The 56,558-nt window shown below is 71.6% G+C and carries 49 protein-coding genes and 3 tRNA genes; 31 read left to right on the forward strand and 21 right to left on the reverse strand.

The window, feature by feature from the left end; genetic code table 11:
• Positions 1-40 precede the first annotated feature (40 nt).
• Complete coding sequence (locus tag ACFWU3_RS18745) at positions 41-1,654, reverse strand: beta-N-acetylhexosaminidase (RefSeq protein ID WP_384438366.1); 1,614 nt, start codon at positions 1,652-1,654, stop codon at positions 41-43.
• A gap of 138 nt (positions 1,655-1,792) precedes the next feature.
• Between ACFWU3_RS18745 and ACFWU3_RS18750 the strand changes: the two genes are divergently transcribed.
• The 3 genes from ACFWU3_RS18750 (at position 1,793) to glmS (ending at position 4,872) form a co-directional block, all read left to right on the forward strand.
• Positions 1,793-2,662 (forward strand): DUF4429 domain-containing protein, encoded by an 870-nt coding sequence (locus ACFWU3_RS18750; RefSeq protein ID WP_384438595.1) that lies wholly within the window; start codon positions 1,793-1,795, stop codon positions 2,660-2,662.
• Between the two features lie 66 nt (positions 2,663-2,728).
• Positions 2,729-3,016: a hypothetical protein gene (locus ACFWU3_RS18755; RefSeq protein ID WP_313946196.1), complete on the forward strand. Its 288-nt coding sequence runs from the start codon at positions 2,729-2,731 to the stop codon at positions 3,014-3,016.
• 38 nt (positions 3,017-3,054) lie between these two features.
• A complete protein-coding gene (glmS, locus tag ACFWU3_RS18760) occupies positions 3,055-4,872 on the forward strand; it encodes a glutamine--fructose-6-phosphate transaminase (isomerizing) (protein ID WP_384438369.1) in 1,818 nt (605 codons plus the stop codon).
• A 119-nt stretch (positions 4,873-4,991) separates the two neighbouring features.
• On the opposite strand, the gene ACFWU3_RS18765 is transcribed toward glmS, so the two are convergent.
• On the reverse strand, positions 4,992-5,576 hold the full coding sequence (locus tag ACFWU3_RS18765; RefSeq protein ID WP_384438372.1) for an acetate uptake transporter: 585 nt from the start codon (positions 5,574-5,576) through the stop codon (positions 4,992-4,994).
• A 159-nt stretch (positions 5,577-5,735) separates the two neighbouring features.
• Positions 5,736-6,257 carry a universal stress protein gene (locus ACFWU3_RS18770; protein WP_313949001.1) on the reverse strand — a complete coding sequence of 174 codons (522 nt, stop codon included), beginning with the start codon at positions 6,255-6,257 and terminating at the stop codon, positions 5,736-5,738.
• A gap of 378 nt (positions 6,258-6,635) precedes the next feature.
• Here ACFWU3_RS18770 and ACFWU3_RS18775 point away from each other — a divergent pair, with 378 nt between their 5' ends.
• The 4 genes from ACFWU3_RS18775 to ACFWU3_RS18790 all read left to right on the forward strand — a co-directional run bounded on the left by ACFWU3_RS18775 (position 6,636) and on the right by ACFWU3_RS18790 (position 9,357).
• Positions 6,636-6,965: a hypothetical protein gene (locus ACFWU3_RS18775; protein WP_384438375.1), complete on the forward strand. Its 330-nt coding sequence runs from the start codon at positions 6,636-6,638 to the stop codon at positions 6,963-6,965.
• A gap of 386 nt (positions 6,966-7,351) precedes the next feature.
• Positions 7,352-8,560, forward strand: coding sequence for a GlxA family transcriptional regulator (locus ACFWU3_RS18780; protein WP_384438378.1), 1,209 nt, complete (start codon positions 7,352-7,354; stop codon positions 8,558-8,560).
• Positions 8,561-8,570: 10 nt separating this feature from the next.
• Positions 8,571-9,173 carry an oligoribonuclease gene (gene orn / locus ACFWU3_RS18785; protein WP_384438381.1) on the forward strand — a complete coding sequence of 201 codons (603 nt, stop codon included), beginning with the start codon at positions 8,571-8,573 and terminating at the stop codon, positions 9,171-9,173.
• A gap of 111 nt (positions 9,174-9,284) precedes the next feature.
• A tRNA-His gene (locus tag ACFWU3_RS18790) sits at positions 9,285-9,357 on the forward strand.
• Between the two features lie 85 nt (positions 9,358-9,442).
• Here ACFWU3_RS18790 and ACFWU3_RS18795 read toward each other — a convergent pair.
• Positions 9,443-10,480, reverse strand: coding sequence for a LacI family DNA-binding transcriptional regulator (locus tag ACFWU3_RS18795; protein ID WP_384438384.1), 1,038 nt, complete (start codon positions 10,478-10,480; stop codon positions 9,443-9,445).
• Between the two features lie 238 nt (positions 10,481-10,718).
• On the opposite strand from ACFWU3_RS18795, the gene ACFWU3_RS18800 reads away from it, so the two are divergent.
• The 5 genes from ACFWU3_RS18800 to ACFWU3_RS18820 all read left to right on the forward strand — a co-directional run bounded on the left by ACFWU3_RS18800 (position 10,719) and on the right by ACFWU3_RS18820 (position 16,933).
• Positions 10,719-12,029: an ABC transporter substrate-binding protein gene (locus tag ACFWU3_RS18800; protein ID WP_313946189.1), complete on the forward strand. Its 1,311-nt coding sequence runs from the start codon at positions 10,719-10,721 to the stop codon at positions 12,027-12,029.
• Between the two features lie 5 nt (positions 12,030-12,034).
• Positions 12,035-13,039: a carbohydrate ABC transporter permease gene (locus ACFWU3_RS18805; RefSeq protein WP_384438388.1), complete on the forward strand. Its 1,005-nt coding sequence runs from the start codon at positions 12,035-12,037 to the stop codon at positions 13,037-13,039.
• A gap of 10 nt (positions 13,040-13,049) precedes the next feature.
• A complete protein-coding gene (locus ACFWU3_RS18810) occupies positions 13,050-13,904 on the forward strand; it encodes a carbohydrate ABC transporter permease (protein ID WP_384438391.1) in 855 nt (284 codons plus the stop codon).
• A gap of 97 nt (positions 13,905-14,001) precedes the next feature.
• The gene (locus tag ACFWU3_RS18815) at positions 14,002-15,411 is read left to right on the forward strand and encodes a GH1 family beta-glucosidase (RefSeq protein ID WP_384438394.1); all 1,410 of its coding nucleotides are present in this window, start codon (positions 14,002-14,004) and stop codon (positions 15,409-15,411) included.
• A 112-nt stretch (positions 15,412-15,523) separates the two neighbouring features.
• Positions 15,524-16,933, forward strand: a complete 1,410-nt coding sequence (locus tag ACFWU3_RS18820) for a S41 family peptidase (protein ID WP_384438397.1) — start codon at positions 15,524-15,526, stop codon at positions 16,931-16,933.
• Between the two features lie 78 nt (positions 16,934-17,011).
• On the opposite strand, the gene ACFWU3_RS18825 is transcribed toward ACFWU3_RS18820, so the two are convergent.
• The 3 genes from ACFWU3_RS18825 to ACFWU3_RS18835 all read right to left on the reverse strand — a co-directional run bounded on the left by ACFWU3_RS18825 (position 17,012) and on the right by ACFWU3_RS18835 (position 20,753).
• On the reverse strand, positions 17,012-18,496 hold the full coding sequence (locus ACFWU3_RS18825; protein WP_384438399.1) for a cellulose binding domain-containing protein: 1,485 nt from the start codon (positions 18,494-18,496) through the stop codon (positions 17,012-17,014).
• A 131-nt stretch (positions 18,497-18,627) separates the two neighbouring features.
• Positions 18,628-20,055, reverse strand: a complete 1,428-nt coding sequence (locus ACFWU3_RS18830) for an ATP-binding protein (RefSeq protein WP_384438402.1) — start codon at positions 20,053-20,055, stop codon at positions 18,628-18,630.
• Complete coding sequence (locus ACFWU3_RS18835; RefSeq protein WP_327683973.1) at positions 20,052-20,753, reverse strand: response regulator transcription factor; 702 nt, start codon at positions 20,751-20,753, stop codon at positions 20,052-20,054. Before ACFWU3_RS18835 ends, ACFWU3_RS18830 begins: the two co-directional genes overlap by 4 nt.
• 121 nt (positions 20,754-20,874) lie before the next feature.
• Between ACFWU3_RS18835 and ACFWU3_RS18840 the strand changes: the two genes are divergently transcribed.
• On the forward strand, positions 20,875-21,414 hold the full coding sequence (locus ACFWU3_RS18840; RefSeq protein WP_384438405.1) for a hypothetical protein: 540 nt from the start codon (positions 20,875-20,877) through the stop codon (positions 21,412-21,414).
• Between the two features lie 104 nt (positions 21,415-21,518).
• Here ACFWU3_RS18840 and ACFWU3_RS18845 read toward each other — a convergent pair whose 3' ends face one another.
• Both ACFWU3_RS18845 and ACFWU3_RS18850 read right to left on the reverse strand, forming a co-directional pair.
• Positions 21,519-22,394: a spermidine synthase gene (locus tag ACFWU3_RS18845; RefSeq protein ID WP_384438408.1), complete on the reverse strand. Its 876-nt coding sequence runs from the start codon at positions 22,392-22,394 to the stop codon at positions 21,519-21,521.
• Positions 22,395-22,481: 87 nt separating this feature from the next.
• Entirely contained in the window at positions 22,482-22,937 is a 456-nt protein-coding gene (locus tag ACFWU3_RS18850) for a hypothetical protein (protein ID WP_384438598.1), read from the reverse strand.
• Between the two features lie 240 nt (positions 22,938-23,177).
• Here ACFWU3_RS18850 and ACFWU3_RS18855 point away from each other — a divergent pair, with 240 nt between their 5' ends.
• Entirely contained in the window at positions 23,178-24,584 is a 1,407-nt protein-coding gene (locus tag ACFWU3_RS18855) for a tetratricopeptide repeat protein (RefSeq protein WP_384438411.1), read from the forward strand.
• Positions 24,585-25,552: 968 nt separating this feature from the next.
• Here ACFWU3_RS18855 and ACFWU3_RS18860 read toward each other — a convergent pair.
• Complete coding sequence (locus ACFWU3_RS18860) at positions 25,553-26,152, reverse strand: histidine phosphatase family protein (RefSeq protein WP_384438414.1); 600 nt, start codon at positions 26,150-26,152, stop codon at positions 25,553-25,555.
• A gap of 186 nt (positions 26,153-26,338) precedes the next feature.
• On the opposite strand from ACFWU3_RS18860, the gene ACFWU3_RS18865 reads away from it, so the two are divergent.
• The 8 genes from ACFWU3_RS18865 to ACFWU3_RS18900 all read left to right on the forward strand — a co-directional run bounded on the left by ACFWU3_RS18865 (position 26,339) and on the right by ACFWU3_RS18900 (position 32,770).
• The gene (locus tag ACFWU3_RS18865; protein WP_384438417.1) at positions 26,339-27,217 is read left to right on the forward strand and encodes a phosphatase PAP2 family protein; all 879 of its coding nucleotides are present in this window, start codon (positions 26,339-26,341) and stop codon (positions 27,215-27,217) included.
• Positions 27,147-28,268, forward strand: coding sequence for a hypothetical protein (locus ACFWU3_RS18870; protein WP_384438420.1), 1,122 nt, complete (start codon positions 27,147-27,149; stop codon positions 28,266-28,268). Before ACFWU3_RS18865 ends, ACFWU3_RS18870 begins: the two co-directional genes overlap by 71 nt.
• Positions 28,259-29,854, forward strand: a complete 1,596-nt coding sequence (locus ACFWU3_RS18875) for a hypothetical protein (protein ID WP_384438423.1) — start codon at positions 28,259-28,261, stop codon at positions 29,852-29,854. Before ACFWU3_RS18870 ends, ACFWU3_RS18875 begins: the two co-directional genes overlap by 10 nt.
• Positions 29,851-31,182: an AAA domain-containing protein gene (locus ACFWU3_RS18880; RefSeq protein ID WP_384438426.1), complete on the forward strand. Its 1,332-nt coding sequence runs from the start codon at positions 29,851-29,853 to the stop codon at positions 31,180-31,182. Before ACFWU3_RS18875 ends, ACFWU3_RS18880 begins: the two co-directional genes overlap by 4 nt.
• Before the next feature lie 40 nt (positions 31,183-31,222).
• Positions 31,223-31,381, forward strand: a complete 159-nt coding sequence (locus ACFWU3_RS18885) for a hypothetical protein (RefSeq protein WP_384438429.1) — start codon at positions 31,223-31,225, stop codon at positions 31,379-31,381.
• A gap of 186 nt (positions 31,382-31,567) precedes the next feature.
• Positions 31,568-31,909 (forward strand): hypothetical protein, encoded by a 342-nt coding sequence (locus ACFWU3_RS18890; RefSeq protein ID WP_313946173.1) that lies wholly within the window; start codon positions 31,568-31,570, stop codon positions 31,907-31,909.
• Between the two features lie 137 nt (positions 31,910-32,046).
• On the forward strand, positions 32,047-32,706 hold the full coding sequence (locus ACFWU3_RS18895; protein ID WP_384438433.1) for a bifunctional DNA primase/polymerase: 660 nt from the start codon (positions 32,047-32,049) through the stop codon (positions 32,704-32,706).
• Positions 32,697-32,770: transfer RNA gene (locus ACFWU3_RS18900), tRNA-Lys, on the forward strand. The genes ACFWU3_RS18895 and ACFWU3_RS18900 overlap by 10 nt, the downstream gene beginning before the upstream one ends.
• Before the next feature lie 61 nt (positions 32,771-32,831).
• On the opposite strand, the gene ACFWU3_RS18905 is transcribed toward ACFWU3_RS18900, so the two are convergent.
• Positions 32,832-34,118, reverse strand: a complete 1,287-nt coding sequence (locus tag ACFWU3_RS18905; RefSeq protein ID WP_384438436.1) for a M6 family metalloprotease domain-containing protein — start codon at positions 34,116-34,118, stop codon at positions 32,832-32,834.
• Between the two features lie 356 nt (positions 34,119-34,474).
• Between ACFWU3_RS18905 and ACFWU3_RS18910 the strand changes: the two genes are divergently transcribed.
• On the forward strand, positions 34,475-36,289 hold the full coding sequence (locus tag ACFWU3_RS18910; protein WP_384438439.1) for a putative bifunctional diguanylate cyclase/phosphodiesterase: 1,815 nt from the start codon (positions 34,475-34,477) through the stop codon (positions 36,287-36,289).
• A 99-nt stretch (positions 36,290-36,388) separates the two neighbouring features.
• Here ACFWU3_RS18910 and ACFWU3_RS18915 read toward each other — a convergent pair whose 3' ends face one another.
• The 4 genes from ACFWU3_RS18915 to ACFWU3_RS18930 form a co-directional block, all read right to left on the reverse strand.
• Positions 36,389-38,095 carry a glycosyl hydrolase family 18 protein gene (locus tag ACFWU3_RS18915; RefSeq protein WP_384438442.1) on the reverse strand — a complete coding sequence of 569 codons (1,707 nt, stop codon included), beginning with the start codon at positions 38,093-38,095 and terminating at the stop codon, positions 36,389-36,391.
• Positions 38,096-38,300: 205 nt separating this feature from the next.
• On the reverse strand, positions 38,301-39,392 hold the full coding sequence (locus ACFWU3_RS18920) for an LLM class flavin-dependent oxidoreductase (protein WP_384438445.1): 1,092 nt from the start codon (positions 39,390-39,392) through the stop codon (positions 38,301-38,303).
• A 216-nt stretch (positions 39,393-39,608) separates the two neighbouring features.
• A complete protein-coding gene (locus ACFWU3_RS18925; protein WP_384438448.1) occupies positions 39,609-40,340 on the reverse strand; it encodes a decarboxylase in 732 nt (243 codons plus the stop codon).
• Positions 40,337-41,158, reverse strand: coding sequence for a decarboxylase (locus ACFWU3_RS18930; protein ID WP_327683943.1), 822 nt, complete (start codon positions 41,156-41,158; stop codon positions 40,337-40,339). The genes ACFWU3_RS18925 and ACFWU3_RS18930 overlap by 4 nt, the downstream gene beginning before the upstream one ends.
• 98 nt (positions 41,159-41,256) lie before the next feature.
• Here ACFWU3_RS18930 and ACFWU3_RS18935 point away from each other — a divergent pair, with 98 nt between their 5' ends.
• Together ACFWU3_RS18935 and ACFWU3_RS18940 are read left to right on the forward strand one after the other, a co-directional pair.
• Positions 41,257-42,207, forward strand: a complete 951-nt coding sequence (locus tag ACFWU3_RS18935; protein ID WP_384438451.1) for a D-2-hydroxyacid dehydrogenase — start codon at positions 41,257-41,259, stop codon at positions 42,205-42,207.
• Positions 42,200-43,606: an amidase gene (locus ACFWU3_RS18940; protein ID WP_384438454.1), complete on the forward strand. Its 1,407-nt coding sequence runs from the start codon at positions 42,200-42,202 to the stop codon at positions 43,604-43,606. Before ACFWU3_RS18935 ends, ACFWU3_RS18940 begins: the two co-directional genes overlap by 8 nt.
• Before the next feature lie 5 nt (positions 43,607-43,611).
• Here the strand turns inward: ACFWU3_RS18940 and ACFWU3_RS18945 are convergent, their stop codons facing one another.
• Entirely contained in the window at positions 43,612-44,133 is a 522-nt protein-coding gene (locus ACFWU3_RS18945; RefSeq protein ID WP_384438457.1) for a DUF3830 family protein, read from the reverse strand.
• Between the two features lie 100 nt (positions 44,134-44,233).
• Here ACFWU3_RS18945 and ehuB point away from each other — a divergent pair, with 100 nt between their 5' ends.
• From ehuB to ACFWU3_RS18975, 6 genes are all read left to right on the forward strand, one after another.
• On the forward strand, positions 44,234-45,157 hold the full coding sequence (gene ehuB, locus ACFWU3_RS18950) for an ectoine/hydroxyectoine ABC transporter substrate-binding protein EhuB (protein ID WP_313946162.1): 924 nt from the start codon (positions 44,234-44,236) through the stop codon (positions 45,155-45,157).
• The gene (ehuC, locus tag ACFWU3_RS18955; RefSeq protein ID WP_384438461.1) at positions 45,154-45,897 is read left to right on the forward strand and encodes an ectoine/hydroxyectoine ABC transporter permease subunit EhuC; all 744 of its coding nucleotides are present in this window, start codon (positions 45,154-45,156) and stop codon (positions 45,895-45,897) included. The genes ehuB and ehuC overlap by 4 nt, the downstream gene beginning before the upstream one ends.
• Positions 45,897-46,547, forward strand: coding sequence for an ectoine/hydroxyectoine ABC transporter permease subunit EhuD (gene ehuD / locus ACFWU3_RS18960; protein ID WP_313946160.1), 651 nt, complete (start codon positions 45,897-45,899; stop codon positions 46,545-46,547). Before ehuC ends, ehuD begins: the two co-directional genes overlap by 1 nt.
• A gap of 46 nt (positions 46,548-46,593) precedes the next feature.
• Positions 46,594-47,406, forward strand: coding sequence for an ectoine/hydroxyectoine ABC transporter ATP-binding protein EhuA (gene ehuA, locus ACFWU3_RS18965; protein ID WP_327686869.1), 813 nt, complete (start codon positions 46,594-46,596; stop codon positions 47,404-47,406).
• Between the two features lie 172 nt (positions 47,407-47,578).
• Positions 47,579-48,337 carry an IclR family transcriptional regulator C-terminal domain-containing protein gene (locus ACFWU3_RS18970; protein WP_313946159.1) on the forward strand — a complete coding sequence of 253 codons (759 nt, stop codon included), beginning with the start codon at positions 47,579-47,581 and terminating at the stop codon, positions 48,335-48,337.
• Positions 48,338-48,421: 84 nt separating this feature from the next.
• Positions 48,422-48,495: transfer RNA gene (locus ACFWU3_RS18975), tRNA-Lys, on the forward strand.
• 89 nt (positions 48,496-48,584) lie between these two features.
• Here ACFWU3_RS18975 and ACFWU3_RS18980 read toward each other — a convergent pair.
• From ACFWU3_RS18980 to ACFWU3_RS19000, 5 genes are all read right to left on the reverse strand, one after another.
• Positions 48,585-51,740, reverse strand: a complete 3,156-nt coding sequence (locus ACFWU3_RS18980) for an amidohydrolase family protein (RefSeq protein ID WP_384438601.1) — start codon at positions 51,738-51,740, stop codon at positions 48,585-48,587.
• A gap of 148 nt (positions 51,741-51,888) precedes the next feature.
• Positions 51,889-52,563: a response regulator gene (locus tag ACFWU3_RS18985; RefSeq protein ID WP_384438466.1), complete on the reverse strand. Its 675-nt coding sequence runs from the start codon at positions 52,561-52,563 to the stop codon at positions 51,889-51,891.
• On the reverse strand, positions 52,521-53,888 hold the full coding sequence (locus ACFWU3_RS18990) for a sensor domain-containing protein (protein WP_384438469.1): 1,368 nt from the start codon (positions 53,886-53,888) through the stop codon (positions 52,521-52,523). Before ACFWU3_RS18990 ends, ACFWU3_RS18985 begins: the two co-directional genes overlap by 43 nt.
• 271 nt (positions 53,889-54,159) lie before the next feature.
• The gene (locus ACFWU3_RS18995; protein ID WP_384438604.1) at positions 54,160-55,824 is read right to left on the reverse strand and encodes an AMP-binding protein; all 1,665 of its coding nucleotides are present in this window, start codon (positions 55,822-55,824) and stop codon (positions 54,160-54,162) included.
• Positions 55,825-55,856: 32 nt separating this feature from the next.
• The gene (locus tag ACFWU3_RS19000; protein WP_384438472.1) at positions 55,857-56,444 is read right to left on the reverse strand and encodes a lytic polysaccharide monooxygenase; all 588 of its coding nucleotides are present in this window, start codon (positions 56,442-56,444) and stop codon (positions 55,857-55,859) included.
• Positions 56,445-56,558: the final 114 nt, after the last annotated feature.

A 56,558-nucleotide genomic window follows, 5' to 3' on the forward strand; every position in this document is an offset into this window, starting at 1 on the left:
CCCCCGGGGACCCCCCCCACACCGGCGCCCGTCCTTCTTCTCAGCCTCCCGTCGGCCAGGGCACCTGCGGCGAGCGGTAGTAGTCGATCCCCAGGGCCGTGAACCTCGGCCCCTGCGCCGCGAGGCGCACCTTGTACGTCTCCCAGTCGTGCGTGGACGCCGGTGACCAGCCGAGTTCGGCGACGCCGGGCAGCCGGGGGAACGCCATGTACTCGAGGTGGTCGCTGGTGGACAGCGTCTCCGTCCACAGCGGCGCCTCGACGCCGAGCAGCGCCTGCTGCGGCACTCCGTCCAGGTACGTCGCCGGGTCCCAGTCGTAGGAGCGCCGGACCTCCACCAGTCCCGCCCAGGCCAGGCCGAGCGGTGTGTCCTTGGTGTACTTCATGTCGAGGTAGACCCGGTCCGCGGGCGACAGGATCAGCCGGGTGCCGTTCTTCGCCGCGTCCGCGACCTGCTTGCGTTCGGCGGCGCCCGTCGCGTCGTAGCCCCAGTACTGCGCCACGGCCCCGGCGACCGGCTTCGCCCCGGTCAGCTGGTGCCAGCCGACCACGGTCTTGCCGTACTTCCCGACCACCGCCTGGGCCTTGTCCATGAACCTCACATAGTCCGCGTGGCTCGTGGAGTGCGCCTCGTCACCGCCGATGTGGAGATAGCGGCCGGGGGTGAGCGCGGCCAGCTCGCGCACCACGTCGTCCACGAAGTCGTACGTCACCGCCTTCGGCGCGCACAGCGAGCTGAAGCCGACGGCCGTGCCGGTGTAGAGCGGGGGCGCGACGCCGTCGCAGTTGAGCTCGGCGTACGAGGCGAGCGCGGAGTTCGTGTGCCCGGGCATGTCGATCTCGGGGACGACCTCCAGGTGGCGGGAGGCGGCGTACGCGACGATCTCGCGGTACTGCGCCTTCGTGTAGTACCCGCCCGGCCCGCCGCCGACCTGGGTGGATCCGCCGTAGGTGGCGAGGCGGGGCCAGGAGTCGATGGCGATGCGCCAGCCCTGGTCGTCCGAGAGGTGCAGATGCAGCTTGTTGATCTTGTAGAGCGCCATCCGGTCGATGTAGAGCTTGACCTGGTCGACGGTGAAGAAGTGCCGGGCGACGTCGAGCATCGCGCCCCGGTAGGCGAACCGCGGGGTGTCGGTGACGGTGCCGCCGGCGACCTGCCAGGGGCCGCGCTGGCGGGTGTCCTTCTCCACGGCGGCCGGCAGGAGCTGACGCAGCGTCTGGACGGCGTGGAAGAGTCCCGCGGGCCTGCGGGCGGTCAGGGTGATCCCGCCGCGCGCGGACTCCAGCCGGTAGCCCTCGTCGCCGAGCGCCCGCTCCGAGGCGCGCAGCCGCAGCCGGATGCCGCCGGGGAGGTCGTCGCGGGTGACGGGCAGCGCGTAGCCGGTGGACGGCCGCAGCAGCCCCGCGAGGTAGTCCCCGATCCGGCGCGCGTCACGGGAGCCGTCGACACGGATGCGGGTGAGGGGGGTGAGCGTGTACGGCGACCCCGCGGGCCGCACCGACGCGGGCGCGGGGACGATCTGGCCGAGCGGCCGGGCGTCGGGCGCGTGGCCGGCGGGGGCCGGTGCGGGACGGGCGCCGATGCAGCCGAGGCCGGCCGCGCCGACGAGGAGCAGTGCACCGAGCAGACGGGGGAACGTTCCGGGCAGTCTCACGGGCTGGATCCCTTCTCCGGGCGTCGCAACTGTGGTGCCGCACCTCAACTGCACCGAGGTGTAGACCACTTACTACCCGTCAAGGCGGTGACTCCACCCCGCACCGCCCCGGCCGGATGGAACAATCCGCATATGAGCATGGCGGAAATCATCCAGAAGGACGGCACCTGGACCTTCGACGGGGACACGGTGCGGATCGTGCCCGGCTCCGACAAGAGCGTGAGCCTGCTGCGCAAGACCCTCGGGGAGATCGCCGTACCGCTGGAGGCGCTCGCCGGGATCTCCTTCGAACCGGGCAAGAAGTCCGGCCGGCTGCGGCTGAGGCTGCGGGACGGGGCGGACCCGCTGCTCCAGATCACCGGCGGCAAGCTGGACGACGGCTCCGACCCCTACCGGCTGACCGTGGAGAGCCACCGCGGCGGCGTCGCCGAGTACTTCGTGGACGAGGTGCGCAACGCCCTGCTCCTGGACCAGGTCGCCTCCGGACCGGTGGAGCGGTATCTGATGGCCGGCCCCGCGTTGCCGATCACCGTCGGCGCCGGCGACGGCACCGCCACCTTCGACGGCGATGCGGTCCGCCTCGCGTGGAACTGGAAGACGGAGGAGTCGAAGTCCTCCGGCGGTACCCGGACCATCCCGCTGGACGACATCGAGGCGGTGGAGTGGCTGCCGTCCGCCGGACTGGAGAACGGCTACCTCCGCTTCTCCGTGGCGAAGGCGCCGACCAAGGCCCCGCCGAAGTACGACCCGCACGCCGTCGAGCTCTGGGGCTTCCGCAAGGACCCGCTGATGGCCCTGGTCGCCGCGGCCGTGGTGGCGCGGCTGCCGCACCCCTACGCCCCCGCGCCCGCCCGTCCGGCGCTCGTGGGGGCCGTCCCCGCTCCCGGCGGCGACGATCACGACGCACTGCTGAGGAGACTGCGCGAGCTGGCCGATCTGCATCAGGCCGGGATACTGACGGATGACGAGTTCACGACCGCCAAACAGGCCGTTCTGAAGCGTCTGTAACGCGCCCCTGCCCGGAATCGGGCAGGATTCTTGCAATAACGGGGAGCGACCCCCCAATATCTACGGGTGCTCGAACCTCGCCAGCCCGGCCGTCTGTCCCACGACGACCTCATCGACCACCTGGTGCGCAGCACCGCGCTCCAGCGCGGTGAAGCGGCCCGGGTGATCCTCGACGTGCTGGCGTACTTCGACGAGAAGACGGAGGAGTTCGTCCGCCGGCGCCACCGTGAGCTGCAGTCGGGTGGCATGGCGAACACGGAGATCTTCGAGCGGATCGCGGCCGAGCTGCCGCACCGCGCCGTGGCGCCGCCGGAGCTCTCGCTCCGCCAGCTGCGCCGCATCGTCTATGGCTGACCGCCGGGCACACGGATCTATGGAGGGGCAAGAAGTCTATGTGCGGAATTGTCGGATACATCGGCAAGCGTGATGTGGCACCGCTGCTGCTGGAAGGCCTGCAGCGGCTGGAGTACCGGGGTTACGACTCCGCGGGCATCGTGATCACGAGCCCCAAGGCGACCGGTCTGAAGATGGTCAAGGCCAAGGGCCGGGTCCGCGACCTGGAGGCCCGCGTCCCCAAGCGCTTCGCCGGCACCACCGGCATCGCCCACACCCGCTGGGCGACCCACGGCGCGCCCAGCGACATCAACTCGCACCCGCACCTGGACCCCGAGAACAAGGTCGCGGTCGTCCACAACGGCATCGTCGACAACGCCGCCGAGCTGCGCGCGAAGCTGGAGGCGGACGGCGTCGTCTTCGCCTCCGAGACCGACACCGAGGTGCTCACCCACCTCATCGCCCGCTCCCAGGCCGAGACCCTGGAGGAGAAGGTCCGCGAGGCGCTCAAGGTCGTCGAGGGCACGTACGGCATCGCCGTCATGCACGCCGACTTCAACGACCGCATCGTGGTGGCCCGCAACGGCTCCCCGGTCGTCCTCGGCATCGGCGAGAAGGAGATGTTCGTCGCCTCGGACGTCGCCGCGCTGATCTCGCACACCCGCCAGATCGTCACCCTCGACGACGGCGAGATGGCCACGCTCAAGGCCGACGACTTCCGCACGTACACGACTTCGGGCACGCGCACCACCGCCACCCCGGAGACCGTCGAGTGGGAGGCCGCCTCCTACGACATGGGCGGCCACGACACGTACATGCACAAGGAGATCTCGGAGCAGTCCGACGCGGTGGACCGCGTCCTGCGCGGCCGCATCGACGAGAAGTTCTCCACCGTGCACCTCGGCGGGCTGAACCTGGACGCCCGCGAGGCCCGCGGCATCCGCCGGGTGAAGATCCTCGGCTGTGGCACTTCGTACCACGCGGGCATGATCGGCGCCTCGCTGATCGAGGGCCTCGCCCGGATCCCCGCGGACGCCGAGCCGGCCTCCGAGTTCCGCTACCGCAACCCGGTCGTGGACCCCGACACCCTCTACATCGCCGTCTCCCAGTCCGGTGAGACGTACGACGTGCTGGCCGCCGTGCAGGAGCTCAAGCGCAAGGGCGCCCGCGTCCTCGGCGTGGTCAACGTGGTGGGCTCCGCGATCGCCCGCGAGGCCGACGGCGGCGTGTACGTGCACGCGGGCCCCGAGGTCTGCGTCGTCTCCACCAAGTGCTTCACCAACACCGTGGTCGCCTTCGGTCTGCTCGCCCTGCACCTGGGCCGTATCCGCGACCTGTCCGTCTCCGAGGGCAAGCGGATCATCGAGGGCCTGCGCAGGCTGCCCGAGCAGATCACCGAGATCCTGGAGGGCGAGGCGGAGATCAAGAAGCTCGCCGAGGAGTACGCGGGCGCCCAGTCGATGATGTTCATCGGCCGGGTGCGCGGCTACCCGGTGGCGCTCGAGGCCTCGCTGAAGCTCAAGGAGATCTCCTACATCCACGCCGAGGCCTATCCGGCTTCCGAGCTCAAGCACGGCCCGCTGGCGCTCATCGAGCCCGCGCTGCCGACGGTCGCGATCGTCCCCGACGACGAGCTGCTGGAGAAGAACCGCGCGGCCCTGGAGGAGATCAAGGCCCGCAGCGGCAGGATCCTCGCCGTGGCCCACCGCGAGCAGGAGAAGGCCGACCACACGATCATCGTGCCGAAGAACGAGAACGAGCTGGACCCGATCCTGATGGGCATCCCGCTCCAGCTCTTCGCGTACCACACGGCGCTGGCCATGGGCCGGGACATCGACAAGCCGCGCAACCTGGCGAAGTCCGTCACGGTCGAGTAGTCGGGCCGTCGGGACCGGCCCGGCCGGCCCCGGAAACAGGCGGTCCCCCCGCGCACTCACTGCGCGGGGGGACCGCTCTTTCGTCAGCCGGCGCTGCCCTGACGCCGGCCTGCGCGGCCTCAGCCGGTGGCCGTCACTCCCCGGCCGGCAGCGCGTCCCGAGAAGGCCGGCCACTTGGCGAGCGCGGCCGTCGCGCCGTACCAGGCCGCGAGGCCCGCCACCGCGCCGACCCAGCCGCCCGCCTTGGCGAGCCCTCCGTTCTCGGCGAACGCCGCGATGCCGAGGAGCAGCAGCGAGACCGTGAGCAGCCCGTAGACACCCTGCACGAAGAGTCCGCTCCCCGCGGACGCGACGGTGAGGGTCAGCGCCAACAGCGCCCACAGCAGCAGGAACAGGCCCGCCGCCTCCGCCGACACCTCGGTGCCGACGCCGGTGCCCCAGGTGAACCAGAAGGCGCCGAGCCCGGCGAACGCGGTGCCGGTACCGGCGCTGCCCGCGCGGAACTCCAGCAGTCCGGCGATGAAGAGGGCGACGCCCCCCACCCAGGTCGCGACGGCCGAGGCGTCGGCCGCCGTCACGTTGTCGATCACGCCTGTGTGGCCGACGCCGAAGGCCAACAGGGTGAGTCCGAGGGCGAGATGACCGAGAGTCGAGGTCGAGGTCGAGGAGGTGGCAGTGCTTCCCGCGGGAACGACGTTGTCCACGGCGGGCTCCCTTCGTGTCCATGTGCAGTTGTGCTGCTACCCAGCCATCGAGAGATACCCTTCACAAGCGCACAATCCACCTCTACGCACGGGTAGTTTCCGTACAGGCAGGGCGAATTGACCTGGCGTCAGCGGCAAAGGGAGGGCGCGGGGCGGGCGTTACGGGATGACGATGACGGGGCGCTGCGCACGCCGCGCGAGCCGTCCGGCCACCGAGCCGAAGATGCGGCCGACGATCCCGTGGGTGGAACCGACGACGATGGCGTCGGCCGAGTACTCCCGGCCGACCTCCTCCAGTTCATGACAGATGTCGCCGCCGCGCTCGACGAGGATCCACGGGACCTCGGTGAGATAGTCGGCGCACGCCAGCTCCAGACCGAGGACCTCGGTGCGGTGATCGGGGACGTCCACGAAGACCGGGGGCTCGCAGCCGGCCCAGACGGTGGTCGGCAGCCGGTTCGCCACATGGACGATGATCAGCCCGGAGCCGGAGCGCCGGGCCATGCCGATCGCATAGGCGAGCGCGCGCTCACTGGAGGTCGATCCGTCGAAGCCGACGACGACTCCGTGCCGGAAGGCCGGATCGCAGGCATGGCGTGACTGTTCCGCCGCTTGCAGGTCCGACGAGGGGTCGGCTACCTGCTTGCGGTCCGCGGGTTCGGGGATTTCGTGACCGGCCATCGGTGTCTCGGCGAAGAAGGTCCTCATCGGGAGGGAACGACATGGCGACGGAGCTGTGTCCGGGAATCATCTTCCCTGGCCCATACCCCCAAGGGTACGGCGACACTCCTCTCCTGCCCAGGCCCTGCCGCCCCAATCGGGCGTTCCAGGGAGCATGCCCGAGGCCGCCCCGTATGGCAATGCCGCTTGGCGTCTACAGCCGTCTGGACGGGCCTGTGTGGCCGGGGAGGGGAACCGCGCCCGCCGCCGGGGTCCGCGGGCCGGACCCGGGACGGGGCTCGCCGCCCGGCCGGCGGCCGGGCACCGGGTGCCGCAGTGACCGGAATGGTTCGTTCCTCGTTGGCATCGCGGTCACCCCGCAGCCTCGAGGGAGCTTCCGTGTCCGCACGACCGTCCGCCCCGTCCGCCCGCGCTCCGCACCCCTCGTCCGAGTCGGCGAGCGACGTGATCCGCTGGGCCGCGTTCAGCTGCTTTCTGGTCCCCGTCGTCCTCGTCGTCTACGGAACGTCCGTCGGCGGGGCCGCCGCGGCCGCCCTCGGCCTCGCCGCCGTCACCGCGGCCTGCCGGATCCTTCTGCGGCACTCCGAGCGGACCGCGGCCCGGGCCCGCGTCGAGAGCCCGGCGCCGGCGACCTCGCGGCGCGGCCGGCCGGCCGCGGGGGCGCACCGGGGCGCTCGTCACAGCGGAGGTTGTGCGACCGAAGACTGACCCGTTCGCACGCTCACACCCGTATGATTTCAGCCAACTTCACGTCAGTGGCCCCTCCTTGGGGAAATGGCCTGCCAACCCCCTTGCCACCAGGCAAGAAAGGACCATTCGCGGCGCTTGCACCCTACGGGGACGGGCCATGCGCGTGAGGCGCACTTCCCTGGGCGGCCGTCGAGTGGAACGCTTCGTGATCGAATGCTTCGCGCCAAGTTGCCATGTCGACATAGCGGGGCATGCCGAACTTGTCACGTCGGCGCCACGGGACACAGTAGATTCGATCATGAGTATCGAAGGCTCGGGACTCGTGCAAAACCGAGGGGAAACGTGCAGGAGCGAAAGGCCCGAAAAGAACGGGGAGACGCGAACACCGAGGGGGGCTTAGCGTCATGAGTCAGGACTCCGCCGCGCCGGAGGCAGCACGAAAGCTCTCCGGGCGCCGGCGCCGGGAGGTCGTCGCGGTACTGCTGTTCAGCGGCGGCCCCATCTTTGAGAGTTCCATCCCGCTCTCGGTGTTCGGAATTGACCGTCAGGACGCCGGAGTTCCTCGCTATCGACTGCTCGTCTGCGCAGGCGAGGAAGGCCCGCTGCGGACCACCGGCGGGCTCGAACTGACCGCACCGTACGGCTTGGAAGCCATCGGCAGAGCAGGAACCGTCGTCGTACCGGCCTGGCGGTCGATCACCTCACCGCCACCGCCGGAAGCGCTCGACGCGCTGCGGCGCGCGCATGAGGAGGGAGCCCGCATCGTCGGACTGTGCACCGGTGCGTTCGTCCTGGCCGCGGCCGGTCTGCTCGACGGCCGTCCGGCGACCACGCACTGGATGTACGCGCCGACGCTGGCGAAACGGTATCCGTCCGTCCATGTGGATCCGCGCGAGCTCTTCGTCGACGACGGCGATGTGCTCACCTCCGCGGGCACGGCGGCCGGAATCGATCTCTGCCTCCACATCGTGCGCACCGACCACGGCACCGAGGCGGCCGGAGCACTGGCCCGCCGGCTGGTGGTGCCACCACGGCGCAGCGGCGGGCAGGAACGCTATCTGGACAGGTCTTTACCTGAGGAAATCGGGTCGGACCCGCTGGCCGAGGTCGTCTCGTGGGCGCTGGAGCATCTCCATGAGCAGTTCGACGTGGAGACACTGGCGGCCCGGGCGTACATGAGCAGGCGCACGTTCGACCGGCGATTCCGTTCACTGACCGGCAGCGCGCCGCTGCAGTGGCTGATCACCCAGCGGGTGCTCCAGGCACAGCGGCTACTGGAGACGTCCGACTACTCGGTCGACGAGGTGGCGGGCCGCTGCGGCTTCCGCTCCCCCGTCGCACTGCGCGGCCACTTCCGGCGGCAGCTGGGTTCGTCCCCGGCCGCGTACCGGGCCGCCTACCGGGTGCGCCGGCCGCAGAGCGAGCCCTCTCCACCGCCGTCGATGGTGGAGTCGGTCGTCCCTGCCCAGGCCAGGCGTGCGGCGGCGGCCACGGGACCCTCCGGTCCCAGCGCCACCTCGCCCGCGCCGCCGGAGCTGGGCAAGCCGCCGTCGGAGGCGTACGCGGGGGGCCACGGCCGCCCGAGCCTGCCCGGCCAGCGGAGCGCGCCATAAGGTAGGACGCATGAACGATCGCATGGTGTGGATCGACTGCGAGATGACCGGGCTCTCGTTGACGGACGACGCACTCATCGAGGTGGCCGCACTGGTCACCGACTCGGAACTGAACGTGCTCGGCGACGGGGTGGACATCGTGATCCGCCCGCCGGACGCTGCGCTGGAGACGATGCCCGAGGTGGTGCGCCAGATGCACACCGCCTCGGGTCTCCTCGACGAGCTCGCGGGCGGCACCACGCTCGCAGACGCCGAGGAGCAGGTCCTGGCGTACGTCCGGGGGCATGTGAAGGAGCCCGGCAAGGCCCCTCTGTGCGGCAACTCGGTCGGTACGGACCGCGGCTTCCTGCTGCGCGACATGCCGACGGTGGAGAAGTACCTGCACTACCGGATCATCGATGTGTCCTCGGTCAAGGAGCTGGCGCGCCGCTGGTACCCGAGGGCGTACTTCAACAGTCCGGAGAAGAACGGCAACCACCGGGCACTGGCCGACATCCGCGAATCCATCGCGGAGCTGCGCTACTACCGGGAGGCGGTCTTCGTGCCGCAGCCCGGACCGGACTCCGACACGGCGAAGACGATCGCCGCGAAGTACGTCCTGCCTGCGGAGTAGAAGGGATCGCGAGCCCCGGGTGAGCGCCGCCACACGGCGCAACAACCCGGGCGCGAGCACCCTGCCGGACCCTGTACACTTTTTCTCGGCCGGTCGGAAAGACCGGTCGTGGTGGGTATAGCTCAGATGGTAGAGCACCTGGTTGTGGTCCAGGATGTCGCGGGTTCGAGTCCCGTTACTCACCCTTCTCGATCAAGGCCCCGGTCCTCGGACCGGGGCCTTGATCGTTTCCGGCGGCGGCCGGGGCCCCGGCCCCCGCCGGACCGCGGCTACGACGAGTCGCGCACGATCAGCTCCGTGGGGAGCACGACCTGCGGACACCGGCCCGTCCGACCGGTGATCTCCTGGAGCAGCAGCTCCGCCATCGTGCGGCCCATCTCCTCGATCGGCTGGCGCACGCTGGTCAGCGGCGGGTCCATGTGACGCGCCACCGCCGAGTCGTCGAAGCCCACCAGCGCCACGTCGTCCGGAACCCGGCGGCCCGCCTCCCGCAGCACCTGACGGGCGCCCGCCGCCATCACGTCGGAGGCCGCGAAGACCGCGTCCAGATCGGGGCAGCGCCGCAGCAGCTCCGCCATGGCGCGGCGGCCGCCCTCCTCGGTGAAGTCGGCCGGCGCCGTCAGCCCCGGGTCCGGCGCCAGACCCGCCTCCTCCAGCGCCGCGCGGTAGCCCGCCTGGCGGCACTGGGCTCCGTACACGTCCAGGCGTCCGGTGATCGTCGCGATCCGGCGGCGGCCGCGGCCGGCCAGATGCGTCACGGCGGTGTGGGCGCCCCCGAAGTTGTCGCTGTCCACCGCGACCAGCGTCTCGTCGGCCGACCGCCGGCCGCTGATCACGGCCGGCATCGAGAGCTGCTCCAGCATGTCGGGGATCGGGTCGTCGGCGTGCACGGAGACCAGCAGGACGCCGTCGACCCGGTGGGCGGCCAGATACTGCGCGAGCCTCCTGCGCTCACGGTCACCGGCGGCGAGCGTCAGCAGCAGCTGCATCTCGGTCTCGGCGAGCGCCGCCCCCACCCCGCGCACCATGTCGGAGAAGTACGGCTCGGCGAAGAAACGGGCCTCGGGCTCCGGCACGACCAGGGCGATGGAGTCGGTGCGGTTGGCGGCCAGGGCGCGGGCCGCACGGTTGGGCACATAGCCCAGTTCGGCGACGGCGGCCTCGACGGCGGCCCGGGTGGTCTCGCTGACCCGGGGCGAACCGTTGATCACCCGGGAGACCGTGCCCCGCCCCACTCCGGCGCGAGCCGCGACCTCTTCGAGCGTCGGCCGGCCGGTGCCCCGCCCGCCGTTCCGCGTACGGATCATCCGAGACACCATGTCCGCCTCCCCAGGGCTGCCTGGTCCGAAAACATAACGGGTCGGGTGTCTTGACACCCCCTCAGGGAGCCGCGACCCTTCAACACATCACGCATGGGAGCGCTCCCACCGTACCGGACTCATACACAACCCGCACCTTCCCCGCCCGGGCCGCTCGGCATCAACGGGACTGCTTCGCAGGCTGGTTGACCGGCGGGTCGGCGCGTCAGGGCACAAGGAGGACGCAATGCGCAGGGCAGTCATCCTCGCGGTCGTCGCCGCGCTCGGGGCCGGTCTGTTGGCCGGCTGTGCCGAGGACAGCGACGATCCCGCCGGCAGCTCGTCCGACGACGGCGGTGGGGGCAAGGGCAGGACGACTCTGACGGTCGGGGTCTTCGGGGCCTTCGGTCTCAAGGAGGCCGGGCTCTACGACGAGTACATGAAGCTCAACAAGAACATCGTCATCAAGCAGACCTCGATCGAGCGCAACGAGAACTACTACCCGCAGTTGCTCACCCACCTCGGCAGCGGCAGCGGACTGGCCGACATCCAGGCGGTCGAGGTCAACAACATCGCCGAGATCACCGCGACGCAGTCCGGCAAGCTGGTCGACCTGGGCAAGGCGGCGGGCGTGCAGAAGGACGCCTTCCTGCCCTGGAAGTGGGAGCAGGCGACCAAGGACGGCAAGACGATCGCCCTCGGCACCGACATAGGCCCGCAGGGCATCTGCTACCGCAAGGACCTCTTCGCCAAGGCCGGACTGCCCAGCGACCGTGAGGCGGTCGGCAAGTTGTGGGCGGGCGACTGGAACAAGTACCTGGCCGCGGGCAAGCAGTTCAAGGCCAAGGCACCCAAGGGCACCTCCTTCGTCGACTCCGCCTCCGGGGTGATGGCGGCGATCACCGGCAGCAACGAGAACCGCTTCTACGACAAGGACGGCAAGATCGTCTACAAGACGAACCCGGCCGTGAAGGAGGCCTGGGACATCGCGGCGGAGTTCGCCTCCGCGGGGCTGACCGGCAAACTCCAGCAGTTCACCCCCGCCTGGGACCAGGGCTACGCCAACGGCACTTTCGCGACCGTGTCCTGCCCGGCCTGGATGCTCGGCTACATCCAGGACAAGGCGGGAGCCGCGGGCAAGGACAAGTGGGACGTGGCCGCGGCGCCCAAGCCCAGCAACTGGGGCGGCTCCTTCCTCACCGTCCCCTCGGCCGGCAAGAACACCGAGGAGGCCGCCAAGCTCGCGGCCTGGCTGACCGCACCGGCCCAGCAGGCGAAGCTGTTCGCCAAGCGCGGCAGCTTCCCGAGCGCCCAGGCGGCGTACTCCCTGCCGGAGGTCGCGGGCGCCAAGCACGCCTACTTCGGCAACGCGCCCATCGGGCAGATCTTCTCCAAGGCCGCCGAGGGTGTGCCGGTCCAGATCCTGGGGCCGAAGGACCTGATCATCGCGCAGAACCTGGCCGACATCGGCATGCTCCAGGTCGACCAGAAGGGCCGTTCCTCGCAAGCGGGATGGGACGCGGCCGTCAAGGCGATCGACAACGCGCTGGACCAGTGACCGGTATGGCAAGTGACGCACCGGCCGCCGCGCCCTCCCTGGGGGAGGAGGGCGCGGCTCTGCGCCCGCCCGAAAAGGCGGGGCACGACGAGCGACGGCGGGCCAGACGCAGCCGCCGCTACCGGCAGGACGTGCGGTGGAGCCCGTACGCCTTCGTCGCGCCGTTCTTCCTGTTCTTCCTGGCCTTCGGGCTCTTCCCGCTCCTCTACACCGGCTGGGCCTCGCTGCACCGGGTGGAGCTGACGGCGCCCACCGACATGGAATGGGTGGGGCTGCGGAACTTCTCGCGGCTGCTGGAGGACGAGTTCTTCTGGAACGCGCTCCAGAACACCGTCACGATCGGGCTGATCTCCACGGTGCCGCAGCTGCTGATCGCGCTCGGCATCGCCCATCTGCTCAACTACCGGCTGCGCGGCTCGATGTTCTTCCGGGTGGCGGCGCTGACGCCGTACGCGACCTCGGTCGCCGCGGCCACCCTCGTCTTCGTGCTGCTCTTCGGGCGCGACTACGGAATGATCAACTGGGCGCTGGGGATGGTGGGTTTCGACCACGTCGACTGGCAGAACGGCCGGTGGACCTCCCAGCTCGCCGTGTCCACCATCGTGATCTGGCGCTGGACCGGGTACAACGCGCTGATCTATCTGGCCGCGATGCAGGCCATACCGAACGACCTGTACGAGTCGGCGGCACTGGACGGGGCCTCGCGCTGGCAGCAGTTCCTGCATGTCACGGTCCCCTCGCTGCGGCCGACGATCCTGTTCACCTGTGTGGTCTCGACGATCGGCGCGACACAGCTGTTCGGCGAGCCGCTGCTGTTCAACGGCGGTGCGGGCGCGACCGGCGGCGCCGACCACCAGTTCCAGACCCTCGGCCTGTATCTGTACGAGCAGGGCTGGGTGAACCTGCATCTGGGCCGGGCCTCGGCGATCGCCTGGGCGATGTTCCTGATCCTGTTGGTGATCGGCGCGGTGAACTGGCTGCTCGCCCGGCGTCTGAGCAAGAGTGCGTAGGGGGACGGCCATGACGAAACCGCTGAGCGCCAAGCGTGCCGGACGCCAGTTCCACGGCGGCCGGATCACTCATGCCGTCCTGATCGTCTTCACCATCGGCTCGCTGTTCCCGCTGGTGTGGACGGCGGTGGCGGCCTCCAGGAACAACTCCCGTCTCGCGCAGACTCCCCCGCCCTTCTGGTTCGGCGGCAATCTCTTCAAGAACCTGGAGATCGCCTGGACCGACGCCAACATGGGCGCGGCGCTGCTCAACACCACCATCGTCGCGGGCTCGATCGCCGCGGGGACGGTGCTCTTCTCCACCCTCGCCGGCTTCGCCTTCGCCAAGCTGCGGTTCCGGTTCAAGAACCTCCTGCTGCTGCTGGTGATCGGCACGATGATGGTGCCGCCGCAGCTCAGCGTCGTACCGCTGTACATGCTCATCGCCGAGCTGTCCTGGACCGACCAGTTGCAGTCCGTCATCCTGCCCACGCTGGTGAGCGCCTTCGGGGTGTTCTTCATGCGCCAGTACCTCGTCGAGGCGCTGCCCACCGAGCTGATCGAGGCGGCCCGGGTGGACGGTGCCAACAGCTGGCGCGTGGTGTGGCACATCGTCTTCCCGGCGGCGCGGCCGGCGATGGCGGTGCTGGGGATGCTGACCTTCGTGATGGCCTGGAACGACTTCTTCTGGCCGATCATCGCGCTGACCCAGAACGGCAGTCCGACCGTGCAGGTCGCCCTGACCGGGCTCGGCCGCGGCTACATCCCCGACCAGTCGGTGATCATGGCGGGCGCGCTGCTCGGCACTCTGCCGCTGCTCATCGCCTTCGTCGTCTTCGGCAGGCACATCGTCGGCGGCATCATGCAGGGCGCCGTCAAGGGCTGAAGCGTCGTGGGCCGAACGTCAAGGGCCGAACCCGGGGCAGAGCCCCGTCCGCTCCCCTGTGTCCTCTCGTTCCTACATCCATGTTGGGAGCTCATCCATGTCCGTCAGCTTTCCGCCCGGATTCCTGTGGGGCACCGCGACCGCCGCGTACCAGATCGAGGGCGCGGTGCGTGAGGGCGGCCGTACCGCGTCGATCTGGGACACCTTCAGTCACACCCCGGGCAGGACCGAGAACGGGGACACCGGCGACATCGCCACCGACCACTTCCACCGCCGTGCCGAGGACGTGCGGCTGATGGCGGACCTGGGGGTGGGCGCCTATCGCTTCTCGGTCTCCTGGCCGCGTGTGCAGCCCACCGGCCGCGGCCCCGCCGTCCAGCAGGGCCTCGACTTCTACCGCGGTCTCGTCGACGATCTGCTCGACCACGGCATCCGCCCGGTGCTCACGCTCTACCACTGGGACCTTCCCCAGGAGCTGGAGTCCGCGGGCGGCTGGCCCGAGCGGGAGACGGCGTACCGGTTCGCCGATTACGCCGGGATCGTGGCCGGGGCGCTCGGCGACCGGGTGGACCTGTGGACCACCCTCAACGAGCCCTGGTGCAGCGCCTTTCTGGGCTACGGCTCCGGTGTGCACGCCCCCGGCCGCACCGATCCGGTGGCAGCCCTGCGGGCCGCGCACCATCTCAACCTGGGCCACGGTCTCGCCGTCCAGGCGCTGCGCGCCGCTCTGCCCGCCGAGGCGCAGCTCTCCATCAGCCTCAATCCGAGCGTCGTCCGGCCGCTCAGCCAGAGCCCCGGGGACCTGGACGCGGCGCGACGTATCGACGCGCTGGCGAACCGGGTGTTCGCCGATCCGCTGCTCCGGGGCTCCTACCCGGAGGATCTTCTCGCGGACACGGCACGGCTCACCGACTGGTCCTTCGTCCACGACGGCGACACGACGGCGATCCGGCAGCCGCTGGACTGGCTGGGGCTGAACTACTACGCCCCGGCGCTGGTGTCGGCCACCGAGGGCGGGACCGCCGAGCGCAACGACGGCCACGGCGCGAGCGAGCACTCCCCCTGGCCGGGCGCGGATGGCGTCGCCTTCCACCAACCGCCCGGCGAGCGCACCGAGATGGGCTGGTCGATCGACCCGACGGGTCTCTACGACCTGCTGATGACCTATGCGCACAAGGCGTCGGGCGTGCCGCTGATGATCACCGAGAACGGGGCCGCCTGCGACGACAAGCCGGCCGCCGACGGCACGGTCCACGACCCCGAGCGCATCGCCTATCTGCACGGCCATCTCGCGGCGGTGCACCGGGCGATCGCCGACGGAGCCGATGTGCGCGGCTACTTCCTCTGGTCCCTGCTGGACAACTTCGAGTGGTCCTACGGGTACAGCAAGCGCTTCGGAGCGGTGTACGTGGACTACGAGACCCAGGTCCGTACGCCCAAGTCGAGCGCTCGCTGGTACGCGGAGGTGGCACGGACGGGGGCGCTGCCGGGTGCGTCCCCGGCCTGACCGTCCGGGGGTTGTCCCCACCCCCGAGTGACCTGTGGGCGCCATGTCCCCGGCCGGGCTGTCCGGCCGAGGATGGGCCGAAGAGATCAACGGTCCACGGGGAAGGCACGACATGCGGTTCGGAATTGGTTCGGGAGCACGGCGCAGGACCGTGGTGGCAGCCGCGTTGCTGGCTGTCACCGCGGGCACGGCCCTGCCCCTCACGCAGGCCGGGGCATCGCCGGGCGGGACACCGAGCGGGATCTGGCAGGTCGACGGGTACGGCGCCGTCCTCTCCCTGGACGGCGGCCGGCTCCAGGAGTACCAGGTCACCGCTGTCAGCTGTATCAAGGGCGCCTCAGCCGCGCGGACCGGCGGCGGACACGGCACCGCCCGGTATCTGAGCCCGGAGGGCGATGTCCTCACCGTGCGGCCCCAGGGGCGGCCGGGGCGGTCATGGCTGCACATCGACGGCTCGCCCGGTGACCGCGGGCTGCGCCGCGTCGGCGCGCTGCCCGCCGCCTGCCGGACGGCGCCGCCGACCGGGCCGGTCGCCGCCTTCGACGTCCTGTGGCAGAGCTTCGAGGAGAACTACCCCTTCTTCGCCGCCAAGGGAGTCGACTGGGACGCCGTGCGCGAGCGCTACCGTCCGCGGGTCCACGCGGGGACGACGGACTCCGAACTCTTCGCCCTCTTCCGCGAGATGCTCGCTCCGCTGCACGACGCCCATGTCGGGCTGTCGTCGGGTGACACCCGCTGGGGCAGCGTCCGTCCGGGTACGGTCATGCCCGGCGAGGAACTGGACGCCAAGGTCGTCGCACACATCGAGGAGCACGATCTCGGGGGCGCGAAGCTGCGCAGGTACGCCGGCGGCAGGATCGGCTACGCGGAACTCCCCGGGAATCGCGGATACGTGAGGATCTCGGGCTTCGCCGGCTACAGCGAGACGAACGACTTCGCGGCCAACAGCGCGGCACTGGACAGCGCGCTCGACGCCGTGCTCACCCCCGCGCACACGGCACGGCTGCGCGGGCTGATCATCGATCTGCGGATCAACGGCGGCGGCTCCGACGCCCTCGGGCTCCAGCTCGCCGGGAGACTGACCGACCGGCCCTACTACGCCTATGCGAAGCGGGCGCGGAACGACCCCGCCGACCCGGCGCGGTTCACCCGCCCCCAGCCGCAGTACGTGCAGCCGGCGGCCGCACCCCGCTACACGGGGCCGGTCGCGGTCCTGACGGGTGGGTCGACGGTCAGCGCCGGTGAGACGTTCACCCAGGCGCTGATGGGCCGCCCGGGCACGACGGTCCGGATCGGGCAGCCCACCCAGGGCGTGTTCTCCGACGTGCTCCGCCGCACGCTCCCGAACGGTATGACGGTCCTGCTGCCCAACGAGGAGTTCCTGACCCGCACCGGGCAGACCTTCGACGGCGCCGGCATCCCGCCGCATCTGACCGAACCGGTCTTCACCGACGAGGAGTTCGCGAAGGGACGCGACTCCGCCTTCGACCGCGCCATCGCCGTCCTCGGCCACCGGGACTGACCCTCCGGCCCCTGGGGAAAGGCGCGTCCCGGCCGGGTGGGGGGAAGTCCGGCCGGGACGCGGGTGGGGGCGGAGCGGCTACTTGTAGGCGGCGAACGCCTTCGTGAAGGCCAGCGGCTGCTGGAGGATCGAGCTACAGGTCGCGTCGGCGGCCGGCTTCTCGCCGCCGGGGCACTGCTTGTCCCGGGTCGAGGACCACATCGACAGCCAGCCCATGTCCTTGGACGTGGCGAACTCCACCAGCTGCGTGGCGTCCTCGACCGTGAAGATCTCGGTCACGACGTCGTTGACACCGATCATCGGGGTGACGGCGACGGCCTTCCAGGCAGCCGCTTCGGAGAGCCCGAGGACGCCCTTGATCTGGGCCTGGGTGGCGGTGGCCGCCTGGATCGCGTAGTCACCCATGTCGTCGCTGAAGGCCGGCCCGTAGTCCATCGCCATGATGTTGACCGCGGAGACCTTCACCCCGTTCTTCTTGGCGTCGGCGACCAGGTCCACGCCCGGCTGGGTCAGTCCGGTGGGCATCACCGGCAGCGTGAAGGAGACGTCCAGGCCGGGGTGCGCTTTCTGGAGCTGCGCGATCGCCTGCGAGCGGCGGGTGTTGGCCGCGGTGTCCGGCAGCGCGGCGCCTTCGATGTCGAAGTCGACCTTGGTCAGCTTGTAGGTGTCGATCACCTTGCCGTACGCCTTCGCGAGCTCGTCGGCCGAGGAGCAGTTCAGGCCCAGTTCGGAGCCCGCGGCGCCGCCGAAGGAGACGCGGACGTCACCGCCCTCGGCGCGCAGGGCGCCTATCTGGTTGGCGACAGCGTTGTCGCCGAGCCCGGTGACGCCGCCCCACAGCGGGGCGCAGCTGCCGCCCGAGGTGATGAAGGCGAGGTTGAACTCCTTGACGCCCGTCTTGGTGACCGTGTCGAGCATGTCGTACGACGGGAACAGCGAGGTGTCGATGTACGGGGCGTAGCCCGCGGCCGCCTTGGTGCCGTTGCCGGGGGTCTCACTCGGCGTCGGGGTGGGCGTGGCCGTCTTGGTGGGGGTGGGCGTCGCCGGCTTGCTGGCCGTGGCCGTCGGGGTGGGCTTCGGCTGCTCGGTGGGCCGGCCGGTGGGCTGCGGGGTGGCGCCGGTGTCGAGGGAACACGTGGCCTCGTTGATGAGACAGGACGTGGGGTCGGCGGCCGTGGAGGTACCGCTCGCGGAGGTGACGAAGCCGACGGTCACCGAGGCGCCGGGCGCGAGCTCCTTGTTCCAGCTCGTGGGCTTCACGGTGACGTGCTGCCCCTTGACCGTGTGCTCCCCGTTCCACAGGGAACTGATCGTGGTCCCGGCCGGGAGGTCGAACTCGAGCGTCCAGCCCGACTGGGCCTTCCCGGTGGCGTTGGTGACGACGTACTGGCCGGTGTAACCGCCGGTCCAGGAGCTGGTCTTGGTGTACGCGGCGCCGACGGCGGCGGCCTGGGCCGTGCCCGTCAGAGCGAACGCGGCGCCGCCGGCGACCGTGGCCGCGACGAGCGCGCCGACTGCCTTGGTCCTGCCGCTCGCCGTGCGCCGGTGCGTACTACTGCCCATTGCGTGCCTGCCTCTGTCTTACGGAAGTGGGGGGTGTGGCAGCACGCTAGCGATACCGGAACGGACAAATGACCGGTTCAGGGCGGGGTTCGACCTTCTTATGGCGCCGTTAAGGACGGCATCGGAACCGATTAATGGTCGGGGCCGCCGACCCGGGAGTGGGAGCGGGAAAAGCCCCTCCTGCGCCGCCGTTCGGTGCCGCGGTGGCCCCTGCGGCGCTCGCCCTGGGCGCCCTGGCGGGGGCCGAGGCCGAGCCACAGCCGTACCTCCGTGCCGCCGAGCACCGAACTGCCTATCCGCACGTCCCCGCCCGTCGACTCGGCGACCCTGCGCACGATGTCGAGGCCCAGACCCGTCGAGCCGTCCCGGCCACCGCTGTTGCCGCGGGCCATCGCGGCCTCCGGATCGGTGATGCCCGCACCGGCGTCGGAGACGAGCACGATGACGGCGTCGTCGCCGTTGTGCACGTCCACGGAGAACGCGGTGCCCTCGGGGGTGTGACGGAAGACGTTGCCGAGCAACGCGTCGAGGGCGGCGGCCAGTTCGGGACGGGCGACCGGGATGCGTACGGGACGGTCGACGCCCGCGACCCGCACCTTGCGGCCCTCGTCCTCCGCCAGCGCGGACCAGAAGTCCATGCGCTCGCGGACGACCTCGGAGGCGTCGCAGCCGGCTCCCGGGCCGTTGGCCACGGTCTGCGGCTTGGCCTCACGCGCGGTGCGGATGATCGTGTCGACCTCCCGCTCCAGCTGCTCGACGGCGGTCCTGGTCTGCTCGGCCGCCGGGCCCTCGCCCAGCGAAGCCGCGTTGAGGCGCAGCACGGTCAGCGGGGTGCGCAGCCGGTGCGAGAGGTCGGCCGCCAGCTCCCGCTCGTTGGCGAGGAGCTGGACGACCTGGTCGGCCATGGCGTTGAACGCGATCGCGGCCGACCGCAGTTCGGTCGGCCCCTCCTCGGGGACCCTCGCCCCCAGCCTGCCCTCGCCGAGGTCGTGGGCCGCGCCCGCGAGCCGCTGCGCGGGCGTCACCATCCGGCTGCCGAGGCGGTCGGCGACCGCGACCGAGCCGATGATCAGGGCGATGCCGACGCCACCGAGGACCAGCCAGGCGGTGCCGACGCCGTTGGAGACCTCGCCCTCGGGCACGAACACCTCGACGACCGCGATCTGGCCGGTGCCGATGGCGGTGGGTTGCAGCAGGGCGGAGCCGCCGCGGACTTCGGTGATGGAGGCGCGGCCGAGGCGCTGGGTGGTGGCGAGGTCGGCCGTCGCGGCCCGGCGGATGCCGATGTCGACGGGCACGCTGCCGGGTTCACCGGAGGCCGGGACGTGCACGGCCATCCGGCCGGCCGCTCCGGCCTGGGTCGACATCACGGCCCGCTCCAGCGGGTCACGCTCGGCGGTGATGGAGAGGGTGGGGCCGATGGCGGCGGCCTGGCGCTCGGCGTTGGAGAAGGCGCGGTCGCTGGCCATCTCCTTGATGACGAGCCCGAGCGGTACGGCGAAGGCCACCACGACCATCGCCGTGACCGCCAGCGAGACCTTGACGAGTGCCCATCTCATCTCATCTGTCCGTTCGGCGGTTCCAGCTTCACTCCGACTCCCCGCAGTGTGTGGAGATAGCGGGGCCGTGCCGCGGTCTCACCGAGCTTGCGCCGCAGCCAGCTCAGATGGACGTCGATGGTCTGGTCGTCGCCGTAGCTCTGCTGCCAGACCTCGGCGAGGAGTTCCTTGCGCGGGACGACGACTCCGGGGCGGCCGGCCAGGAAGGCCAGCAGGTCGAACTCCCGGCGGGTCAGATCCAGTGCGGCGCCGTCCAGCTCGGCCTGGCGGCGCAGCGGGTCGATGGACAGACCGCCGACCTGGATGACGCGCGAGGGCGGTACGTCCCCGGCGGCGACCCGCGAGCGGCGCAGGACGGCGGCCATCCGCGCGGACAGGTGCTCCACCGAGAAGGGCTTGATGAGGTAGTCGTCGGCGCCGTCGTTGAGCAGCCGGACGATCTCGGTCTCGTCGTCCCGAGCGGTCGCGATGATCACCGGCACGTCGGTGATGCCCCGCAGCATCTTCAGCGCCTCCGCCCCGTCCAGGTCGGGCAGACCGAGATCGAGAATGACCACGTCGAAGCGGAAATGGGCCACCTCGCGCAGCGCCTCCAGGGCCGTGCCGACGCTCCGTACGGTGTGGGAGGCCTCGGTCAAGTGCCGGATGAGGGCGGAGCGCACGAACTGGTCGTCCTCGACCACGAGCACACTTGCCATGGGCGGCACCGTACGCCATACGGAGTACCGCGGTCGCCATCCGGAGCAGGTCGCTGACGATCCGGAACGGCTCGGTCCTCTCCGGGACACGGGTGGGGCGCGTGGTGCAGTATGGGCAACGATGCGTAGAGGACTGGTACATGCCATGGCGTGGTCGCTGTCCACCGGGGCGGCGGTCACACTGTCGTGGTGGGGCGTCCACACGGTGATGTCCGGGACCGCGTACGACCGCCCGCGCGCACTGCCGATCAGCGCGGACACCGCGACCACGCAGGGCTCGAGGCCGCAGGCCTCGCCGACGCAGGAGCCGCCCTCACGGCCGGCGAGCCCGAGCCCGTCGAAGGAGCGGAAGCGGAGCCCGTCGACCACGCCCTCGGCGGGAAAGTCCGACAAGTCCGAAGCACCCCCGTCCGCTTCACCGCCGCAGCAGTCCGCCCCGGGAAGCGTGAAGGGCTACACGGTCGACGGCGGCCGGGTCGTGTTCGACATCCGCGACACGTACGCGGAGCTGGCGTCGGCGACGCCCGACACGGGCTGGCAGATGCAGGTGTGGAAGCAACCGGAGTGGATCCGGGTGACGTTCACCAAGGACGGGCGGGAGTCGTCGGTGTTCTGCACCTGGAACGGCCATCCGCCGATGGTGCAGTTCGACAAGCGCTGAGTGCGGCGCGGCGGTCGCGGTGGCTGCCGCGGACGTGGGTCGCCGTGCCCGGCTCGGCGCGGGTCGCGCCGCCACGCACCGCGGTCGGCTGCGGTCGGCCGCGGTCAGCGGAAGACGGCGGGTGGAGGCGCCGGTGAGGGCTTCGCGCTCGCGTCGGTGACCGCGGCCGCGCCCCCCGTGAAGTCCACGAGTTCCTTGCCGTGCTCGACCCGGCCGGGATGCGGGTCGCTCGCGACGCGGCGGGTGAACTCGGCGACGGGCAGCGGGACGTCCGAGGCCAGCAGCACGGCGTTGCCGAACCGGCGGCCGCGGAAGACCGTGGGGTCGGCGGCGAGCGCCAGTTCCGGGAACAGACCCGCGGCGGTGGCGACTTGGGCGCGCAGATGCGCGAGGGGCGGACCGTCGGCCAGATTCGCCGCGTAGTGCCCGCCGGGACGCAGGACACGGCGGACATCGGCGAGGAACTCCGTACTGGTCAGATGCGCGGGGGTGCGGGCGCCGCCGAACACATCCGCGATGACGAGATCCGCCCAGCCGTCCGGCACCTTGGCGAGCCCGGCGCGGGCGTCGCCGGACCGTACGCGTATACGGGCGCCCGGGTCCAACGGCAGATGCGAGCGCACCAGTTGGACCAGCGGTCCGTCGAGCTCCACCACCTGCTGCGTCGACCGGGGGCGGGTCGCCGCGACATAGCGGGCGAGCGTGAAGGCCCCGCCGCCGAGGTGGACGACCTGAAGAGGCCGGCCCGGGGGCGCCACGAGATCGACGACATGGCCGAGGCGGCGCTGGTACTCGAAGGACAGGTGCGCCGGATCGTCGAGGTCGACATGCGACTGGGGCGCACCGTCGATGAGCAGCGCCCAGGCACGCGGACGCTCGCGGTCGGGTATCAGCTCCGCGAGTCCGCCGTCGACCTGCGCGACGACGGGCTCGGGGCTGCCGGCACCGCCACCGCCCTTGTTCCGCCTGCTCTTCGCCATCCCTCCATTATCGGGCCCGGTGGGAGGGCGGCGCCTGCGGTGCGGTGGCGTGGGGGTGTGCCGGGGCGGAGGCTTCCGCGGGGGCGGCTACCGGCGGCTGTCCGCCGCTTCGATCAGCCGGGCCGCCTCGCCCAGCGCCTCGCGCAGCACCGCCGGGTCCGTGACCTCGTCCGCGTCACCCGGCGGCAGCAGCCAGCCGCTGCCGCGCACCGGAGGTTCGGCGGGGATCCGCAGTCCCCGGCCGGCCGTCTGCGTGCACGCGCTGCCCGGCATGTCCCAGCCGTCGGCCGTGCCCGGCGGAACCAGAAACCCGAGGGTGTCGCACTCACCGTCGTGGAGCACCGGTCCGACGGCAGGTGCGGCGGCGCGGCGCAGGATGTCGACCGCCTCCAGGCCCTGGCGCGCCGGGACCGTCACGAGGTCACAGCCGCCGTCCGGGCCGTCGCCACCCGGTGGGGCGCTGCCGTCCGGGCTGGGCAGGTGCCGAGCCGTCGTCGCAGATGTCGCAGGCGCCCGGACGCCGCCGTTGGCGCTGGTCTCCATGCCGACCTCCAACAAGGGGATCGCCTCCTCGCTCGAGTGGAAGCACATACCGAGCCTCCATGGAGTTCAACGCCCGTACGCGTCAAGGGCTACGGCGGCACGCCGCCGCAAAGGGTGGCACTTCATGGCAGATCGAGGGTGAGTTATCCCTTTTGTAGGCAAACCCTGCGTGTGCGGGTCGTCACAGCAGGTACGTTCTTGCTCCGCCGGAACACGGCTGCACCAAGAGAGGGCTCGGCCATGGCGTCGTCGTCACAGGCATCACGGGCAGTTCCCAACCTCGCCTTCCGACGGTTGCGCGGGCAACGATCGCCGGGGGAGTTCGCCGCCGCCGTACGCAAGGCGGCGCGGGAGATCGGCGAGCAGGTCTCCTGCGACGCCCGCTACATCGGGCGCGTGGAGGCGGGCGAGATCCGCTGCCCCAACTACGCGTACGAGCGGGTTTTCCTCCATATGTTTCCGGGTCTCGCTCTGGGGGACCTGGGGTTCACGGCACGGGAGCAGGTGCGGGGCGGGGCCAGGTGCCGACCGCGCGAACAGGCTCACGAACAGGCTCTGGACACAAGGGCGTTCGGCTTCGCGGCCACGACTCACACCGGCACCGACAGCGACGAGGAGAGCGACGTGCTGCGTCGCGCATTCATGACGAGCGGCACCGCCACGGCGGCGGCCGCGTCCCTGGGGCTGAGCTCCATGGCCGTGCCCTCACAGGGCCGCCGCAGGGTCGGCGAGCCGGAGGTGAAAGCCGTCGAGGAGGCGGTACGGCGGATCCGGCTGCTCGACGACCGGCACGGCGCGGACGGCCTGTACCGTCGTGCCGCGCAACCGCTGCGGGCGGCCTACGCGTTGCTCGACGCGGGGATCGCCGCCCGGCGCTCGACGACGGACCGGCTTCACTCCGGCGCCGGTGAACTGGCCATCTCCGTGGGGTGGCTGGCGCACGACTCGGGCCGGTTCGACGACGCGCGGTCGCACTACGCGGAGGCGCTGGCGACGGCGCGGGTGGCCGGGGACGCGGCGCTGGAGGCGCACGCGTTCTGCAACACGTCGTTCCTGGCGAGGGATACGGGCCGGCCCCGTGAAGCCGTCCGCTCGGCGCAGGCCGGTCTGCGTGCGGCCGAGCACCTGTCGTCCCCGCGGCTGCTGGCGCTGCTCTCGCTGCGGGAGGCGGGGGGCTGGGCGGGGCTGGGGGACCGTGCGGGCTGCGAGCAGGCACTGACACGGGCGCACACGTACTTCGACCGGGGGGCGCGGGCGGGGGCGGGGGCGGGGGCGGGGGCGGTGGATCCGGAGTGGATGTCGTTCTTCGGCGAACCGGAGCTGGAGTCGCTCCAGGCGCAGTGCTGGGCGACGCTGGGCGACTGGCCGCGCGCGATCCGCCACGCACGCCGTGCGGCGACGCTCCAGGACCGCCGCTTCACCCGCAACCTCGCGCTGTACCGCGCGGAACTGGCGACGGACCTGGCCCACGGAGGCACCCCGGACGAAGCGGCGTCGGCGGCGGAGGCGGCGCTGGATGTGCTGGACGGGGTCCAGTCGGCACGTATCCAGGCACTGCTGTCCTCGACGGCGAGGACGCTGAGGGGGCATCGGGGGGTGCGGGGGGTGGGGGCGTTTTTGCGGCGGTACGAGGAGGTGCGGGTGTAGGGGGTGCGGGTCCTTGGGGCGGGGGCGGGGGCTTGGGGCGGGGGCGGGGGCTTGGGTGCTTGGGCCTCGGGTTCTTGTCGGGCGTCGGGTCGCTGGGGCGGGGGCTGGGTGCCTGGGGCGTCGGGCCCTTGTCCGGCGTCGGGTCCGGGGGCCCTCCGGGCTCGACTCCTCGGGGTCGGCGGCGTACAGCTGCATTGTCTTGAGCACCCGGGTCTTGCCGCCGATCCCCTGCGGGGACGACCCTGCACGCCCCCTGCCGCGGGCCGAGGACGCGACCGGTGGCAGTGCGGGCGGAAGCGAACTCCAGCCCGTTCGGGCAGTGGATGTGATGCGGCGCGAAGCTGCCGCGGCTAGGGGGCGTGGGGCGCAGCCCCGCTGAATCCCCCTTCACCCGCACCGAACAGGCGCATTCGGCCCGGGTTCTTGTCCGGCGTCGGGTCCGGGGCCCTCCGGGCTCGACTCCTCGGGGTCGGCGGCGAACAGGTCTGTTGTATTGAGCACCCGGGTCTTGCCGCCGATCCCCTGCGGGGACGACCCTGCACGCCCCCTACCAGAGGTCGAGGACCCGGCCGGTGGCGGTGCGGGTGCATGTGAGCCCGAGCCGGCTCGGGCAGCCGGGGTGGGATGCGGCGCGGAGCTCCCCCGCCTGAACCCCACCCGCACGTGCGGCGCGAAGCTGCCGCGAGCAAGGGCCGTGGGCGCAGCCCGCATGACCCTCCAGTCCCACCGGACAGGCGCGCAAGCCGGGGCGGCGCGAAGCCGCCGCAGCCAGGGGCCGTGGGGCCCGCCCCACAAACCCGCTCCACCCGCACCGATCAGGTGCGGCGCGAAGCTGCCGCAAGCAAGGGGCCGGGGCGCAGCCCCGCGTGAACCATCCCACCGCACCGGACAGGAGCGCAGGCCCGCCGGCGCGAAGCGGCCGCAGCCAGGGGCGTGGGGCGCAGCCCCACAGAACCCCCGGCCGCGCGTCAGGACTCCAGGTGCGCCGTGTCGTTCCAGTGGTCCAGCGCCGGTGCGCCGTATGCCCAGCCCAGGATCGACAGGGAGGCCGGGTCCAGGCGGATGCGGGCCGCGAAGGACGGGTCCAGGTCCAGCCAGCGGGCCGCCAGCACGCGGAGGATGTGGCCGTGGGCGAAGACCAGGACGTCACGGTCCTCCGACTGCGCCCATTCCACGACCTCGTCCGCCCGCGCGGCAACCTGCGCCAGGGTCTCCCCGTCCCGGACACCGTCGCGCCAGATGAACCAGTCCGGCTTGCTGATCGCCCTGATCTCCGGCGGGGTGAGGCCCTCGTACGCCCCGTAGTCCCACTCCATCAGCGCGTCCCACTCCGTCGCCCTGACCCCGAAGCCCGCGAGCGTGCACGTCTCCGACGCCCGGGACAGCGGGCTCGTGCGGACCTCGACGTCCGGCAGTGAGGACCACGGCGAGCGCTGGAGCCGTTCGCCGAGCAGTTTCGCCCCGCGGCGGCCCTCCTCGATCAGCGGGATGTCCGTCCTGCCGGTGTGCTTGCCCAGCAGGGACCATTCGGTCTGACCGTGCCGGGCGAGCAGGATGCGCGGTGCCATGAGGCGCTCTCCCTGAAGTTCACATGCGGTGGATTTCCATCATCACCCACCTGAACCCGGGGCAACCTCCAAGACGATCTCGGCGTCCTCCACTAGGTCGGACCCGCCGACAGAGCGTCGCCCCTTACACCGTACGGTTGAACCGTGGTCGTCGGCCACCGGAACTCACGATGGAGAAACGTTCGGATGCCGTACACCGCGCCGCGACCGAGGCCACGCTGGTGGACCGAACTGCTCCTGCTGCTCGTGGTGTACGTCGCGTACTCGGCCGGCCGGCTTCTCGCGCGCGGTGATGTGACGACCGCCGTGGACCACGGCCTCGCGATACTCCGGGCCGAGAAGGCCCTCCTGCTGAACGCCGAGCACCCGCTCAACCGGCTGTTCAGCCAGACGCCCGCGATCGGCATACCCGCCGACTTCATGTACGCGTCCCTGCACTACCTGGTGACCCCCGCCGTCCTGGTGTGGCTGTTCCGCCGCCGTCCGCTGCGTTACCGCGCGGCCCGCACCTGGCTGATGCTCTCCACCCTCCTCGGTCTCGTCGGCTTCACGCTGACGCCGACCTGCCCGCCGCGGCTGCTGGACGCGAGCCACGGCTTCGTCGACACCATGGCCCAGTACAGCTCGTACGGCTGGTGGGGCGGCGAGGCGAGTGCTCCGCGCGGCATGGGCGGTATGACCAACCAGTACGCGGCGATGCCGAGCCTGCACGTCGGCTGGGCGCTCTGGTGCGGTGTGATGATGTGGCGGCACGGCCGTACTCCGCTGATGAAGACACTCGGCGTCGCCTACCCCCTGCTCACCACGCTGGTGGTGATGGGAACCGCCAACCACTACTTCCTCGACGCGGTCGCCGGCGCCGTGGTGATGGGTCTCGGCGCGCTGGCGACCCGGCCCGCGCTGCGGCTCGCCGACCGCCTGCGGGCCCGCTACGCCTCCGCCCCTTCCGGCCCGAAGTCCCCGATTGTCGGTGCCGGATGCGAGACTTCCGCGGGTGAGCGAATCCCTGGACAGCGGACCTCGTCCGCAGGCGCCGACGACAGCACTCCGGCAGCGGCTCGCTGAGCTGCGCGGTCCCGCCGCCCAGCCACGTCCGCTCGACGCCCGGGCTCTCGCCGCCCTCGCGGCCAACCCCGGTTGTGAGCGGCGCGCCCTGCTGGACGGCGCCGGGGTGGACAAGGCGGCGCTCGCCACCGCGCTGGGATCGCCGGCGACGTTCGGTCAGTCGCAGTTCGCGTTCATGCGGGGCAATGCCTTCGAGGCGAAGGTCAAGTCCGACGGCGGCACGGAGCTGCTGCGGCTGATGGGCGTCGACAGCGGCGCGGACGTCCGGGTGCCCGATCTGTCGGCGGCGGGCCCCGAGGGCCGGGCCGCACGGACGGCGCTGGCCCTGCGCGAGGCGACCGCCGAGGCGGCGTGGACGCTGCTCGACCATCCGATGCTGGCACTGGAGGTCGCGGGCTCCCCCGCCTATCTGGAGCCGGACGCGGTGGTGGTCGCTCCCGACGGCCGGTGGACCGTGGTCGAGATCAAGTCGTTCCCGATGATCGACGCCTCCGCGGACGCGTCCAAGGTGGGCGCGGCCGCCCGCCAGGCCGCGGTGTACGTGCTGGCGCTGGAGCGGGTCGCGACGCTGACCGCGGGCTCGCAGGTCGCCCACGACATCCTGCTCGTCTGTCCCAAGGACTTCTCCAACCTCCCGACGGCGTCCGTCGTCGATGTGCGCAAGCAGCTGTCGGTCACCCGCCGGCAGCTGGCCCGGCTCACCCGTGTCGAGGACATCGCGGCCGCCCTGCCCGAGGGCACCACCTTCGATCCGCAGTGCACGCCGGAGCAGCTCACTGCCGCCGTGGAGTCGGTGGACGCGGCGTACGCACCCGAGTGCCTGGCCGCCTGCGAGCTGGCGTTCCACTGCCGTGAGCGGGCCCGGACGGCCGGAGTGGTCGGCGCCCTGGGCCGCGGGCTGCGGGGTGAGCTGGGCGGGCTCACGACGATCGGGGACGTGCTGGCGGCCGCCCGCGGCACCGCGGGCGACGCGGACGATCCGGCCGTCGCGGCCCTGCGCCGGGCCGCCGCGCTGCGGGCCGAGGCGCTGGAGGCCGCCGGATGTCACTGATCGCCACGCTGGCCCGGCTGGAGGCCGTGGAGTCCGGGCGTGCCCAGCCGCTCGCGACCGTGCGGCACCGGCATCTGTCCGAACGCCCGCTGGTCCTCGTGCCGCTGACCACCGCCGGTGAGGCGGGCGCGCCGCTGGGCGCGCTCGTGGGGACGGACCGGGAGGAGCCGCGGCTGATGGTGGTGGCCCAGCCGCGCGACCGGGAGCTGCGGTTCGCCTTCCTCGCCGAGCTGGCCGACGCGGTGCTGCCGCATCTGGACACGTACGCCGACGACATCGAGCTGGTCGAGCAGAACCAGACCGACCCGGAAACCGGCAGGCGCACCAAGGTCGAGGCCGAACTGTGCGCGGACGCACCGCAGCTCGTGGTGCCGGGACGGGCCGGGATCGACTTCGTCCGGCTGCTGGGCCGGTCGATGCGCTTCCGCCGTACCGCCGAGCAGGACCCCGACACGCCCTACCCCGCCCCGCCCCGGGTCCCGTTGCTCGGGCGGTGGCTCACCCACTACGGCGAGCGGGCCCGCGTGCCGGGCTCCTCCCTGCTGCTGGCGGCGACGGATCTGCTGGGCCGGCACTGGGCCACCGGCCAGTCGTCCCTGGAGGACCAGCATGTGGGCGCACTGCTGGCCTGGATCGACGCGGCCGAGGGGCAGTCGGGCGCCGAGGCGGCGCTGCGGGCCGAGCTGGCGCGCGACGAGCGGGGCCAGCTGCTGTGCCCGCCGGCCGGGCCGGCCACCGATCCGGCGTTCGACAACCGCCTCCTGGCGCCTGCCGTCGAGCGCTACGACAAGGCCCGGCAGGCCCTCGGGGCGGCGGAGGACGGCGCCGCGGCCGACGCCCGGCTGGGTGAACTGACCCTCGCCGAGCGGGAGATCCGGCGTCTGCTGCTCAGCCAGTTGCGGCCCACGTGGGACGCGGTCTGGCGGAGCCTCGAGCTGCTGCGGGAGCTGCCCGAGGGGCGGCGGGCCGCGGACCGCTGGACACGCGACCGCTGGTCGTTCACCGCGCACCGCGACCGGGTGCGGGCCGGTGAGCCGCCGCAGCCGCGCCGCGACGACGCCGTGACCGCGGCCAGGAAGCTCGCCTCGCGGGAGACGGCCCAGGCGCAGCTGGACGCGCAGGAGGCCTTGGACGACCCGCTGGTGATGGCGGGGCGCAGGCTCGCGGGCGAGGCGTTCCTGGGTGAGGTCACCGACGTGGTGATGGCCTGGTCCGAGTCGAAGCGCCCGAGCCCGCGCCCGCTGGTGACGGTGCGCACGGACGACCGGCCGCATCTGGGTGAGCGGGTGAAGGTCTACCGGTCGCTGGACGGCAAACCGCAGTCGGCCGAGTTCACCGGGTTCGCCGGGCCGCCGTCGGACGGGCTGCTGGTGCTGCGGCTGACCGACCGCATGGGCCGGGCCAAGGAACCGGCCGAGGGGACGGTTCCCCGCAAGGGCGACCGCATCGCCTGGACCCTGTTCGAGCACGATCAGCGCGGCGGGCCGAAGCTGCCGGACCCGGAGGAGACGCCGTGGACCCACGGCGGCCCGCCGGGCACGGCCGCCGAGAGCGCCGACCCCGTGACCTCGGAGGACATCCTGTGAGCGCCCCCTTCGACCCGTCCGCCGAGGCGGCCCGGGCCACCGAGGCGATCCTCGCCGACACGCTGCACGGGACGCACCGCGGTGTCGTGGTGGACTCGCCGCCGGGCGCGGGCAAGTCGACGCTCGTGGTGAACGCCGCCCGCGAACTGGCCGCGGCGGGCCGCCCCCTGATGGTGATCGCCCAGACCAACGCACAGGTCGACGACCTGGTGCTCCGGCTCGCCGCGAAGGACCCGCAGCTTCCGGTGGGCCGGCTGCACAGCAGTGACCCCGACCCGTACGACAAGGCGCTCGACGAGCTGGACAACGTCCGCACCTCGGCGAAGGCGGGCGACCTCGCGGGCCTGGAGATCGTGATCTCGACGGCCGCGAAGTGGGCCCATGTCCAGGGCGTCGAGCCCTGGCCGCACGCCATCGTGGACGAGGCGTACCAGATGCGTTCGGACGCCCTGCTCGCGGTCGCCGGCCTCTTCGACCGCGCGCTGTTCGTGGGCGACCCGGGGCAGCTGGACCCGTTCTCCATCGTCGGCGCGGACCAGTGGGCGGGACTCTCCTACGACCCGTCCGCGAGCGCCGTCTCGACGCTGCTGGCACACAATCCCGAGCTGCCGCAGCACCGGCTTCCGGTGTCCTGGCGGCTGCCGGCGTCTGCCGCGCCGCTGGTGTCGGCGGCGTTCTATCCGTACACACCGTTCCGCAGCGGTACGGGCCCCGGCGAACGGCGGCTGTCCTTCGGGGTCGCGTCGGACGGTTCGGCCCACGACCGGGTGATCGACGAGGCTGCGGAGTCGGGCTGGGGCCTGCTGGAACTGCCCGCCCGCCACACGCCCCGTACCGACCCGGAGGCCGTACGCGCGGTGGCGCGGGTGGTCCGCCGGCTGCTGGACCGCGGCGGCGCGGCGAGCACCGGCTCCTCGGAGCCCTCTCCGGTGACGGCCGAGCGCATCGCGGTCGGCACGGCCCACCGGGACCAGGCGGCGGCCGTGCGGGCGGCGCTTGTGGAACTGGGCGTCGCCGATGTCACCGTGGACACGGCGAACCGGCTCCAGGGACGCGAGTTCGATGTCACGGTGGTGCTGCACCCGCTGTCGGGTCGCCCGGACGCGACGGCGTTCCATCTGGAGACGGGCCGGCTGTGCGTGCTGGCGTCCCGCCACCGGCACGCGTGCATCGTGGTGTGCCGGGCGGGCGTGGCCGAGCTGCTGGACGAGCACCCCTCGACGGAGCCGGTGCAGCTGGGGGTGACGGTCAAGTTCCCGGACGGCTGGGACGCGATGATGACGACCTGGGACCACCTCGCCGACCACCGCGTCTCCTGGACACCGTGACCCGCCGGCGATCGGTGCTGCCGGTTCGCCCAAGAAGGTCATGGACACGCACCCGGCCCGGCGCCCGCGAAGCAGCAGACGCCGGACGGAGTCCGGCACGCCGCCGGAGGCGGCCCGAGGAAACAGCCCGGACGGCTGGGACGCGATGATGACGACCTGGGACCACCTCGCCGACCACCGCGTCTCCTGGACACCGTGACCCGCCGACCACCGCGTCTCCTGGACACCGTGACCCGCCGACCACCCGCGCGACACTCGTGGCATGGCCCGCGCCCGGAGGTGACCGCGCGCCCCTTTCGCGCTTCGAGTCGCCCTCTTGCGGCCCGCGGGACAATGGATGGCGGTCCGGATCATCCGGCCGTACCCGTGCAAGGAGGAACAGCCCATGGCGGAACCCCAGCGGAGCGAGCGACGGCTGCGACCGGCGCCGCTGCTCTTCGAGCCGTCGGAGGCTGCCGCCGACCCCGAGCACTTCTTCGACCTGGAGTCGATCGAGGACCCGAGGGACCTGCTCTCCCGTGCGACCGAGCTGACGCTCGCCTTCCGTGCGGCGACCGACCGGGCCGTGGAGTTCCAGGCGCTCGCGGCCGCGCAGCTCGCCGATCCGCGCCGGTTCGACCGGCTGACGCCCGCGGACATCGCCGAGCGCGCGGAGTGGACCGAGGACTATGCCAAGAAGATGATCGAGTTCGGCCGGGGGCTGCTGCGGGACGGAAGTCCCCAGTAGAACGCCGCTTCGAATCTGCCGGGCAAACATCACACGTGGCATATGCCGAGGCGCAAGATACTCCTCCCCAGGGCGCGCTGTCCTCGTTTTGACCAACTGTCGGGAGCCGTCCGGTCACTCCCGGTAGACATTGCTCCATGAGTGCATGGCTGCGAGAAGACTCCCTGCTGAACCCCGGTACCGCCGAGACCGAGCGCAGGCGCGACATCTTCGCCCTTCTGCGCGACGACGGACGGGATCAGGTCGCGCAGGTCACCGCCTCGGGTGCGGCCTGGCTCGCCTCGTCCGGGACGTACCCGCGCTCCATGCTCGCGCTCTGGCGCACCCGGCCGACCGCGCCCGCCGTACTGCCCTGCGGCACGGCCTTCGACGTGGTGAACGTTCCCGCGCTCTTCGGCCGGCAGATGCTCGACCGGCTCTGGGCGGAGGGGCCCGGCTCCGGCCCGGTGGCCATGCACCGCGGCCGGATGCTGATGTTCACCGTCCCGGGCACCGCGCACCGGCTGCCCGCCCTGCTGGACTGGGAGGAGTGGGGCGACGCGGTGCCGCCGCTGCTGTGCCACGGCACCGGCGACGCGGTCACCGTCCCGCCGCTGGCCCGGACCGAGCGGAACGGCCCCGGGCCGCGCTGGGTGGTGGCCCCGGACACCCGTCATCCCTGGCTCCCGGGACCCGAGGTGCTGCTGTGGGCATGCGTCCGTGCGGCCCGCGCGGCCTCCTCCCCGAGCGTCCGCATATCGATTTTTCCTCGCGCCGATCAGGGTGCTAAGGTCTACGACGTCAGCAGGCGCCGCTAGCTCAGTTGGTTAGAGCAGCTGACTCTTAATCAGCGGGTCCGGGGTTCGAGTCCCTGGCGGCGCACAGACGGAAAAGGCCCCTCGCGCGAGCGGGGGGCCTTTTCGTATGCCGGTGGGGCCCACCCCTACGCGGTGGTGATCCTGACCGTGAACGCACCCCCGGGCGTACGGTCCGCGACCTCCACCCGGGTCCGCCCTCCCGGCGCCCCCGGCATCGTGAACGTCTCGCCGACCCGCAGCGGGGCGTCCGCCAGCTCCGGGTACACCGACTGGTCCCAGCACGCCTCGCTGTTCGGATGGGTGTCGATGACCTCGACGGGTCCGCCGCCCGAGGCCGTGTCCGACTGGACCCGGTAGAGCAGCACCCCCTCGGTGCAGGTCGACGCGTCGTTGCCGGTGGCGGCGCGTGCCTCGATGGCGAGCGCCGTGCCCGGTCCGGTCCGTACGACCGCGAGCCGGGTGCCGAGGCCGCCGCCCGGCGTCGGCGCCGCGCCGATCGGCTCCAGGGTGATCAGCTCTTCCCCGGTGACGCACCGGACGGCCCGCTCGTCGAGCCAGCCGAGCTTCCACTTGTGCCAGCCGAACAGATCGGGCGACATGCCGAACTGGCTGCCCATCACGTCCCAGTCGCCGACGTAGGTGTCCCAGTCGCCCTTGCCGTCCACGGGCCGGTGATAGAGGTCCGGGAGGTCGAAGACGTGCCCCGTCTCGTGGGCCAGCACATTGCGGTCCGGCGGATGGCGTTCGAAGACGGTGACGACACGCCGGATGTCGACGCCGTCGGCTCTGAGCGGGTGCTCGAAGTTCACGACCTTGGTGGCGTCGGAGTCGACCCCGGGCGCGTCCGGGTCGGCGACCAGATAGACGATGTCGTAGCGGGAGAAGTCCACGGTCGGGTCGGCGGCGGCGATCGCGTCGCGCATATAGGCGCTGCGCTTCTTCGACTCCCAGTCACGGCTTATCCCGTAGGCGGTGGAGGCCTTCGGCATGACCACCCAGGCGGGCTGCGGGTCGGCCCGGAGCTTGAATCTGCCGTACGAGGCGCGGTCGAAGAAAGTGCTGGTGGCGGGGAAGTGGTCGGTGGCGAGTTCACCGGGATCGTGGTTCGGCACGGAGTCCGGGAACGACAGGAAGACCATGACCGCGTCGAGCCGGGACGCCGGGCGCGGATAGCCGGCGTTCCAGGTGTCGAGGCCGAGGGAGTGGTGGGCGGAGGTGCGGGGCAGCGCGCAGGGGCCGGCCGAGTTCTTGGCCACCGCGGGTCCGGCGACGAGGGAGGTGGCGGCGAGGGCCATGAGGGAGGTGAGGGCCGCGGCGGTGGCGCGCAGCCGTCCGCGTTCCACTCCCCCGGGTGTTCCCGCGGGTGACTGCTGACCCTCCACGTAGACCTCCGGCTGCGGAATGGGAGACACCTCACCCACCTTGTGCGGGTTTCTTGGTGTACGTCCTGTTCCGGTGCCCCACTCGGGTGACCGACCTGACATCGGGCCGACACCGACCCGAGATGCGACGACACTCCGATGGCTCACGGAACGTCACATTCGGTCAGGGCGGAATCGACACCCGTGCAGACCCGTGCAGAAACGATCGGCCGGAGACCACGGACGGGCGGCACCCGAGCGGCGGAGCTGGAACGGCCCAGGGGGCAGCCTCTATGATCGGCACACTTTCCCGGACCCTTCCCCCGACCTTCGCCGACGTAGGACCGGCCCCGGCCGGCCCCATCAGTACGACCCTGTACGACACAACTGCACTGCGGGAGTGAGCGGTGAGCGGAACCTCCGAAGGAACAGGGCCGACGGGAGTCGCGGTGCCCGGCAGGGCGCGGCCGAAGATCACGGAGCGTCACCAGGTCGGCCGGTCCGCCGCCGAACTGCGCGACTACCGGGCGGCATTCAACGCGGCACACCTCGCGATGGCGGTCGTCGACCAGGACGGACTCGTCGTGACGGCCAACGCGGCGCTCGCGACGCTCTTCGGCGCCGAGCCCGTGGACCTCCTGGAACGCACCGCGGCCGACCTGGTCGACCTCGCCTCCGACCGGCGCACCTGGCACGCCTACCGCGAGGTGCTGCGCGGCCGGCGCTCCCGCTTCCGGTGCACCCGCAGGCTCAAGCACCCCGACGGGCGGGCGCTGTGGGCGGAGGTCACCGTCGCGCCGGTGCCCGACAGCCGTAATGTGCTGCTGTCCGTCGCGGACATCAGCGACCGGCGCGAACTGCACGCGCGGCTGCGCCATCTCCAGATGCACGACGCGGTGACCCGGCTGCCGAACCGCACGCTGTTCTTCGAACGGCTCGCTTCGGCGCTCGAATCCTCGGCGTACGACCAGGGGTCCACCGGCCGGGTCGGCCTCTGCTATCTCGACCTCGACGGCTTCAAGGCGGTCAACGACACCCTCGGGCACCGGGTCGGCGACCGGCTGCTCGCGGCCGTCGCCCGACGGCTCACCGAGTGCGCCGACAGCGACGGCTACACCCGCAGCGGCGGCCATCTGGTGGCCCGCCTCGGCGGCGACGAGTTCGCGATCCTGGTCGAGGACTCCACGGGTACGGATCAGGTCGCGGACCTCGCCCGGTCCGTACTGGTCGCGCTGCAACAGCCGTTCGACCTCGACGGGCAGCGGCTCTCGGTCTCCGCGTCGATCGGGGTGGTGGAGCGCACGGTCGCCGGCACGACCGCGACGGGGCTGATGCAGGCCGCCGACACGACGCTGTACTGGGCCAAGGCGGACGGCAAGGCGCGCTGGACGCTCTTCGATCCCGAGCGCAACGCGCACCGGATGACACGACAAGCCCTCTCCTCGACACTGCGACCCGCGGTCGAACGCGGGGAGTTCGCGCTGGAGTACCAGCCGCTGGTCGGACTGGCGGACGGGATGACGCGCGGTGTCGAGGCGCTGGTGCGCTGGAATCACCCGCAGTTCGGGACACTCGCGCCGAATCGGTTCATCGGGATCGCGGAGGAGGACGGCTCGATCGTCCAGCTCGGGCGGTGGGTGCTGCGCACCGCGTGCCGCCAGGCGCGCCGGTGGCAGCAGGAACACCCTGGCGTCCCGCCGCTGTTCGTGAGCGTCAATGTCGCCGTACGACAGGTCTGGGACTCGGACCTGGTGGCGGATGTCGCGGAGATCCTCGCCGAGACGGGACTCGCGCCGCATCTTCTCCAGCTCGAACTGACCGAGTCCGCGGTCATGGGTTCGGCCGGCCGGCCTCTCCAGGCGCTCCAGGCGCTCAGCGACATGGGCGTGCAGATCGCCATCGACGACTTCGGTACGGGCTATTCGAACCTGGCGTATCTGAGCCGGCTGCCGGTGTCGGCGCTGAAGCTGGACGGATCGTTCGTCCGCGGCTTCCAGGACGAGGCGCACCCGAACCCTGCGGACGAGACGATCGTGGAGGCCCTCGTCCAGCTCGCGCACCGGCTCGGTCTGACGGTGACGGCGGAGTGCGTGGAGACCTCGGGGCAGGCCTCCCGGCTGCGCAGCATCGGCTGCGACACGGGACAGGGCTGGCTGTACTCACGGGCCGTGGCGCCGGACCGGATCGGGGCGATGATCGGCGTCAGCGCGCTGCCCGGGTGAATCCGGCATCGCCACGGGCCCTTGACGACGGGCGCCGCCCCGGAACCCTGAGCGGGGGTCCGGGGCGGCGCCGTGGTGGGGGGCGGGGAGCACCTGTGATCAGCAGGCGCCCTGGTCGCGCCAGACGCCCCACTCACCGGTGGTGCCGGGCTCCTCGTTCTGCGTCCACCACTGGGCCTTCCAGGTGCGGCCCTTGTGGGAGACGAGACCACCGTTGTTGTAGACCGCGGAGGCGGACCACGGCGTGGCCGTGCAGCCGGGCGCCGGGTCGGACGGCGACGGGGTCGGGTCGCTCGGCGAGGGTGTCGGGTCGGACGGGGACGGGGTGGGGTCGCTCGGGTCCGGGCTCGGCGAGCTGCCGACGGCCGCCACGATGTCGTTGAGCAGCTTGGCACCGGGGTCCAGGCCGAGCAGGGAGTACATCATCGCGCCGCCCAGACCGCGGTTGTGGGCGTAGTCGGCGCGGGCCTGGATCGCGCGCTTGTCGAGGCCGGTGAAGAACTCGCCGTCCTTGTAGAAGTACGACGCCTTCGCCTCGTCGTCCCAGAACGTCGTCGCCGCGTTGTCGACGATGCCGCCGAGCTCCTTGTAGTGCGCGATGCCCGCCTGCTGGCTCAGCGGACGCGCGGCGCTCGCACCGGTGGCGCTGCCGCCGAGACCGTTCCTGGCCCCGGCCGGAACACCCTTCCAGCCGCGGTAGTAGAACTCGTATCCCAGCGTCAGCTTGTTCGCCGGGAAGCCGCCCGCGATGCCGTACGCGGCGTTGCCGTCGATCCAGGCGTCCACGGCGTTGTCGATCGAGTACTTCTGGGTGCCCGGCGGGATCGGGTCCGTCGGGTCGGACGCCGGCGAGTACAGCGGCGACTGGTGGTAGGCGGGTCCGTCCGCGTCCCAGGCGCCGTGCATGTCGTAGGTCATGATGTTCGCGTAGTCGAGGTACGCGCCGACCTTGTCCGTCTCGATGTACTTGATCTTGTCCTGGCCGGCCGGCATCGCCGCCGTCAGCAGGTACTTCTTTCCGCCGTGCGCGGTGCCGTACTCGTTGAGCTGCTTGCGGAACTCGGCGAGCAGCAGGGTGAAGTTGGCCTTGTCCTCGGGGCCGTAGTGGTTGCCGAGGTGGCCGCCCGCCGAGCCCGGGTACTCCCAGTCGATGTCGATGCCGTCGAAGATGCCGGCCGCCGTGCCGGCTCCGCCGAAGCCGCCCTCGACCGGGATGTCGCCCTGGATGTACTGCTTGATGCAGGACGCCACGAGCTTCTTGCGGCTCGCGTCCGTCTTCGCCGCGTCGTGGAAGAACTTGGAGTACGTCCAGCCGCCCAGCGAGATGTTGATCTTCAGATGCGGGTTCTTCGCCTTGAGCTTCTTGAACTGGTTGAAGACACCCGCGATCGGCTGGTTCCAGGTGTCGGCGACACCGTCCACGCTGTCGGCCGCGCCGAAGGTCTTCTGGTAGTCCGCGAAGGCGTCGCCCGCGCCGTCACCGGCGTTCGGGTTGTTGTCGTCGCCCGCCGCCTTGTTCGCCTCGAAACAGGTCAGATCCGTGGGGTGGATGTTCCCGAACGAGTAGTTGATGATGTCGAGTTTCCCCGCGATGCCCCGGTCCTGGAGGTGCTTGGGGAAGAAGGCGTTGCCGTACACGCTCCACTGGTCGTAGTACGCGATCTTCACCCCGCCCGTCGATGCGGCGGCGAGCTGGGCGTCGTGGCCGGCCGCGCCGGCCGGGCCGGTGGCGGCGAAACCGGCCATGACGCCTGCGGCGAGCGCCGCGGTCGTCAGGGCCGCGAGCAAGGGTCTGGGGGAGCGCACGGACAGCCTCCGGGGTTGTGCCGACGTGAGTGGGAGAAGAGATAGCGATCCGGCCACCGGCGCGTCAATGGTCCTGACCACATTAGGACTAGACCAATTTTGACGAGAAACCGCTTGTCAGGCTGTTGCAACAGGATGCAAAAACCGCCCGCCACCATCGTGACGAGCGGTTTAAGGGTGCGTTAACCGAGCCCTGCGGCCCTGATCAGGAAGGAACCACCGAGGTCGGCAATTCGTAGGCGTCGGCGATCAGTTCGTACGAACGGAGCCGGACGTCCCCGCCGTGGGCGTTGGCCGTGAGCATCAACTCGTCGGCTCCCGTGCGCTTCTGGAGGTCGTCCAGACCGGTGCGCACCGCGTCGGGCGTGCCGTGGACGATGTTGTGCAGCCAGCTGTCGACGAACTCCTGCTCCATGGGGCTGAACCGGTACGCCTCCGCCTCCTCGGGCGTCGGCACGAGCCCCGGACGGCCGGTGCGCAGCCGCAGCATCGAGAGTGCCCCGGTCAGCACCTGCCGGCGGGCCTCCTTCTCGTCGTCGGCGGCGAGCGCCGCCACGCCGATGAGCGCGTAGGGGGCGTCCAGCACCGCCGAGGGCCGGAAGGACTCGCGGTAGAGGTCGAGCGCCGGGATGGTGTTCTGCGCCGAGAAGTGGTGGGCGAAGGCGAAGGGCAGTCCCAGTACGCCGGCCAGACGGGCACTGAAGCCGGAGGAGCCGAGGAGCCAGATGGGCGGACGGCCGGTGGGCCCCTGCACCGGGCCCGGGACCGCGTGAATACGGCTGTAGGGGTGCCCGTCGGGGAAGTCGTCGTCCAGGAACCGTGTCAGCTCGGCGAGTTGCTGAGGGAAGTCGTCGGCGCCCTCGCCCAGCCGCTCGGTGCGCCTCAGCGCGGCGGCGGTCGCGCCGTCCGTACCGGGGGCGCGGCCGAGGCCGAGGTCGACACGGCCCGGGGCGAGCGCCTCCAGCGTGCCGAACTGCTCGGCGATGACGAGAGGCGCGTGATTGGGGAGCATCACGCCACCGGAGCCGAGGCGGATGTGCTCGGTGTGCGCGGCGAGGTGCGCGAGGATCACGGCGGGCGAGGAGGAGGCGACGCCGGGCATGGAGTGGTGTTCGGCCACCCAGTGGCGGCCGTAGCCGCGACTCTCGGCGAGCCGGGCGATCTGCACACTGGTGCGCAGGGCGTCGCTCGCGGTGCGACCCTCGCCGACCGTGACCAGATCCAGTACGGACAGCGGCACCGGCGCCGTACCCCGTGCCGTGCCTCGTATCGGGTCGCCCTGTATCGCGTCGTCCACCGGTTCAGCCCTCCTGCGCGTGAAAAACGTACAACACAGGAGAACAGGAGGGCCTCTCCGCTTTATTCCGGAGCAGGCCGGGACCGGGGCTCCGGCCCTGGTCCGGGCGCCGCCCCTTCGCCCCCGGCGGGATCCGGTTCGAGACTTCGAGACGTCGGCCCGGGGTCGGCGTCCCGGCCCGGGCCGCTCAAACCGGGCCCCGGACCGGCCCGCCGCTCAGATACGGATCTGGTCCCGCTTGGCGAACAGCGTGCCCAGCTTCGGCGCCCACGCACGGCGCTCCGCCAGGCGCAGGCCCTCCCAGACGGTCACCTGGTTCGCCGTGAGGACCGGTTTGCCGAGCGCCTCCTCCAGCTCGGGCAGATACGCCGCCGTGTGCAGGGCCGTGTCCGGCAGCAGCACGATCTCGGCGTCGGGGTGGTCTCCCGCCCGCGCCAGCTCCAGCACCTCGTCCCGGCCCCAGGTGCCGACCTCGGCCGCCGTGATGATGCCGCTCGCCCGGTCCGCGACCACCTCGGTCCCCGCCGCCTTGAGGAACGCCGTGAAGTGGGCGGTGACATCCTCCGGATAGGTCGCCGCGACCGCCACCCGTTCCGCGCCCAGCGCGCGTACGGCGTGGGCGAAGGCGAACGACGTGCTGGAGGCCGGGAGGCCCGCGGCCAGCGCGAGCGCCCGTGTCTGCTCGTGGGCGCCGTCCCAGCCGTATACGAAGCTTCCGCTCGTGCACGCCCAGACGACCGACTCGGCGCCCGCGAGGCGGAGTTCCTCCACGCCCGCGGCGAGCCGCTCGGGCGACCCCATGTTCAGCAGGGCGTCCACGCGGTGGGCGTCCTCACCGATGTCGGTGTGCACGACCGGCAGCCTGATGTCGCTGTCGAGCAGCACCTCGAAGCGCGGGTAGTCGTCCTCGGCGGAGTGCCCGGGGTACAGAAGTCCGACGGTGGTCATGTCCAGCCTTCCTGTTCTTCGGGCTGGGCGGGCTGAGCCTGGGGCTGCGGTGCCTGGGGAGGGAGCGGGATCTCGGGCTGGGCCTCGGGCTGCAGCAGCAGCCCCTGGTAGGGCCCGACCGCGTGCACGCCGATCCGGCGCAGCGCCGCCCACATCGTCACCTGGTTCGCGGAGAGCACCGGCATCCTCAGTTCGGCCTCCAGCTGGGGGATCGCGTCGTACGTCGGCAGATTCGTACAGCTGATGAAGAGCGCGTCGGCCGCGCCCACCACCGCCTGCCGCGCCATGTCCACCACCGACCGGTACGGCACCTTCCAGATGTGCCGGGTCAGTCCGAGAAAAGCGCGGCCCGTGACGGTTGCCCCGGCTTCCGCCAAGTAGTCCTCCAGCGAACGCGTGACCGATTCCGTATAGGGGGTCACAAGGGCGATACGGCGGGCGCCCAGCTCGTCGAGTGCTTCGAGCAGGGCGCCGGACGTGGTGAGCGAGGCGACGTCCCCCGCCGAGGTCATCGCCTCGCACATGGCCCGCTCCCCGGCGACCCCGCCGACGAAACTGCCGGATGTGCAGGCGTACGCGATGACTTCGGGCTCGGACGCCCCGAGCGCCTGCACGGCCTTGTGCAGGGTCTCGTGCTCACTGACCAGGCGGGCGAGGTCGAGGGAGACCTCCACGGGGACGTAGGGAGTACGCGTCAGCCGCAGTGAGACGTCGTCGGGGACCCAACGCCACAGCTCGCGATCCAGCGCGAAATCGAACGGAGCGACGATGCCGACACCGCGTTGCGGTTGCGGCCCGCCGAGAAAGGAGACATCCATCGCACGGCCCCCTTTGACGTGTTGTTGACGACGTTAGGTTCGGCTGCGAGCGTGGGTCAATCCGTACATGTCAGACGTTACGAAACGGCTTCCGCTTGATGTCCGAACCCACTCTTCTCGTCCTGCAGGCGGACCCCCCGCCCCGTCTCGGCCGGCTGACCGGACGGGTCCGCGTCAGCTACGCCGACGAGCAGTCACTCGCCTCCCGACTCCCGTACGCCGACGTGCTGTTGGCCTGGGACTTCACCTCCGACGCGGTACGGCTCGCCTGGCCGGGCGACGGCCCGCGGCCCCGCTGGGTGCACACCCCGAGCGCCGGTGTCGACCGGCTGCTCTGCCCCGAACTGGCCGAATCCGACACCGTGGTCACCAACGCCCGGGGCGTCTTCGAGGAACCCATCGCGGAGTACGTCGCGGGCCTGGTGCTCGCGATGGCGAAGGACCTTCCCGGGACCCTCGAACTCCAGCGGCAGCGCCGATGGCGCCACCGCGAAGGACTGCGCGTCGCCGGTACCCGGGCCACGGTCGTCGGCGCCGGGCCGATCGGACGGGCGGTGGCCGCGACCCTGGAGGCGCTGGGCATCACCGTGGCGGTCGTGGGCCGGACCGCGCGGGGCGCCATCCACGGCGCCGAGGACCTCGATCCGCTGCTGGCGCGCGCCGACTGGGTGGTGTGCGCCGCCCCGCTGACCGATGCGACGCGCGGGATGTTCGACCGGCGGCGCTTCGCCCTGATGCAGCCGTCGGCCCGGTTCATCAACGTGGGACGCGGCCCGCTGGTCGTCGAGGACGATCTCGTCGCGGCGCTGAACGACCGGGTGATCACGGGCGCCGCCCTCGATGTCTTCACCTCGGAGCCGCTGGAGCCCGACAGCGCGCTGTGGGACGTCCCCGGCCTGATCGTGTCCCCGCACATGAGCGGCGACACCGTGGGCTGGCGCGACCGGCTCGGCGAGCAGTTCGTCGATCTGTACGAGCTGTGGGAGGCCGGAAAGCCGTTCCCGAACGTGGTGGACAAGAAACGTGGGTACGTCCCCATGCATGACTGATCCGCTGACTGACCACACCGCACGCCAACTGCTGGCCGGCTACGAGAAAGGGGACTTCTCGCCCGTCGAGGCGACCCGAGCGGCGCTGGAGAGGATCGAGGCGGTGCAGCCGCTGGTCAACGCCTTCGTCCGGGTCGACGCCGAAGCGGCGCTCGCCCAGGCCGAGGCATCGGCCGACCGCTGGCGACGGAAGGAGCCTCAGGGTCTGCTCGACGGCGTGCCGGTCACCGTGAAGGACCTGCTGCTCCAGCGCGGCGGGCCGACCCTGCGCGGCTCGCACACCGTCCGCGAAGGCGGCTCCTGGGACGAGGACGCGCCGTCGGTGGCCCGGATGCGCGAGCACGGCGCGGTCTTCCTCGGTAAGACCACCACGCCCGAGTTCGGCTGGAAGGGCGTCACCGACTCACCCCGGCACGGTGTCACCGGCAACCCGTACGACCCCTCGCGGACGGCGGGCGGCTCCAGCGGCGGCAGCGGGGCCGCGGTCGCGCTGGGCGCGGGCGCCCTCTCGCTGGGCACGGACGGTGGCGGTTCGGTCCGTATCCCCGCCTCCTTCTGCGGGATCTTCGGCCTCAAACCGACGTACGGCCGGGTACCGCTGTATCCCTCCAGCCCGTTCGGGACGCTCGCGCACGTCGGCCCGATGACCCGCGACGCGGCGGACGCGGCGCTGCTGCTCGATGTGATCAGCGGCCCGGACTGGCGGGACTGGTCGCAACTGGCGCCCGCGGGCAGCACACAGGACGCGCTCGCGGACGGCGTCCACGGGCTGCGGATCGCCTACTCGCCGTCCTTCGGCGGGCAGGTGGCGGTCCGTCCGGCGATCGCCTCCGCGGTACGCGGGGCGGTGCAGGCACTGGCCGGGCGCGGCGCGTACATCGAGGAGGCGGACCCCGACGTCACCGACCCGGTGGAGGCCTTCCACACCCTGTGGTTCAGCGGTGCGGCACGGCTGCTCCAGGCGCTGGGGTCCCCGCAGCGGCAGTCGCTCGATCCCGGGCTGCGCGAGATCACCGCGATCGGTGCGCGGCACAGCGCGCTGGAGTACCTGGCGGCCGTGGACACCCGGATGGATCTGGGCCGGCGCATGGGCCGCTTCCACCGGACGTACGACCTGCTGGTGACGCCGACGCTGCCGATCACCGCCTTCGAGGCGGGCGCCGAGGTGCCGGCCGGCTCGGGGCACCGTCGCTGGACGGGCTGGACGCCGTTCACCTATCCCTTCAACCTGACGCAGCAGCCCGCCGCCACCGTGCCGTGCGGGGTGGACGAGGACGGGCTGCCGATCGGCGTCCAGCTGGTCGGGGCGCGGCACGCGGACGCGCTGGTGCTGCGGGCCGCGCACGCGCTCTACGAATCGGGGGTGGCGTCGATCCCCGCGCCCCGTCCGCGGATCTGAGCCGCCTACGCCCGCCGGAAGCTGAGGGTCTCCCCCAGCGCACCGGCCCGCCACAGGTCCTGACAGGCCTCGGCCATCCGGTCGAGGCCGTCGACCACGGTGCCCCAGACGATGCCGGGGACCCATCCGGTGTCGCCGTTGAGCAACAGGTTGTTGCGTTCGTAGAACAGCGCGAGGTCGACGACGGTGGCGCGGCCCGCGTGCGCCGCCTTGTCCCCGTAGCCGTACGAGTTCGTACCCAATTGCACATCGGAGAACGTGAAGTAGCAGAGATCGCCCGGAATGGGAGTGACGGTCGGATTCTCCAGCGGCGGCTCCTGCGGAGCGAACGCGGGCAGCAGGGCGTAGATCTCGTTGCGCGCGTACTTGGCGTGGTACACGTCGCCGCCCAGCGGCAGCGCGTCCCACACGGCGGCGCACGTGAGCGGCGCCTTGTCGGTCAAGAGCCGTGCCGTGCAGCTGATTCCGCGCTTGTCGAGCGAGACCTCGACGAAGTGGTCGGCCGGGCCGGTGCTGTGGTCAGCCATGCAATCTCCTCGGGTGGACGGTGCTCCTCCACTCATGCCCGCCGATCCCGGGCGCAAATTCATCCGAATACCCGAATGCGAACGGGGTAGCCGCGCCCCCATGGCTCCACCACAGGGGATATCCAGACACAGCACAGGCCAAGGAATCCGGCGCCGCTCACTGCTCGCCGGGGCCGTGGCCCTGGGTGCCGTGGGCGCCGTCGGTGCGACGAGCGCATGCAGCAGGGTGGCCACCGCCGACGCCGGTGACGGGGGGCATCTGCTGGAGCAACTGCGCGCGAAGAAGACCGTGCGGCTGGGGCTCGCGGGCGAGCAGCCGTACAGCTACATCGGCAAGGACGGGAAGATGACGGGTTCCGCCCCCGCCATCGCCGAACGGATCTTCAAGGAGCTGGGCGTGGAGAACGTCCAGCCGTTCCCCACCGAGTTCGGTTCCCTGATCACCGGCCTCAACTCCCTCCAGTTCGACGTCGTCGCCGCCGGGATGTACATCAACCCCGAGCGCTGCGAACAGGTCATCTTCGCCGACCCCGAGTACCAGATGCTCGACGCCTTCATCGTGCGCAAGGGCAACCCGAAGAACCTGCACTCCTACAAGGACATCGCCGAGGCCGGCGCGAAGATGGCCACGGGCGTCGGCTACGCGGAGATCGACTACGCCAAGGAGGCCGGGGTCAAGAACCTGACGACCCTGCCGGACCAGCTCGCGGGCCTGCTCGCGGTGGAACAGGGCCGGGTCGACGTCTTCGTGGGCACCGCGGTCACGGTGCGCAATGTCGTCAAGGAGACCCGGAGCGGCAAGGTCGAGGCGACGGCCGAGGTCACGCCGTACGTCAAGGGCAAGCCCGTCATCGACGTCGGCGGCTTCGCGTTCCGCAGCCCCGAGACCACTCTCCGGGACGCCTTCAACCGTGAGCTGCACAAGCTCAAGAAGAGCGGCGAACTGCTGGAGATCATGCGGCCCTTCGGCTTCACGAAGGACCAGATGACCACCATCACCGCCAAGGAGAAGTGCAAGCCATGAGCGAAATATCCGCGGGTTTGTGGGAACTCCTCCTCAAAGGCGTGTGGATCACCGTCCAGCTGACCGTCCTCAGCGCGGCGCTGGCCGCGGTCGTCGCCTTCGTCGTCGGCCTCGCACGCGCGCACCGGCTGTGGATCGTGCGCTTCGTCGCCGGCGCCTACTTCGAGATCTTCCGCGGCACCTCGGCGCTGATCCTGATGTTCTGGATCTTCTTCGTCCTGCCGCTCGGCTTCGGATGGCAGCTCGTCCCCCTGTGGGCGGCCGTCCTCTCCCTCGGCCTCACCTACGGCGCCTACGGCTCGGAAGTCGTACGGGGCGCGGTGGCCGCGGTCTCCCCCGCCCAGCGCGAGGCGGGCATCGCCCTCAGCTTCACCCCGGCCCAGCAACTGCGGAAGATCATCCTTCCGCAGGCCTGGCCCGAGATGATCCCGCCCTTCAACAACCTGCTGATCGAGCTGCTGAAGGGCACCGCCCTCGTCTCGATCATGGGCGTGGCGGACATCGCGTTCGGCGCCTCGCTGGTGCGCAACGCCACGGGCCAGAGCGCGCCCGTCTACACGATCATCCTGGTGATGTACTTCGTCCTCGCCTTCGTCCTGACCCGCGGCATGCGCGTCCTGGAACGCCAGGCCAAGGCCGGCATCGGGCAGGCTCCCCCACCGCGGTCGTCCGGTGTGGCGCGCAAGCTCGACATCCCCCGCCAGAAGCGGGTCTCGGCGAGCGCCGGGGGTGAGCGCTGATGCAGTGGGACTGGTCCGCAGTCGACGAGTTCATGCCCCGTTTCTGGGACGGCCTGCTGGTCACCCTCCAGGCCCTGGTGCTGGGCGCGCTGGTCGCCTTCGCGCTCGGCCTCGTCTGGGCGCTGGCCCAGCGCTCACGCCTGGCCGTGGTGCGCTGGCCCGTGACCGCCGTCACCGAGTTCGTCCGCAACACCCCGCTGCTGGTGCAGCTGTTCTTCCTCTACTACGTCCTGCCGGAGTGGGGCATCACGCTCTCGGCCATGGTCACCGGCGTCGTCGGGCTCGGCCTGCACTACTCGACGTACACCGCCGAGGTCTACCGCGCCGGCATCGACGGCGTCCCGCAGGGTCAGTGGGAGGCGGCCACCGCGCTGAGCCTGCCGCGCACCCGCACCTGGGGTGCGGTGATCCTGCCGCAGGCGATCCGCCGGGTCGCCCCTGCGCTCGGCAACTACGTCATCGCGATGCTCAAGGACACACCGATGATCTTCGTCATCGGTGTGATGGACATGCTCGGTGAGGCACGGCAGTTCGCGTCCGAGACCTTCCTGACGGTCGAGGCGTTCACGGTCGTCGGCATCGCCTTCATCCTCATCTCCTATCCGGCATCCCTTCTCATGCGAGCACTGGAGCGACGCCTTGTCCGCTGACAGCAACCCCCCGAACACCGCGAAGGAAGCGGCGGCCGACACCCCTGTGGCCGGTACCGCGGCCACCGCCGCCCCGGCCGGAACCGCACCGTCGACCGGCGAGCTGATCCGCTTCGACGGGGTCACCAAGCGCTTCGGCGCCAACACCGTCCTGGACTCGCTGGACTTCACCGTCGACCCGGGCAAGCACGTGACCCTGATCGGGCCGTCCGGGTCCGGCAAGACGACGATCCTGCGGCTGCTGATGACGCTGACCAGGCCGGACGAGGGCACGATCACGGTCGACGGGCAGTATCTGTGCCACGAGGAGAAGAACGGCAGACTCGTCCCGGCCGGCGAGAAGCACGTGCGCGAGGTGCGGAAGAACATCGGCATGGTGTTCCAGCAGTTCAACCTCTTCCCCAACATGAAGGTCCTGCGGAACATCACCGAGGCCCCGGTCCATGTGCTGGGCATGTCCCAGGACGAGGCGGACGAGCGGGCTCGCGGGCTGCTCGACCTGGTCGGGCTCGGCGACCGCTGCGACGCCTACCCCAGCCAGCTGTCCGGCGGCCAGCAGCAGCGTGTCGCCATCGCCCGCGCACTGGCGATGCGCCCCAAGGTGCTGCTGCTCGACGAGGTCACCTCGGCGCTCGACCCCGAGCTCGTCGCGGGAGTCCTCGACGTCCTGCGGGACATCGCGCACACCACCGACATCACGATGCTGTGCGTGACCCACGAGATGAATTTCGCCCGGGACATCTCGGACTGCGTGCTGATGTTCGACGAGGGCAAGGTCATCGAATCCGGCCACCCGGACAAGATCTTCACCGAGCCGGAGAACGAGCGCACACGGGACTTCCTGAGCGCTGTTCTCTGAGCACTCCCCGGTCCGCGAACCACGATCTTGACAACGGCATATGCCAGACGGATGCGCCCCTGGGCAGAGCCCCGGGGCGCTCCATCATTCTCGCCAACAGCCGCCCCTCCAGCGGCTCTTGACCGCTATCGTGGTAGAGAAGCTTGCGGTGACGACCTGCTAGGGGGAGACCGTGGCGCTGAAGCCGGAGCCGACCGCGCCGTTCCATTCGGTGCAGTACGTCCTGCGTGTCCTGGAGACGATCTCGAAGCACGGCGGTGGCGTCACCGACGTCCAGATCGCCCGGGAGACAGGGCTGCCCACCGGCCATCTGGCTCCCATGCTGGCCATGCTCCGCCGTGAGGGTTATGTGGAGCAGGTCGCGGACGGCGCCTATGTCATAGGTGACTCCCTGGTCCTTCTCGGTTCGGGCGTCACGCGCCAGGAGGCGCTGGAGGCCAAGCTGCAGGAGACGCTGACCGAGCTGCGCGACTCGGTGGGCGCGGCGGTCTACATCAGCCGGTACATCGACGGCGAGGTCAAGATCACGCAGTACGCCGACGGTCCGCGCGCCCCCAAGGTCAACGAGTGGGTGGACTTCCGCTCGGCGGCGCACGCGAGCGCCGTCGGCAAGTGCCTGCTGACCCAGCTCGACCAGAACGGCCGCCGGGACCATCTCTCCCGCCACCGGATCACGCGGCTGACGTCGAGGACGATCACCAGCGAGAAGCTGCTCTTCTCCAAGCTGGACAGCCAGCCGCCGACGGTCCCGATCCTGGACCTCCAGGAGTACGCGGTGGGCACGGTCTGCGCGGCGGTCCCGCTGACGGCGGGCTCCGCGGTCGGCTGTCTGGCCCTGTCCATGCCGATCGAGCACGCCCACCGGCTGCGCTCGGCGGCGGACACCCTGAACCGCAGGGCCGCGCCGGTGGTGCTGTCGCTCGCGATATGAGGGCTGTCCCGCTGCGGGTCCTGGCCCTCTCGCGGGGCGGTCCGGAGCACCTCCGGGGACCGGGTATTATTTCCGAGTCAGCACGCGCCGCTAGCTCAGTTGGTTAGAGCAGCTGACTCTTAATCAGCGGGTCCGGGGTTCGAGTCCCTGGCGGCGCACATCTGATCATCTGGGGCTTCTCGGCCGACCGAGAAGCCCCGGATGTGTTTCTGCCCGCCGGTGCCATACCTGTGTCCGAGGCCCGGCGTCAGCCGCAGCAGCCCTCGCGGTGCATCACCTCGCTCGCCGCCGCCCACAGCGCATGGCCGATGTCCGCCCGCTCCGGCGCCGGCCGGGCGTAGACGTCCTCCAGCGCACCGCGCTCGTGGCTGCGGCCCGCGATGAGGACGCGGGCGGTGTTCATCAAGGTGTCGAAGTCCGTGAACGGGTCTCCGTCGACCACCGTCAGGTCCGCCAGCCGGCCCGGCTCGACCGTGCCGAGATCCCGGTGCGCCCCGAAGACCTTCGCCGCGTTCGCCGTCGCCGTCAGCAGGGCCTCGGCGGGGGTGAAGCCGTGGGCGACCATGGCCCGCAGACCGAGGTGGAGGTGCAGGCCGACGGGGGTGAGCGGGGTGTCCGTGCCGAGTGCGACCAGACCGCCCGCCGCGATCACCTTGCGGCAGGTGGCGAACTCCCGGCGCAGGGAGAGCCGTTCGGCGTCGGTGACGGGCATGGCGGCTCGCTCGCGCAGGGCCAGCACGTCCCACGGCGGCATCATCGCGGTGACCCGGGGGTCGTCCAGCAGGCCCGGATGGTCCGAGAGGACGGTGATCGCGGTGAAGGGGGTCTCGATCAGATGGAAGCCGTTGGCGTAGTTCTCGACGGTGTCCTGATGGGTGAACCCCTCGGCGGTCGCGCCGTGGCCGTACTCCGCGCGTTCGGTCGCCACCAGGTGCGAGGTAAAGTCCTGGCCGGTCTGGAAGCCCTGGGAGCACAGGTGGGAGCCGGACCGTACCCCCAGCAGCTCGTGGCCGAAGCGGGCCGCCTCCGACATCAGCCAGGCGGGTGCGCGAACGTAGGTCTTGACGAAGTCCCAGTCCAGGGCCGCCCCGCGGGCCAGTGAGCGCTGGAGGCCCTCGGGCGTGCGGTGGGCGCGGCCCATGCTGTACGCGACCCGGGAGCCGTCGAGCAGTTCACCGGTGGTCAGCAGCCTCGGCCCGGCGAGCCGGCCCGCGGTGATGTCCTCGCGGAGCCTGGCCTGTTCGTAGGAGAAGCCCGCGAGGGAGACCGTGGTGGTGATGCCGTAGGCGAGGGACACGGCGGTCTGACGGGCGCCGTAGGTGTACTGCCACGGATGGGTGTGGGTGTCCCACAGTCCCGGCAGGACGGTCTGCCGCGAGGCGTCGATCCTCCGCGCGGCGCGGCGGGAGGCGCGATGCGCCTCGACACCCGCGACACGGCCGTCCCGGATCACGATGTCCACGTCCTCGCGGGGCGCGGACCCCGTGCCGTCCCAGAGCCGGCCCGCGTGGACGACGGTCTCCACCGGGGCCGGCCTGCGGTAGGAGAGCGGGACGGGGACGGTCCGGGGACGGCCGCCCGGCTCCAGCAGCCGCAGCCGCCCGTTCGACAGATACAGCAGGGTGCGCGAGTCCCCGGACCAGCTGGGGTGGTCGGCCGCCTCGTCGGTGATCCGGCGCGGGGCGCCGTCCGGTGTGCCGTCGGCGCGCACCGGCAGCAGCCACAGCGCGGACTCGCTGACGCAGGCGAGGTGACGGCCGTCCGGGGACCAGACGGGTCCGCTCGCATAGCGGTCGGAGAGCGAGACGTGCGGCGCGAGCGGGTGGAGGGCCGAGCTGCCGGTGGTGGTGTCGATGACGCGGATGAGGTTGTAGCCCTCGCGGAAGCGGCGGTTGAGCCGGTTGCGGTCGCAGTAGACGAGGTGGCGGCCGTCGGGCGACCAGCTGGGCGGGCCGGGCAGTCCCCCGCCGCCCATCGGCGCGGCCAGCGTCTTCTCGGTGCCCGCGGCCAGGTCGCGGACGAGGAGATTGCCCGCGACGTCGAGGCAGGCGAGCCGTCCGCCGTCCGGGGAGAGCGCGGGGTGGACCCTGCCGCCGCCCGCCAGCACGGTGTCCGCGCCGGTCGCGAGGTCGTGGCGGCGGACGGTGTTCAGACCGCCGTCGCGGTCGTCGACGTACACCAGCGAGGTGCCGTCGGGCGCCCAGGCCGGGCCCTGGAGGTAGGTCGCCGGGTCGGCCTGCACCACCTTGCGGGGCCGGGAGCCGGCCGAAGTCCCCTGGATCCACAGGGCGTTGAGCGAGACGAAGGCGACGGAACGGCCGTCCGGGGAGAGCGCGGGCAGATGGATGCCGCGTACGGGACGGGCGCCGCGGGGCTCGAAGTCGTACGCCTTGACCCGGTACTCGGGGCGCTCGACGGGGAGGGTGGCGCTGAATCCGATCTGCTCGGCGGGGGCGTCGCGGTGCGGCCGGACGACGGTGAACCGGCCGCCGACCGTGAGGAGCAGCCGTTCGTCGTCCAGCCAGCGCGGCGGGACGCCCGCGATCTCGCCGTCCACGGCGGCGGGTCTGCCGTCCACCACGAGGACCATGCGCTCGTACCGCGTGGCGGAGCCGATCGCGCGCAGCCAGGCACGGCGGCCCGCCGGGGAGATGGCGGGGGTGAGCAGATTGCCCGGTTCGGTCTCGGTGTGCTCGACCGTCACCTCGCCGCCGGCGGCGGGGACGGCCGCGAGGGTGCGCGCCCTGAGGACGCCGGATTCGAGGCGGGCGCGGACGAAGACGACGCGGGTGCCGTCCGGCGACCAGACGGGGTCGTAGTCCTCCCAGGGCACGTCGGGGTTGTCCTGGCCGGGCAGACCGGTGAGCCGGGTCAGCCGTCCCGTGCGGACCTCGACGGTCCAGATCCGGTACGGACTGCCGGTGACCGGGTCGCCGCCGCGTTCGGAGGAGAAGACGATCCGGGTGCCGTCCGGCGACCAGGCGGGGGCGCGGTCGTCCCACGGTCCGTCGGTGAGTTGCCGCAGTCCCGACCCGTCGGCGGCCATCGTCCAGATGTGGAACTGGCCGCCCTGGTAGCAGGCCATGGCGACCCGCCGGCCGTCCGGGGAGCAGACGGGACGGCCCGGCTCCAGGTCGGGCCGGGTGAGGGCGGTCGCCGGGGACCCGTCGGCCGGGACGGACCAGAGGATGTTCTGCACCTCGGCGACGAAGCGTCCGCCGGACGCGGGGGCGGCGGCGCCGTTGGTGGCGGCCGTGAAGTGCAGCCCGGTCGCCGGGGCCGCCGTCGCCGTGCCGGCCGCCGGTGCGACGGGTGCCGCGGCGGCGGTGTCGAGGGCACCCACGGTCCCGGCCGCTCCCGCCGCCAGGACGGCGGCGGTCTGGAGGAACTGACGGCGGTGCATGGGCGGTACGGACGCATCGGCTGGCACGGGCGGCACGGCGGGCTCCCAGGTCTCGGAGGTCTGGGACCTTCCCCGGGGCATCACCGGCCACTCCGGTATTACGCCAATGCGCCCTGAAACAGACGGGGCGCACGGGGTCGTGCGGGGCTCATGAGCTCAGGAAGGCGAGGACGGCGAGGACCCGGCGGTGGGTGTCCTCGGCCGGCGGCAGGTCGAGTTTGGCGAGAATGTTGCCGATGTGCTTGCCGACCGCCGCCTCGGTGACGACGAGCGCGCGGGCGATCGCCGCGTTCGACCTGCCCTCCGCCACCAGCGCGAGCACCTCGCGCTCACGTGGTGTGAGCGCGGCCAGCGGGTCGCGGCGGCGGCGGAGCAACTGCCGTACGACCTCCGGGTCGACGACCGTGCCGCCCTCGGCGACACGGGTGAGCGCGTCGAGGAACTCCTCGATCCGGCCGACCCGGTCCTTGAGGAGATAGCCGATGCCGGTGCCGTCGCCGCTGTCGAGCAGGTCGGCCGCGTAGGTGCGCTGGACGTACTGACTGAGCACCAGCACGGGCAGCGCGGGGTTCCGTTCGCGCAGCGCGACGGCGGCGCGCAGTCCCTCGTCCTGGAAACCGGGCGGCATCCGGACGTCGGTGACCACGATGTCCGGCGTGTGCTCGGCGACGGCGGTACGCAGCGCCTCCGCGTCGCCCACCGCGGCGACGGTCTCGTGGCCGAAGCGGGCGAGCAGGCCGGTCAGTCCTTCGCGCAGCAGGACGCTGTCCTCGGCCAGAACTACCCGGAGCGGTCGGCCGGTTCGCCCGGGCTCGGGTCGCACGGGAGCGGTTCGCCCGGAGTCGGTTCGCGCAGGCTCGGGTCGCCCGGATTCGGGTCGCACGGGCTCGGGTCGCACGGGCTCGGGTCGCACGGGATCTCCACACGCAGGAGGGTCGGGCCGCCCGGTGGGCTGGTGATCGTCAGTGTGCCATCCAGGACGGCGATGCGGTCGGCGAGCCCGGTGAGTCCGCTGCCGCCCGCGGGCCGCGCGCCACCGCGGCCGTCGTCACGGACCTCGACGGTGAGCCGCCCGCGGGCGTGCTCCGCCGTGACCCGGGCGCTGCGGGCGCCGCTGTGCTTGTCGATGTTGGCGAGCGCTTCGCAGACGGCGAAGTACGCGGCGGTCTCGACGGAGCGGTCCAGGCGGGGCAGTTCGGCGTGGGTGTCCACGGGGACGGCGGACCGGTCGGCCGCGTCGGCGAGCGCGGGGCCGAGGCCGTAGTCGGTGAGGACCGGCGGATGGATCCCGCGGATCAGCTCCCGCAGTTCGGTGAGTACCTGTCCGGCCTCGTCGTGCGCGCAGGCCAGCCGGTCGGCGAGCGGGCCGGGCGGAGCGTCCATCCTGGCGAGCCCGAGGGTCATGGTCAGGGCGACGAGCCGCTGTTGGGCGCCGTCGTGCACATCGCGTTCGATACGCCGGCGTTCGGCCTCGAAGGCGTCGACGAGCCGGGCGCGGGACCGGGTCACCTCCAGCAGACGGCTCGCCAGTTCTCCCGCGCGGGGCGCGAGCACCGCCCGGGTGAGGGCCGCACGGCCGCCCGCGAACGCACCGAGGGGGCAGAGCAGGACGGCCAGGAGAACGAGCCCTGCCGCCGCGGCCGCGAAGGCCTGCGGATAGCCCGTGACCAGTACGGTCTTGACGACCCGTGCCTCGTGCCCGTCGGCGGCGAGCTGGAGCGGCGCGGCCATGGCGGCGACGGGCAGCCCGACGGCGACGAGCACGGCGAGCAGGTCGAGTGGCCAGAGCACGAGCGCGTGCAGCAGCCCGTACGCGAGCTCGCGCCACGTCGCCTGTTCGGTGAGCCGCACCCGCAGCCAGGCTCCGATCCCGGGTTCGTCCGGGGTGCGGTGAGGGGTGACGGCCACTGCCGGATCGACGATCCGTATCCGCCGCCGCTCGACGGCGGCGAGTCCGAGCCCGCCGAGGACGAGCAGCGGCAGCCCGACGAGCACGAAGGACAACACCCCGGCGACGCAGAGCAGTACGAGAGCGGGCACCCCGGTGAGCGCGCTGCTCGCCAGATACGCGGCAGCGCGCCACGGCGATCGGCTCACCAGGTAGTCCCGCCTGGTCAGGGCCCGGAAGAGCGGCTCGGCTGGAGGCATGCGGCAACGGTAGGCCGCGGGTTACGGGCGAAGCCATCGGGCCAGAGGGTGCGACGGTGGTGGGGCAGGCACTACCGCGACGCGCGGGGACCGTTCGGGGCGGCGCGGGTGCGGGTGCCGGGCCCCCGGGCCGCAATGGACCCTCCGCCCGCACCGGACCCGGCTCGCACGGGGCCAACTCGCCCGGGCAGCAGGCCCGGACGAATAACTCCCGCGTACGGCCCGCGGCCGCGCGGAGCCCGCCCCGCCCCGGCACCCCGCCCGCCGTGACTCACCTTCCCAGCAGATCCCCGCGCCCCTGCTCCGCGTAGCGCCGCTCCAGGTCCGCCACGTCCTCCGCAGTCAGCGGCCGGTGCAGGTCCTCGCCGTCCGGGAGCCACCACACGGGGTCCTCGCAGCAAAAGCCCTCCCGCCGCAGCGCGACCCGGTGCACCTTGTTGGTCGCCGTCACCGGCAGCCTCGGCAGCACCCGTACGAACCGGGGTGTCATCTTCGTCCCCAGGTCCGGTTGCGCCGACAGGAAGTCCGCGAAGGCCACCGGGTCGAAGGGCCGCTCCTCGGGCAGGGCGAGCGCCGCCATCACCTGGTCGCCGGCGACCGGGTCGGGGACCGCGTACACCGCCGCCCCCGTCGTGGCCGGCCAGCGCGCCAGAATGTTCTCGATCATCGACGCGGCCAGGTTCTCGCTGTCCACCCGCAGCCGGTCGTCGGTGCGGCCGGCGAAGTAGAGGTAGCCCTGTCCGTCGCGGAAGAACAGGTCGCCCGTCCAGTACCAGCCGCCCCGGCGCCGCGCCGCGTCCGCCTCCGGGTGGCGCCAGTAGCCCTCGAAGGGGTTCGGACCCCGGTTGACCAACTCCCCTATCGCCTCGGTTCCGTTGAGCAGCTGTCCGTCCGGACCGATCACGGCGGCCGGCCGCTCGTCGCCGGTCGCGGGGTCGACCACGGCCAGGTCGTCGCCCGCGGCCGCCCGTCCGACGGCGCCCGCCGGGGTGCCGGGGGTGCGCTGGATCGCGGCCCCGCCCTCGGAGGAGCCGTAGCCCTCGACCAGCCGCACGCCGAACCGCTCCTGGAACCGGGCCGCGTCCACCGGTCCCGCTTCGGTGCCGAAACCCAGCCGCAGCCGGTGGGAGCGGTCGTCGTGGTGTGCGGGCGTGGCCAGGATGTACTGCACGGCCCGCCCCACATAGGTGAAGTAGGTGGCGCCGAAGTCCCTTACGTCGGTGAGGAATCCGGATGCCGAGAAGCGGTCGCGCAGCGCCACCGCCGCGCCGCCGGCCAGCGCGGGCGCCCAGTCGGCGATCACCGCGTTGCCGTGGAACATGGGCATGCAGATGTAGTGGACGTCGTCCTCGCGGACGCCGAAGTGCGCCACCAGCGATGCCCCGGCCGCCGCCAGTCTGCCCTGCGAGCAGATCGCCGCCTTGGGCGCGCCCGTCGACCCGGACGTGAAGGAGAGCAGCATTCTGCTGCGCGGCCCGACCGGCCCGACGACGGCGTCGCCGGGCTTCGCGGCGGCGTACGGGGCGAGAAGGCCGCCGTACGCGTCGGTGTCGGTCACCAGCACCCGTATCCCCGGCAGGCTCAGCCCGTCGAGGAGGGGAAGGTGGGCGCGTTCGGTGACCAGCACCCGGCAGTCGGTGTGCACGATGTCGCGGGCGAGTTCCGCCCCGCGGCGCGTCGGGTTGATGCCCGCCACGGCGGCCCCGGCCAAGGCCGCCGCACTGAGCCACAGGGGAAACTCCGGGGTGTTGTCGAGCAGTACCCCGAGGTGCGGCTCCGCCCCGCGTGGCAACAGATCCACGAGGAGCGCAGCGCGTGCGGCAGCGCCGGCGGCCACCTGATGGTGGCTGAGGACCCGGCTCCGGTCCCTCAGCCCCACCCGGTGATCACCCCACTGGCGCTGGACGAGCTCCGCGACGGTGCTCGTGCCCGTGATTCCCATGGCGCCGCACGGTAACTGACAACCTGTCAGAACTGAACGTCCGAGCAGGCATAGAAGGCATTCGCCGTGTCATGGACGGTCCACACCGCGAGGATCAGGTGCTTGCCCGAACGTGACGGCAGATTGCCGCTGTGCGAAAGGGTCTCCGGCGGCTGGTTGCCGCCGTAGGGAACGGTCAGGAACGGCTGCGACTCAAGCGCCGACCTGGTCAGCGGCTGGCTGGGATTCCAGCCGCTCTTGGTGATGTAGTACTTGAAATCGGTGGTGCGGTGCCGGGCGGTGAAGCGCCAGCTGAACGTGTAGTTCTGACCCGACGAGACCCTGGTGGCGGGCCACGACCCACCGCGCGGGTCGTCGAGCTGCGCGAACTGGCCGTTGCCGCCCGCGCATATCTTTCCGTCGGCGGGACCGGCACCGGGGAAGCCCTTGGGCCCCTCGACGCTCTGCGGTTCCCACTGGATGTTTCCGCAGTTCTGCACCGTGCCGTTGGCACAGAGCTTCTGGCGGCTGATGGGTGATTCGGTGTAGCCGTGGCTGCTCGCGCTGCCGGTGGCGAGTACGGTCGCGCCCGTCACCAGCAGACCGACAGCGGCCGCAGTAATCCTCTTGCGCATGCTTCGCTCCAGGGAACGTGGGGGAGTTCAACGAGCCGTGCTGCACGCGTGCGGTTGTGCGGTAGTGCATGTTCCGGTCTAGACCAACACCCAATGTATTGACCAGAGTTCACC

The organism is Streptomyces sp. NPDC058685 (genome assembly GCF_042714725.1).
GTDB lineage: Bacteria > Actinomycetota > Actinomycetes > Streptomycetales > Streptomycetaceae > Streptomyces.

Bases quoted from the DNA above. Each gene is read 5' to 3' on its own strand.
- ACFWU3_RS18845 (WP_384438408.1), bottom strand. From the start codon at position 22,394: ATGGCGAAGAGCAGGCGGAACAAGGGCGGTGGCGGTGCCGGCAGCCCC.
- ACFWU3_RS19000 (WP_384438472.1), bottom strand. From the start codon at position 56,444: ATGCGCAAGAGGATTACTGCGGCCGCTGTCGGTCTGCTGGTGACGGGC.
- ACFWU3_RS18935 (WP_384438451.1), top strand. From the start codon at position 41,257: ATGTCCGAACCCACTCTTCTCGTCCTGCAGGCGGACCCCCCGCCCCGT.
- ACFWU3_RS18825 (WP_384438399.1), bottom strand. From the start codon at position 18,496: ATGGGCAGTAGTACGCACCGGCGCACGGCGAGCGGCAGGACCAAGGCA.
- ACFWU3_RS18925 (WP_384438448.1), bottom strand. From the start codon at position 40,340: ATGACCACCGTCGGACTTCTGTACCCCGGGCACTCCGCCGAGGACGAC.
- ACFWU3_RS18840 (WP_384438405.1), top strand. From the start codon at position 20,875: ATGCGTAGAGGACTGGTACATGCCATGGCGTGGTCGCTGTCCACCGGG.
- ACFWU3_RS18805 (WP_384438388.1), top strand. From the start codon at position 12,035: ATGGCAAGTGACGCACCGGCCGCCGCGCCCTCCCTGGGGGAGGAGGGC.
- ACFWU3_RS18885 (WP_384438429.1), top strand. From the start codon at position 31,223: ATGGACACGCACCCGGCCCGGCGCCCGCGAAGCAGCAGACGCCGGACG.
- ACFWU3_RS18830 (WP_384438402.1), bottom strand. From the start codon at position 20,055: ATGAGATGGGCACTCGTCAAGGTCTCGCTGGCGGTCACGGCGATGGTC.
- ACFWU3_RS18820 (WP_384438397.1), top strand. From the start codon at position 15,524: ATGCGGTTCGGAATTGGTTCGGGAGCACGGCGCAGGACCGTGGTGGCA.
- ACFWU3_RS18890 (WP_313946173.1), top strand. From the start codon at position 31,568: ATGGCGGAACCCCAGCGGAGCGAGCGACGGCTGCGACCGGCGCCGCTG.
- ACFWU3_RS18850 (WP_384438598.1), bottom strand. From the start codon at position 22,937: ATGGAGACCAGCGCCAACGGCGGCGTCCGGGCGCCTGCGACATCTGCG.
- ACFWU3_RS18795 (WP_384438384.1), bottom strand. From the start codon at position 10,480: ATGATCCGTACGCGGAACGGCGGGCGGGGCACCGGCCGGCCGACGCTC.
- ACFWU3_RS18945 (WP_384438457.1), bottom strand. From the start codon at position 44,133: ATGGCTGACCACAGCACCGGCCCGGCCGACCACTTCGTCGAGGTCTCG.
- ehuB (WP_313946162.1), top strand. From the start codon at position 44,234: ATGGCTCCACCACAGGGGATATCCAGACACAGCACAGGCCAAGGAATC.
- ACFWU3_RS18895 (WP_384438433.1), top strand. From the start codon at position 32,047: ATGAGTGCATGGCTGCGAGAAGACTCCCTGCTGAACCCCGGTACCGCC.
- ACFWU3_RS18930 (WP_327683943.1), bottom strand. From the start codon at position 41,158: ATGGATGTCTCCTTTCTCGGCGGGCCGCAACCGCAACGCGGTGTCGGC.
- ACFWU3_RS18855 (WP_384438411.1), top strand. From the start codon at position 23,178: ATGGCGTCGTCGTCACAGGCATCACGGGCAGTTCCCAACCTCGCCTTC.
- ACFWU3_RS18940 (WP_384438454.1), top strand. From the start codon at position 42,200: ATGACTGATCCGCTGACTGACCACACCGCACGCCAACTGCTGGCCGGC.
- ACFWU3_RS18810 (WP_384438391.1), top strand. From the start codon at position 13,050: ATGACGAAACCGCTGAGCGCCAAGCGTGCCGGACGCCAGTTCCACGGC.
- orn (WP_384438381.1), top strand. From the start codon at position 8,571: ATGAACGATCGCATGGTGTGGATCGACTGCGAGATGACCGGGCTCTCG.
- ACFWU3_RS18865 (WP_384438417.1), top strand. From the start codon at position 26,339: ATGCCGTACACCGCGCCGCGACCGAGGCCACGCTGGTGGACCGAACTG.
- ehuD (WP_313946160.1), top strand. From the start codon at position 45,897: ATGCAGTGGGACTGGTCCGCAGTCGACGAGTTCATGCCCCGTTTCTGG.
- ACFWU3_RS18860 (WP_384438414.1), bottom strand. From the start codon at position 26,152: ATGGCACCGCGCATCCTGCTCGCCCGGCACGGTCAGACCGAATGGTCC.
- ACFWU3_RS18875 (WP_384438423.1), top strand. From the start codon at position 28,259: ATGTCACTGATCGCCACGCTGGCCCGGCTGGAGGCCGTGGAGTCCGGG.
- ACFWU3_RS18815 (WP_384438394.1), top strand. From the start codon at position 14,002: ATGTCCGTCAGCTTTCCGCCCGGATTCCTGTGGGGCACCGCGACCGCC.
- ACFWU3_RS18770 (WP_313949001.1), bottom strand. From the start codon at position 6,257: ATGGCCGGTCACGAAATCCCCGAACCCGCGGACCGCAAGCAGGTAGCC.
- ACFWU3_RS18800 (WP_313946189.1), top strand. From the start codon at position 10,719: ATGCGCAGGGCAGTCATCCTCGCGGTCGTCGCCGCGCTCGGGGCCGGT.
- ACFWU3_RS18750 (WP_384438595.1), top strand. From the start codon at position 1,793: ATGGCGGAAATCATCCAGAAGGACGGCACCTGGACCTTCGACGGGGAC.
- ACFWU3_RS18780 (WP_384438378.1), top strand. From the start codon at position 7,352: ATGAGTCAGGACTCCGCCGCGCCGGAGGCAGCACGAAAGCTCTCCGGG.
- ehuC (WP_384438461.1), top strand. From the start codon at position 45,154: ATGAGCGAAATATCCGCGGGTTTGTGGGAACTCCTCCTCAAAGGCGTG.
- ACFWU3_RS18990 (WP_384438469.1), bottom strand. From the start codon at position 53,888: ATGCCTCCAGCCGAGCCGCTCTTCCGGGCCCTGACCAGGCGGGACTAC.
- ACFWU3_RS18835 (WP_327683973.1), bottom strand. From the start codon at position 20,753: ATGGCAAGTGTGCTCGTGGTCGAGGACGACCAGTTCGTGCGCTCCGCC.
- glmS (WP_384438369.1), top strand. From the start codon at position 3,055: ATGTGCGGAATTGTCGGATACATCGGCAAGCGTGATGTGGCACCGCTG.
- ACFWU3_RS18980 (WP_384438601.1), bottom strand. From the start codon at position 51,740: ATGCACCGCCGTCAGTTCCTCCAGACCGCCGCCGTCCTGGCGGCGGGA.